At 68.0% G+C, this 54611-nt stretch carries 58 protein-coding genes and 1 tRNA gene (2 of these 59 only partly in view); 19 read left to right on the top strand and 40 right to left on the bottom strand.

Annotation, left to right across the window (positions count from 1 at the left end):
- The 6 genes from H2037_RS04390 to H2037_RS04365 form a co-directional block, all read right to left on the bottom strand.
- Positions 1 to 691, bottom strand: partial view of a CCA tRNA nucleotidyltransferase gene (locus H2037_RS04390; protein ID WP_292118179.1) — the 5' portion only. It extends 518 nt beyond the left edge of the window; 691 of the gene's 1209 nt are visible here — the first part of the coding sequence; its start codon is at positions 689 to 691; its stop codon lies beyond the left edge, outside the window.
- On the bottom strand, positions 688 to 1362 hold the full coding sequence (locus tag H2037_RS04385) for a CoA pyrophosphatase (RefSeq protein ID WP_292118176.1): 675 nt from the start codon (positions 1360 to 1362) through the stop codon (positions 688 to 690). Before H2037_RS04385 ends, H2037_RS04390 begins: the two co-directional genes overlap by 4 nt.
- Positions 1359 to 1904, bottom strand: coding sequence for a DUF1285 domain-containing protein (locus H2037_RS04380; protein WP_292118230.1), 546 nt, complete (start codon positions 1902 to 1904; stop codon positions 1359 to 1361). The genes H2037_RS04385 and H2037_RS04380 overlap by 4 nt, the downstream gene beginning before the upstream one ends.
- Before the next feature lie 51 nt (positions 1905 to 1955).
- On the bottom strand, positions 1956 to 2462 hold the full coding sequence (locus H2037_RS04375) for an N-acetyltransferase (protein ID WP_292118173.1): 507 nt from the start codon (positions 2460 to 2462) through the stop codon (positions 1956 to 1958).
- 67 nt (positions 2463 to 2529) lie between these two features.
- Entirely contained in the window at positions 2530 to 3303 is a 774-nt protein-coding gene (locus tag H2037_RS04370; RefSeq protein WP_292118171.1) for an enoyl-CoA hydratase, read from the bottom strand.
- On the bottom strand, positions 3300 to 4385 hold the full coding sequence (locus tag H2037_RS04365; RefSeq protein WP_292118168.1) for an MBL fold metallo-hydrolase: 1086 nt from the start codon (positions 4383 to 4385) through the stop codon (positions 3300 to 3302). Before H2037_RS04365 ends, H2037_RS04370 begins: the two co-directional genes overlap by 4 nt.
- Before the next feature lie 126 nt (positions 4386 to 4511).
- Between H2037_RS04365 and H2037_RS04360 the strand changes: the two genes are divergently transcribed.
- The 4 genes from H2037_RS04360 (at position 4512) to H2037_RS04345 (ending at position 7864) form a co-directional block, all read left to right on the top strand.
- On the top strand, positions 4512 to 5456 hold the full coding sequence (locus tag H2037_RS04360; protein WP_292118165.1) for a hypothetical protein: 945 nt from the start codon (positions 4512 to 4514) through the stop codon (positions 5454 to 5456).
- Positions 5457 to 5559: 103 nt separating this feature from the next.
- Positions 5560 to 6357 carry an exodeoxyribonuclease III gene (gene xth / locus H2037_RS04355; RefSeq protein WP_292118162.1) on the top strand — a complete coding sequence of 266 codons (798 nt, stop codon included), beginning with the start codon at positions 5560 to 5562 and terminating at the stop codon, positions 6355 to 6357.
- Between the two features lie 5 nt (positions 6358 to 6362).
- Positions 6363 to 6878: a hypothetical protein gene (locus tag H2037_RS04350; protein WP_292118159.1), complete on the top strand. Its 516-nt coding sequence runs from the start codon at positions 6363 to 6365 to the stop codon at positions 6876 to 6878.
- An 80-nt stretch (positions 6879 to 6958) separates the two neighbouring features.
- Positions 6959 to 7864 carry a cobalamin biosynthesis protein CbiG gene (locus tag H2037_RS04345; protein ID WP_292118156.1) on the top strand — a complete coding sequence of 302 codons (906 nt, stop codon included), beginning with the start codon at positions 6959 to 6961 and terminating at the stop codon, positions 7862 to 7864.
- Positions 7865 to 7914: 50 nt separating this feature from the next.
- Here the strand turns inward: H2037_RS04345 and H2037_RS04340 are convergent, their stop codons facing one another.
- Together H2037_RS04340 and H2037_RS04335 are read right to left on the bottom strand one after the other, a co-directional pair.
- The gene (locus tag H2037_RS04340) at positions 7915 to 9093 is read right to left on the bottom strand and encodes a carboxynorspermidine decarboxylase (RefSeq protein WP_292118154.1); all 1179 of its coding nucleotides are present in this window, start codon (positions 9091 to 9093) and stop codon (positions 7915 to 7917) included.
- 11 nt (positions 9094 to 9104) lie between these two features.
- The gene (locus H2037_RS04335; protein ID WP_292118151.1) at positions 9105 to 10310 is read right to left on the bottom strand and encodes a saccharopine dehydrogenase family protein; all 1206 of its coding nucleotides are present in this window, start codon (positions 10308 to 10310) and stop codon (positions 9105 to 9107) included.
- 666 nt (positions 10311 to 10976) lie between these two features.
- On the opposite strand from H2037_RS04335, the gene H2037_RS04330 reads away from it, so the two are divergent.
- Complete coding sequence (locus H2037_RS04330) at positions 10977 to 11168, top strand: hypothetical protein (protein WP_292118148.1); 192 nt, start codon at positions 10977 to 10979, stop codon at positions 11166 to 11168.
- A gap of 57 nt (positions 11169 to 11225) precedes the next feature.
- Here the strand turns inward: H2037_RS04330 and recN are convergent, their stop codons facing one another.
- From recN to H2037_RS04310, 4 genes are read right to left on the bottom strand one after another with little or no spacing between them, the layout of a single operon-like run.
- On the bottom strand, positions 11226 to 12923 hold the full coding sequence (gene recN, locus H2037_RS04325) for a DNA repair protein RecN (RefSeq protein WP_292118145.1): 1698 nt from the start codon (positions 12921 to 12923) through the stop codon (positions 11226 to 11228).
- Between the two features lie 55 nt (positions 12924 to 12978).
- A complete protein-coding gene (locus H2037_RS04320; protein ID WP_292118142.1) occupies positions 12979 to 13260 on the bottom strand; it encodes a BrnA antitoxin family protein in 282 nt (93 codons plus the stop codon).
- Entirely contained in the window at positions 13242 to 13508 is a 267-nt protein-coding gene (locus H2037_RS04315; protein WP_292118141.1) for a BrnT family toxin, read from the bottom strand. Before H2037_RS04315 ends, H2037_RS04320 begins: the two co-directional genes overlap by 19 nt.
- Positions 13509 to 13545: 37 nt before the next feature.
- On the bottom strand, positions 13546 to 14400 hold the full coding sequence (locus H2037_RS04310) for an outer membrane protein assembly factor BamD (RefSeq protein ID WP_292118227.1): 855 nt from the start codon (positions 14398 to 14400) through the stop codon (positions 13546 to 13548).
- 192 nt (positions 14401 to 14592) lie between these two features.
- Here H2037_RS04310 and H2037_RS04305 point away from each other — a divergent pair, with 192 nt between their 5' ends.
- Both H2037_RS04305 and H2037_RS04300 read left to right on the top strand, forming a co-directional pair.
- The gene (locus tag H2037_RS04305) at positions 14593 to 15528 is read left to right on the top strand and encodes a ribose-phosphate pyrophosphokinase (protein WP_292118139.1); all 936 of its coding nucleotides are present in this window, start codon (positions 14593 to 14595) and stop codon (positions 15526 to 15528) included.
- 86 nt (positions 15529 to 15614) lie between these two features.
- Positions 15615 to 16700 carry a hypothetical protein gene (locus H2037_RS04300; RefSeq protein ID WP_292118134.1) on the top strand — a complete coding sequence of 362 codons (1086 nt, stop codon included), beginning with the start codon at positions 15615 to 15617 and terminating at the stop codon, positions 16698 to 16700.
- A gap of 73 nt (positions 16701 to 16773) precedes the next feature.
- On the opposite strand, the gene H2037_RS04295 is transcribed toward H2037_RS04300, so the two are convergent.
- Complete coding sequence (locus tag H2037_RS04295) at positions 16774 to 16983, bottom strand: hypothetical protein (protein ID WP_292118131.1); 210 nt, start codon at positions 16981 to 16983, stop codon at positions 16774 to 16776.
- A gap of 17 nt (positions 16984 to 17000) precedes the next feature.
- A complete protein-coding gene (gene aceA / locus H2037_RS04290) occupies positions 17001 to 18281 on the bottom strand; it encodes an isocitrate lyase (RefSeq protein WP_292118128.1) in 1281 nt (426 codons plus the stop codon).
- 158 nt (positions 18282 to 18439) lie between these two features.
- Here aceA and H2037_RS04285 point away from each other — a divergent pair, with 158 nt between their 5' ends.
- The 4 genes from H2037_RS04285 to H2037_RS04270 are packed head-to-tail and all read left to right on the top strand — an operon-like array spanning position 18440 to position 20549.
- Positions 18440 to 19885, top strand: coding sequence for a helix-turn-helix transcriptional regulator (locus H2037_RS04285; protein WP_292118125.1), 1446 nt, complete (start codon positions 18440 to 18442; stop codon positions 19883 to 19885).
- Positions 19886 to 19921: 36 nt separating this feature from the next.
- Complete coding sequence (locus H2037_RS04280) at positions 19922 to 20272, top strand: hypothetical protein (RefSeq protein WP_292118122.1); 351 nt, start codon at positions 19922 to 19924, stop codon at positions 20270 to 20272.
- On the top strand, positions 20269 to 20391 hold the full coding sequence (locus H2037_RS04275) for a hypothetical protein (protein ID WP_292118119.1): 123 nt from the start codon (positions 20269 to 20271) through the stop codon (positions 20389 to 20391). The genes H2037_RS04280 and H2037_RS04275 overlap by 4 nt, the downstream gene beginning before the upstream one ends.
- A complete protein-coding gene (locus tag H2037_RS04270) occupies positions 20340 to 20549 on the top strand; it encodes a type II toxin-antitoxin system RelE/ParE family toxin (protein WP_365833087.1) in 210 nt (69 codons plus the stop codon). The genes H2037_RS04275 and H2037_RS04270 overlap by 52 nt, the downstream gene beginning before the upstream one ends.
- A gap of 3 nt (positions 20550 to 20552) precedes the next feature.
- On the opposite strand, the gene H2037_RS04265 is transcribed toward H2037_RS04270, so the two are convergent.
- The 3 genes from H2037_RS04265 to H2037_RS04255 all read right to left on the bottom strand — a co-directional run bounded on the left by H2037_RS04265 (position 20553) and on the right by H2037_RS04255 (position 23955).
- Complete coding sequence (locus tag H2037_RS04265; protein ID WP_292118116.1) at positions 20553 to 21383, bottom strand: universal stress protein; 831 nt, start codon at positions 21381 to 21383, stop codon at positions 20553 to 20555.
- Positions 21384 to 21454: 71 nt separating this feature from the next.
- Positions 21455 to 22900: a hypothetical protein gene (locus H2037_RS04260; protein ID WP_292118112.1), complete on the bottom strand. Its 1446-nt coding sequence runs from the start codon at positions 22898 to 22900 to the stop codon at positions 21455 to 21457.
- Positions 22901 to 22965: 65 nt separating this feature from the next.
- The gene (locus H2037_RS04255; RefSeq protein WP_292118110.1) at positions 22966 to 23955 is read right to left on the bottom strand and encodes a WYL domain-containing protein; all 990 of its coding nucleotides are present in this window, start codon (positions 23953 to 23955) and stop codon (positions 22966 to 22968) included.
- 90 nt (positions 23956 to 24045) lie between these two features.
- On the opposite strand from H2037_RS04255, the gene H2037_RS04250 reads away from it, so the two are divergent.
- Complete coding sequence (locus tag H2037_RS04250; RefSeq protein ID WP_292118107.1) at positions 24046 to 24273, top strand: hypothetical protein; 228 nt, start codon at positions 24046 to 24048, stop codon at positions 24271 to 24273.
- 2 nt (positions 24274 to 24275) lie between these two features.
- On the opposite strand, the gene H2037_RS04245 is transcribed toward H2037_RS04250, so the two are convergent.
- The 8 genes from H2037_RS04245 to H2037_RS04210 form a co-directional block, all read right to left on the bottom strand.
- A complete protein-coding gene (locus H2037_RS04245; RefSeq protein WP_292118104.1) occupies positions 24276 to 25385 on the bottom strand; it encodes an acyltransferase in 1110 nt (369 codons plus the stop codon).
- Positions 25386 to 25514: 129 nt separating this feature from the next.
- The gene (locus H2037_RS04240) at positions 25515 to 26936 is read right to left on the bottom strand and encodes an NAD(P)(+) transhydrogenase (Re/Si-specific) subunit beta (RefSeq protein WP_292118101.1); all 1422 of its coding nucleotides are present in this window, start codon (positions 26934 to 26936) and stop codon (positions 25515 to 25517) included.
- 13 nt (positions 26937 to 26949) lie between these two features.
- Positions 26950 to 27216, bottom strand: coding sequence for a hypothetical protein (locus tag H2037_RS04235; RefSeq protein WP_292118099.1), 267 nt, complete (start codon positions 27214 to 27216; stop codon positions 26950 to 26952).
- Positions 27213 to 27548 (bottom strand): NAD(P) transhydrogenase subunit alpha, encoded by a 336-nt coding sequence (locus H2037_RS04230; RefSeq protein WP_292118096.1) that lies wholly within the window; start codon positions 27546 to 27548, stop codon positions 27213 to 27215. Before H2037_RS04230 ends, H2037_RS04235 begins: the two co-directional genes overlap by 4 nt.
- Positions 27548 to 27757: a hypothetical protein gene (locus H2037_RS04225; protein WP_292118093.1), complete on the bottom strand. Its 210-nt coding sequence runs from the start codon at positions 27755 to 27757 to the stop codon at positions 27548 to 27550. Before H2037_RS04225 ends, H2037_RS04230 begins: the two co-directional genes overlap by 1 nt.
- Positions 27758 to 27792: 35 nt before the next feature.
- The gene (locus H2037_RS04220) at positions 27793 to 28926 is read right to left on the bottom strand and encodes a Re/Si-specific NAD(P)(+) transhydrogenase subunit alpha (RefSeq protein ID WP_292118090.1); all 1134 of its coding nucleotides are present in this window, start codon (positions 28924 to 28926) and stop codon (positions 27793 to 27795) included.
- Positions 28927 to 29236: 310 nt separating this feature from the next.
- Positions 29237 to 29509 carry an aa3-type cytochrome c oxidase subunit IV gene (locus H2037_RS04215; RefSeq protein ID WP_292118088.1) on the bottom strand — a complete coding sequence of 91 codons (273 nt, stop codon included), beginning with the start codon at positions 29507 to 29509 and terminating at the stop codon, positions 29237 to 29239.
- 168 nt (positions 29510 to 29677) lie between these two features.
- On the bottom strand, positions 29678 to 31474 hold the full coding sequence (locus tag H2037_RS04210; RefSeq protein ID WP_292118087.1) for a M3 family oligoendopeptidase: 1797 nt from the start codon (positions 31472 to 31474) through the stop codon (positions 29678 to 29680).
- A 166-nt stretch (positions 31475 to 31640) separates the two neighbouring features.
- Between H2037_RS04210 and H2037_RS04205 the strand changes: the two genes are divergently transcribed.
- Positions 31641 to 33092, top strand: coding sequence for a sigma-54 dependent transcriptional regulator (locus H2037_RS04205; protein ID WP_292118084.1), 1452 nt, complete (start codon positions 31641 to 31643; stop codon positions 33090 to 33092).
- 182 nt (positions 33093 to 33274) lie between these two features.
- Here the strand turns inward: H2037_RS04205 and H2037_RS04200 are convergent, their stop codons facing one another.
- The 4 genes from H2037_RS04200 to H2037_RS04185 all read right to left on the bottom strand — a co-directional run bounded on the left by H2037_RS04200 (position 33275) and on the right by H2037_RS04185 (position 34564).
- Positions 33275 to 33571, bottom strand: a complete 297-nt coding sequence (locus H2037_RS04200; RefSeq protein ID WP_292118222.1) for a hypothetical protein — start codon at positions 33569 to 33571, stop codon at positions 33275 to 33277.
- Between the two features lie 135 nt (positions 33572 to 33706).
- Entirely contained in the window at positions 33707 to 33982 is a 276-nt protein-coding gene (locus tag H2037_RS04195; protein ID WP_292118083.1) for a DUF2312 domain-containing protein, read from the bottom strand.
- 177 nt (positions 33983 to 34159) lie between these two features.
- A complete protein-coding gene (gene ykgO, locus H2037_RS04190) occupies positions 34160 to 34285 on the bottom strand; it encodes a type B 50S ribosomal protein L36 (protein ID WP_008263184.1) in 126 nt (41 codons plus the stop codon).
- Positions 34286 to 34487: 202 nt separating this feature from the next.
- A tRNA-Ala gene (locus tag H2037_RS04185) sits at positions 34488 to 34564 on the bottom strand.
- A 183-nt stretch (positions 34565 to 34747) separates the two neighbouring features.
- On the opposite strand from H2037_RS04185, the gene H2037_RS04180 reads away from it, so the two are divergent.
- Complete coding sequence (locus H2037_RS04180) at positions 34748 to 36022, top strand: lytic murein transglycosylase (RefSeq protein ID WP_292118081.1); 1275 nt, start codon at positions 34748 to 34750, stop codon at positions 36020 to 36022.
- Between the two features lie 166 nt (positions 36023 to 36188).
- Here the strand turns inward: H2037_RS04180 and tdh are convergent, their stop codons facing one another.
- The 8 genes from tdh to H2037_RS04140 form a co-directional block, all read right to left on the bottom strand.
- Positions 36189 to 37229, bottom strand: coding sequence for an L-threonine 3-dehydrogenase (tdh, locus tag H2037_RS04175; RefSeq protein WP_365833083.1), 1041 nt, complete (start codon positions 37227 to 37229; stop codon positions 36189 to 36191).
- Positions 37230 to 37415: 186 nt separating this feature from the next.
- A complete protein-coding gene (locus H2037_RS04170; RefSeq protein ID WP_292118077.1) occupies positions 37416 to 38606 on the bottom strand; it encodes a glycine C-acetyltransferase in 1191 nt (396 codons plus the stop codon).
- Positions 38607 to 38647: 41 nt separating this feature from the next.
- On the bottom strand, positions 38648 to 39571 hold the full coding sequence (locus H2037_RS04165) for a DUF4232 domain-containing protein (RefSeq protein ID WP_292118074.1): 924 nt from the start codon (positions 39569 to 39571) through the stop codon (positions 38648 to 38650).
- Between the two features lie 110 nt (positions 39572 to 39681).
- Complete coding sequence (locus H2037_RS04160; RefSeq protein WP_292118072.1) at positions 39682 to 40512, bottom strand: alpha/beta hydrolase; 831 nt, start codon at positions 40510 to 40512, stop codon at positions 39682 to 39684.
- Positions 40513 to 40621: 109 nt separating this feature from the next.
- A complete protein-coding gene (gene mce, locus H2037_RS04155; RefSeq protein ID WP_292118071.1) occupies positions 40622 to 41044 on the bottom strand; it encodes a methylmalonyl-CoA epimerase in 423 nt (140 codons plus the stop codon).
- Entirely contained in the window at positions 41041 to 43197 is a 2157-nt protein-coding gene (scpA, locus tag H2037_RS04150) for a methylmalonyl-CoA mutase (protein ID WP_292118068.1), read from the bottom strand. The genes mce and scpA overlap by 4 nt, the downstream gene beginning before the upstream one ends.
- A complete protein-coding gene (locus tag H2037_RS04145) occupies positions 43194 to 44573 on the bottom strand; it encodes a methylmalonyl-CoA mutase family protein (protein WP_292118065.1) in 1380 nt (459 codons plus the stop codon). The genes scpA and H2037_RS04145 overlap by 4 nt, the downstream gene beginning before the upstream one ends.
- A 160-nt stretch (positions 44574 to 44733) precedes the next feature.
- Positions 44734 to 46713, bottom strand: a complete 1980-nt coding sequence (locus H2037_RS04140) for an acetyl/propionyl/methylcrotonyl-CoA carboxylase subunit alpha (protein WP_292118062.1) — start codon at positions 46711 to 46713, stop codon at positions 44734 to 44736.
- 140 nt (positions 46714 to 46853) lie between these two features.
- Between H2037_RS04140 and H2037_RS04135 the strand changes: the two genes are divergently transcribed.
- Positions 46854 to 47216: a GIY-YIG nuclease family protein gene (locus H2037_RS04135; RefSeq protein WP_292118060.1), complete on the top strand. Its 363-nt coding sequence runs from the start codon at positions 46854 to 46856 to the stop codon at positions 47214 to 47216.
- 149 nt (positions 47217 to 47365) lie between these two features.
- On the opposite strand, the gene H2037_RS04130 is transcribed toward H2037_RS04135, so the two are convergent.
- Positions 47366 to 48901, bottom strand: coding sequence for an acyl-CoA carboxylase subunit beta (locus H2037_RS04130; protein ID WP_292118057.1), 1536 nt, complete (start codon positions 48899 to 48901; stop codon positions 47366 to 47368).
- A 131-nt stretch (positions 48902 to 49032) separates the two neighbouring features.
- On the opposite strand from H2037_RS04130, the gene H2037_RS04125 reads away from it, so the two are divergent.
- The 4 genes from H2037_RS04125 to H2037_RS04110 all read left to right on the top strand — a co-directional run bounded on the left by H2037_RS04125 (position 49033) and on the right by H2037_RS04110 (position 53794).
- Positions 49033 to 50463 (top strand): short-chain fatty acyl-CoA regulator family protein, encoded by a 1431-nt coding sequence (locus H2037_RS04125; protein ID WP_292118056.1) that lies wholly within the window; start codon positions 49033 to 49035, stop codon positions 50461 to 50463.
- Positions 50464 to 50511: 48 nt separating this feature from the next.
- On the top strand, positions 50512 to 51549 hold the full coding sequence (locus tag H2037_RS04120) for an oxidoreductase (RefSeq protein WP_292118053.1): 1038 nt from the start codon (positions 50512 to 50514) through the stop codon (positions 51547 to 51549).
- Positions 51550 to 51830: 281 nt separating this feature from the next.
- Positions 51831 to 52205: a BlaI/MecI/CopY family transcriptional regulator gene (locus H2037_RS04115; protein ID WP_292118050.1), complete on the top strand. Its 375-nt coding sequence runs from the start codon at positions 51831 to 51833 to the stop codon at positions 52203 to 52205.
- Positions 52202 to 53794 carry a M56 family metallopeptidase gene (locus H2037_RS04110; protein WP_292118048.1) on the top strand — a complete coding sequence of 531 codons (1593 nt, stop codon included), beginning with the start codon at positions 52202 to 52204 and terminating at the stop codon, positions 53792 to 53794. The genes H2037_RS04115 and H2037_RS04110 overlap by 4 nt, the downstream gene beginning before the upstream one ends.
- A 23-nt stretch (positions 53795 to 53817) precedes the next feature.
- On the opposite strand, the gene H2037_RS04105 is transcribed toward H2037_RS04110, so the two are convergent.
- Together H2037_RS04105 and H2037_RS04100 are read right to left on the bottom strand one after the other, a co-directional pair.
- Positions 53818 to 54126: a hypothetical protein gene (locus tag H2037_RS04105; RefSeq protein ID WP_292118046.1), complete on the bottom strand. Its 309-nt coding sequence runs from the start codon at positions 54124 to 54126 to the stop codon at positions 53818 to 53820.
- A 1-nt stretch (position 54127) separates the two neighbouring features.
- On the bottom strand, positions 54128 to 54611 hold the final stretch of the coding sequence (locus H2037_RS04100) for a cbb3-type cytochrome c oxidase subunit I (RefSeq protein ID WP_292118043.1). Its footprint extends 2054 nt past the window's final position; only the last 484 of its 2538 coding nucleotides appear in the window; its start codon lies off the right edge, out of view — the gene reads right to left on this strand; its stop codon occupies positions 54128 to 54130.

Below are 54611 nucleotides of genomic sequence, written 5' to 3'. Positions count from 1 at the left end.
CGGCCATGGCCCGCACCGCCGGTCGCGGGTCCGGCGCCGCCAGCAGTTTCAGCAGTTCCTTGGACACCCGCTCGGCCGACAGCCGCGCCATGCCGCCCTTCAAGGCCGCGCAGGCCGCCAGCCCGGCCGCGTCGGGCTCGCCCCGCCCATACCAGGCCTGGAAGCGGAAGAAGCGCAGGATGCGCAGATAGTCCTCGCGGATCCGGGTCTCGGCCTCGCCGACGAAGACGATCCGCCCTTCGGCCGCGTCCGCCAGACCGCCGCCGGTCGGATCGAACACCGTCCCCGCCGCATCGGCGTAGAGAGCGTTCAGCCGGAAGTCCCGCCGCGCCGCGTCCTCGGCCCAGTCCTCGGTGAAGGCGACCACCGCCCGGCGCCCGTCGGTTTCGACGTCTCGGCGCAGGGTCGTGATCTCATAGGGTTTGCGCTCCGACACGCCGGTGACCGTGCCGTGTTCCAGCCCCGTCGGCACGGCCTTCAGCCCCGCCGTCTTCAAGGCCGCCATGGTCTGTTCCGGCCTCAGCCGCGTGGCGATGTCGATGTCGTCCACCGGCCGGCCCAGCAGGCTGTTGCGGACGCAGCCGCCGACGAAACGAGCGCAGTCGGGACCGCCGGCCGCCTGCAGCGCCGCCATGACAGCCCGCGTCGCCGGCGCCTCCAGCCACGGCTGGCCAAGCATCGACACGCTCATGCCGCCCCCTGTTCGGCGTCCACCTCGGCCGCGATCTCGGGCGCGGGTTCGTCGCCGTACAGCCGCGCATGCAGCCCCTTCAGGATGCCGGCCGTCACGCCCCAGATATAGCGTTCGCCCCAGGGCATGGCCCAGAACCAGCGCCTCAGCCCCTCGTCCATGTCGTAGAAGTCGCGACGATGGTTGGCTGCGTCCATCAGAAAGTCCCACGGCGTCTCGAACACCTCGGCCACCTCGTCGGGCGACGGCGTCGTCTGCGGCGGCTCATGCAGCCAGCCGATAACGGGCGTCACCAGGAAGCCGGTGCCGGTCTCATAGGCGTCGGACAGGCCCAGCACCTCGACGGCCGCAGGGTTCAACGCCACCTCCTCGTCCGCCTCGCGCAGGGCGGCCTGGACGGCGGTCTCGCCGGGGTCCAGCCGTCCGCCGGGAAAGGCGATCTGGCCCGTGTGCCGCACCAGGGTGTCTGCTCGTCGGGTCAGCAGCACCGTCGCCCCCTCGGGCCGGGCCACCACCGGGATCAACACCGCCGCCGGCCTGAGGTCCCGCATCGGCCGCGCCGCCTGCGGGTTCAGGTCGAAGTCCGACCGGGCCGCCACCCATTCCGGCCGCCAGGTCTCGGCGGGCGTCAGACGGTCGACCAGCCGGTGTCGCAGGGTCTCCAGACTCACGCCACGGCTCCCAGCGAAAAGACCTGACCGCCGGACCGCACGACCAGCCGGTCGTCGACCGTCTCGGCGGCTTCGACCAGTTCGTAAAAGACAGAACGGCTGATCCGCGCCCACAGATCGCGCCGCACATGGACGCGCGGCGCCGGTTCGCCGGTCGCCGGGTCGGTCTCCACCACGATGGGATCGGCCTCCCCCGCCCGGACCTCGTCGCCGACGTCGGTGGTGAAGATCAGATCGTCGCCGTCCCGCCGCACCGCCACGGCCCGGAAAGGAAGATCCTCGACCTCGATCCGCAGCTTCTCGACCGGCGTCACCAGATGATAGCCGTCGGGATCCTTGCGCAGGACGGTGGAGAACAGCCGCACCAGAGCCTCGCGCCCGATCGGCGATCCCTCGTGCATCCAGACGCCGTCGCCCCGGATCAGGATGTCGATCTCGCCGCAATGCCCGGGGTTCCACAGGTGGACGGGCGGCAGGCCCCGGCCGGGAGCCTGTTTCGCCGCCTCGGCCACCGCGTTCAAACCGGTTTTGGCTTCATCCATCTTGGTCATGATGCGACATGACTTAGGCGCGACGCGCCGCCTGGGAAAGCCTCAGCCGATCCTGACGGGGCCCGAGACCGTATCGGCGCCGATCGCCAGCCACAGCACGCGGCGGCGATCCACGGGTCCGGGCAGGCGCGCCTCGGGGGCGGCGACGAAGCCGAAACGTTCGAAATAGGCCCGGTCGCCGACCAGCAGCACCCCGCCCGCCTGGGCCGTTCGCGCCGCGTCGATACAGGCCTGGACCAGTTCGGCGCCCAGACCGTCGCTGCGGACGGCGGCGTCCACAGCGATCGGCCCCAGGAACAGGCCCGGCGTCTCGCCGACAACGACTGGCCAAAGCCGCACCGAACCGACGATCCGGCCGTCGCGCCGGGCGATGAAGCCCGCCGTGGCGCGCGATCCCTCGCGCAGCCGCTCGGCCGTCTTGGCGTACCGGCCCGGTCCGAAGGCGGCCATGATCAGAGCTTCGACGCCTGTGGCGTCAGCCGGGGTCTCGGCTTCGATGCGGCTGGCGACAGCGGCGGAGAGCGTGTTCTGGACGAGGGCGTGCGACATTTGCGCTCCGGCGTGGGCGCGCGCACCTAGAACCAAAGCCGCGCCAAATCAAGGCGCGGCGGTGGTTTCAGCCCAGTTTGGAAAAGTCCGGCGCCCGCTTCTGTGTGAAGGCCGTGAAGGCCTCCATGGCCTCCGGACTGCGCATCTGCGATCCAAAGGCCTCGCCCTCGCGCTGCATCAGGGCCCACAGCCCCTCGGCGTCGCGCATCAGCCGCTTGGTCTTGCGGATCGAATTGGGCGCCCGCGCCGCCACTCGGGCCGCCAGATCGGCCGCCGTGGCCTCGACCTGGTCGGCTGGGACGGCCCGGTTGGCGAGGCCCCAGGCCGCCGCCGTCTTGCCGTCCAGCGGCTCGCCCAGGGCGAACAGTTCGAAGGCGCGCTGATGACCGATCACGGCCGGCAGCAACAGGCTGGACGCCGCTTCCGGCGCCAGGGCCAGATTGACGAACGGGACCGAGAGCAGCGCGTCCTCCGCCACCACCACCAGGTCGCAATGCAGCAGCATGGTCAGACCGATGCCGACCGCGCGGCCCTTGACCGCCGCCACCATCGGCTTGTCCAGGTCCGCCAGGGCCTTCAGAAACCGAAACACCGACATGTCGAACGGCTTGTCGGTCTGGGAGCCGATGGCGATGAAATCGCCGATATCGTTGCCGGCCGAGAAACTGTCGCCCTCGGCGCGCAGCAGCAGCACCCGGACCGCGTCATCGGTCCGCGCCCGCTCGGTCGTCTCGGCCAGGACCGAATACATGGCCTGGGTGATGGCGTTCTTCTTGTCGGCCCGGTCCAGCGTCAGGGTCAGGACGCCGTCGGTCAAATCGGTGCGGATATGTTCGCTCACGTCGTTTCCTCGTCCTGTTCCACGGCCGTCCACCAGTCGACGCCGTCCTTGTCCCGCGTTCGCGTGGCGCGTCCGCGACGTTCCAGATAGTTCAGATGCGCCTGGGCCTCGCCCGTGGCCATGCCCAGCACCCCGTCCCCGACCGCCCGACCGAAGACGGCGGGGAAGCCGTCGACCACCCTAGACGGTTGACGCAGCGTCCGCTCAAGCCGTTTCAGCGCCACTTCATGTCCGCGCTTCAGGGCGTCCAGCCGGGCGTGAACGCCGAAGAAGGGCTCCCCGTGCGACGGCAGCACCAAAGTTGCCTCGGGCAGGAGGCCGCGCAGCCTGGCCAGCGAGTCCATCCAGTCGCCCAGGGGATCGGCCATGGGCTCGGTCGGCCAGACCGAGACGTTCGACGATATCCGCGGCAGTATCTGGTCCCCGGCGATGAACAGGTCGTCGGACCGACGCCACAGACAGACATGTTCAGGACTGTGGCCCGACCCCACGACCACCGTCCATTGGTCGCCGCCGATCTCGATCGCGTCCCCATCCGACAGCCGCAGATAGCGGCGCGGCATCGGCGACACCCCCTTGCCGAAGCCGCCGTAGTCCGCGCGCCAGCGCTCGATCTGGGCCTCGGTCCAGCCGGCCGCACGGTAATAGAGTGCGCCGTCCTCGGGCACGTCCCCGGCCTCCTCGGCCATCAGCATGCGGCCTGTGACATATTCCAGGCGCGACATCAGCAGGGGGGCGCCGGTCCTTTCGCACAACCAACCCGCCAGACCGATATGGTCAGGGTGCATGTGGGTGCAGATCAGGCGATGAACGGGTCGCCCCTCCAGCCCTTCCGCCAGGATCGTCTCCCAGGCCGCGACGGTGTCCGGGGTCCGTAGACCCGTGTCGATGAGCGTCCAGCCCTCGCCATCCCGGATCGCGAAGGCGTTGACGTGGTTCAGCTGGAACGGCAGCGAAAACCGCAGCCACAGCACCCCGCGCGCGACCTCTACCGCCTCGCCGGGCGCGGGCGCATCGGGCATGGGGTAGGTCAGCCCCTTGCCGTCGCCATTCGCTGTTGTCGTCGCCTGTCCGTCGGCCAAGTGCGTCTCCAATAGAAACGCTCGAACTCTATGCCGGATCAGGCGTTCACGTCCAGCCGACGCCTTGACCCCGACTCAATACGCCGCCACACGACAAGCAGCACACACAGCCCCCGAGGTGTTCCCATGAAGTTCCGCATCGCCGCCGCGCTGATCGCCCTGGCCGTCAGCGCCACGGCCGTCGCCCCCGTCGCGGCCCAGACCAGTGGTCCTGACGACCCTCGCGAGAACGCCACGCGCCCGGCCGAGGGCGGGCGAGTGGGACGCACGCGTGATCGCAATCGCGATCGCGCGCCTCAACCGACAGCCGAGCAGATCCAGGCCGCGGCTCAGGAACAGGCCACCCTGGGCAATACCGGCTGTCAGGTGACGGAAGCGAAGCTTCTGGGAACCACGGCGGAAAAGACCTCGGTCTATGAAGTCGCCTGCGCCGCCGGCCCTGGCTATATGATCGAGTCCAAGACCCCGCCGCTGGTCACCGACTGCGTCGTCCTCGCCAATTCGGCGGCCACCATGCGCGCCTCCAATCCGGAAGCCGACGTCGGCCCCCAGTGCTCGATCCCGTCCAACATGGACACGCAACGCTTTCTGCGGGAATACGCCGAACAGGCCGCCGTCCCCTGCAACGTCGACGAGGTCCGGGTCGCGGGCAAGTCGAACGACGACGCCATCGTCTATGAGGTCGGCTGCGCCGCCGAACAGGGCTATTGGATCAAGAAAGTCGCGGGCGCCTGGAACAAGACCGAATGCATTCAGGTGATCGCCGAACGCGCCGAATGCACGTTCACGACGCCGGCCGAAATCGCCGCCTCGGTCAAGACCTGGCTGGCCGGTTCCGAAGCCGCCGGGTGCGATGTGACCGAAGCGCGCCTGATGGGCCAGAACAGCAACGGTCGCTTCTATGAGGCCAAGTGCGCGGCCGGAGACGGTTTCATCGCCCGCCTGAACGCCGAAAAGGCGGTTCAGCAGATCTATCCCTGCGCCACCGCCCAGCAGATCGGCGGCGGCTGCACCCTGACCCCGGCGCCGGCTCCGGCTCCGGCTCCGGCTCCGGCCGGCGGCCGTCCGTAAGCCACGCCGACTATCGCACAAGGGGCCGTCGGAGCGATCCGGCGGCCCTTTTGTTTTGCCGCCCCTCTTTTCCGAAACCGAGACGCAGCCTAGCGTCGCGCCCATGCGCATCGCCACCTGGAACGTGAACTCGGTCAACGCCCGCCTGCCCACCGTGCTGGCCTGGCTGGAGCAGGCCGCCCCCGACGTCGCCTGTTTCCAGGAGATCAAATGCGTGGACGAGAAATTCCCGCGCGAGGCGTTCGAGAGCCTGGGCTATAATGTCGAGACCCACGGCCAGAAGAGCTACAACGGCGTGGCCCTGCTGTCGAAGCATCCGATGTCCGACGTTCGGCGCGGCCTGCCGGGCGACGACGCCGACGAACAGGCCCGCTATCTGGAAGCGGTGATCGCGGCGCCCCGGCCGATCCGGGTGGCGTCCATCTATCTGCCGAACGGCAATCCGATCGGGACCGAGAAGTTCGACTACAAGCTGGCCTGGTTCGAGCGGCTGAACCGGCACGCGCGCGAGTTGCTGATGTTCGAGGAGCCGCTGGCCCTGTGCGGCGACTATAACGTCATTCCCGAGGCCGAGGACGCCAGGAACCCGGCCGCCTGGACCGACGACGCCCTGTTCCAGCCCCAGAGCCGCCAGGCCTTCCGCGCCCTGAAGAACCTGGGCCTGGCCGATGCGCACGAGGTCGGCGGCGAGCCGGCCGGAACCTACAGCTTCTGGGACTACCAGGCCGGCGCCTGGCAGAGGAACCACGGCATCCGCATCGACTTCGCCCTGCTGTCGCCCCAGGCCGCCGACCGTTTCCGGGCCATCGAGACCCATCGCGACGCCCGCGACATGGACAAGCCCAGCGACCATGTGCCGGTCGTGGTCGATATCGATCTCGCCGCCGACGCGGAGGCCTGAGGGCCATGGCCGACGTCCTGCGGGTGGTCCTGTTGGTCGCCCTGGCGGCGGCCCTGCTGACGACCCTGTCGCTGGCGCTTTCCTGGTGGATGGAGCCTGCGCGCAGGCTGAGGCGCGCCCTGCTGAAGGCCCTTGGCGCCGCGCCCGAAGTCGAGGCCCTGTCGCCGGGCGAAGGCCGCGCCTGTGCTCTGAACTTCGACGTCGAACAGGTAGTCGTGCTGTGGGCCAACGGGGTGCATGGCCTGGCCTATGGGTTCGACGAGGTCGAGGGCGGCGAGATCATCGTCGACGGCCATGTGGTCGCCCGCATCCGCCGCGGCGAGGCGCGCAAGGCGTTGGACGTCCTGGCGCCCGACGCCGAACAGGTGGTGCTGCGGCTGATGTTCGCGGACGCTCGCCATCCCGAGTTCGAACTGGCCCTGTGGGGCGCGGCCTTCCCCGGTGAAACCGGCTCGCCCGGCGAGGCCCTGCGTCTGGGCCGCCGCTGGCTGTCGCACCTCGAGGCCCTGCTGAAGGGCTGACGCCCCCTTTCGGATGTCGCGCGGGAGCGTTAGAAGCGCCCACTCATTCCTAGTGACACGCCTTTATACGGGAGGCCGCCTTGGCCCGCCTATTCGACGCCTATGTCGTCGCCGACTGGACCGCCGCCGAGACCAAGAAACTCGGCGACACCTCGCTGTGGATCGGGGTGGCGAAGCGCGACGTCCGCTTCCGCCTCTATACCGAGACGCACAATGTCGCGACGCGGGCGGAGGGCGAGGCCCTGCTGGCGTCCATCCTGGCGGATCACAGGAAGCGCGGCGACCGGGTGTTGGTCGGGCTGGACTTCAACTTCGGCTATCCGGCGGGCACGGCCGCGCGGCTGAAGCTGGACGGGACGCCGTGGCAGGCGATGTGGAAGTTCATCGCGTCCAACGTCGTGGACAAGGCCGATAACACCAACAACCGCTATCAGGTGGCGGCCAAGATGAACCGGCTGATGACCGACGAGGCCTGGCCGCTGTGGGGGGCGCCGGCGAAACAGGCGCAGCGCTGGCTGACGACGACCAAGCCGCCAGTGGGATCCGGCGCCGATATTCCCGAGTTCCGGGCGACCGAGAACGCCGCGCGCAAGGGCCGGCTGCAGCCCAAGAGCGTGTGGCAGATGCACGGGGCGGGCGCCGTCGGCGGCCAGACCCTGGTCGGGATCCCGGCCGTGCGTCGGCTGCTGGAAAGCCTGGGTCCGTCCGGGGCGGTCTGGCCCTTTGGCACCGGCTGGCGCGCGCTGACGCCGGACGACGTCGAGCCCCTGTCGGCCCTGGTGGTCGAGGTCTGGCCCTCGATGTTCGACGGCAAGCCCAATGAGGGCGAGTTCAAGGATCAGGCCCAGGTCCGCTCCACCGCCGAGGCCCTGGCCCGGATGGACGACGCCGGCGACTTGGCTAAGGCCTTCGGCCCGCCCAAGGACGCGACGCCCGAACTGATCGCCCAGGTCGAGCAGGAAGAGGGCTGGATTCTGGGGGTCTGAATCTGGAGAAAACCTCGACAAATCATCGAAAATTTGTCGAGGTTTCGCCGTCAGGACAGGCGGTCCCGGAACTCGGAATAGTCGAATTCGCGCACCAGTCTCAACGCGTCGGTGTCGCTGTTCCACAGGGCGATGGCCGGCAGCGGCACCCCGTTGAAGGTGTTGGTCTTCACCATCGAATAATGGGCCTGGTCCAGGAAGGCGATGCGCGTCCCGGCCGTCGGCGGCGTGGCGAAGCCATAGTCGCCGATGATGTCGCCGGCCAGGCATGACGGTCCGCCCAGGCGGTAGGTCACGCCGCCCTCGGCCTCGTTCAGCATGGCGGGGCGATAGGGGGCCTCGATCACATCGGGCATGTGGCAGGTGGCCGATATGTCGGTGATGGCGATCGGCATGGCGTTGTGGAAGGTGTCCAGCACCTCGCCCACCAGTATGCCGGCGTCCAGGGCTGCGGCCTCGCCCGGTTCGATATAGACGTCCAGGCTGTGGCGGTCGCCGATCCGGGCCAGGAAGGCGGCCAGGGCGTCGCGGTCATAGTCGGCGCGGGTGACGTGGTGGCCGCCGCCCAGATTGATCCATTTCAGCGACTTCAGCAGGGGCTCCAGCTGCGGCTCGATCGCCGCCCAGATCCGCTCCAGCGGCTCGAACCCCTGTTCGCACAGGGCGTGGATGTGCAGGCCGTCGACGCCGTCCAGATGGTCCGGCGTCAGCTGCGAGACCGGGAAGCCCAGGCGCGAGCCGAACTGGCAGGGGTCGTATTTGGCGACCTCGGCCTCCGAATGCTCGGGGTTCAGCCTCAGGCCGATGTCGAACACCTGGCCCTGCGCGCGCGCGTCGGCGATCAGGTCGGCGAAACGGGCGATCTGGTCCGGGGCGTTGAAGATCACCGTGTCCGACAGACGCAGGATCTCGGGCAGGTCCGCCGGCTTGTAGGCCGGCGAATAGGTGGTCAGGTGGCCGCGATAGAACTCCCGCGCCAGCCGCGCCTCCCACAGGCCCGAGGCGCAGACGCCGTCGAGGTATTCCCCGACGACATCGGCCAGCGACCACATGGAAAAGGCCTTCAGGGCCAGCAGGACCCGGGCGTTGCCGCGTTTCCCCACGTCCTGGAGGACGGCGAGGTTGCGACGCACCGCCGCCTCGTCCACCACGAAGGCGGGCGAAGGGACGCGGTTGAGGTCGAAGCGGGCGAAGGCGCCCGGTCCGCCGGCCTGGGTCTGCATAGCCATGATGTGCGCCTTCAGAAGTCCAGCGGAGCGTCCAGATCCTGAACCTTCCACGGCAGGCCGTGCTGGTTCAGCATGTCCATGAAGGGGTCGGGGTCCAGCTGTTCCATGTTGAACACCCCCTCGCCCTTCCATTGGCCGGTCAGCATCAGGGCCGCGCCGATCATGGCGGGGACGCCGGTGGTGTAGCTGACGGCCTGGTTGCCGGTCTCGGCATAGGCTTCCTGGTGGTCGCAGATGTTGTTGACGTAGACCGTCTTCCTGGCCCCGTCCTTCAGGCCGGTGGCGATGGTGCCGATATTGGTCTTGCCCTTGGTGATCGGCCCCAGCGACGAGGGTTCGGGCAGCAGGGCCTTCAGGAACTCGATCGGGATGATCTCGCGGCCCTGGAACATCATCGGCTCGATCGAGGTCATGCCGATGTTCTCCAGCACTTCCAGATGCTTGAGATAGCTATCGCCGAAGGTCATCCAGAAGCGGATGCGCTTGATTTCCGGATAGAATTTGGCCAGCGACTCCAGTTCCTCATGATACATGAGGTACATGTTCTTCTGGCCCACGCCCTCGAAGTCGAAGGTCTGTTTGTGGCTCAGGGCCGGACCCTCGACCCACTGGCCGTCGGCCCAGTGGCGTGACGGGGCGGTGACTTCGCGCAGATTGATCTCGGGATTGAAGTTGGTCGCGAACGGCAGGCCGGTGTCGCCGCCGTTGCAGTCCAGGATGTCGAGCGTCTCGATGGAATCCAGCAGGTGCTTCTTGGTGTAGGTGGTGAAGACTGAGGTCACGCCGGGGTCGAAGCCCGAACCCAGCAGCGCCATCAGGCCGGCGGCCTTGAAGCGGTCCTGATAGGCCCACTGCCACTTGTATTCGAACTTGGCTTCGTCGCGCGGCTCGTAGTTGGCGGTGTCTAGGTAGTTGACCCCGGCGGCCAGGCAGGCGTCCATGATGGCCAGGTCCTGGTACGGCAGGGCCAGGTTGACGACCAGGGCCGGCTGAACCGCCTTGATCAGGGCGGTGGTGGCGGCCACGTCGTCGGCGTCCAGGGCGGCCGTGTCGATGGTCACGCCGAAGCGCGCCTTGACGGATTCGGCGATGGCGTCGCACTTGGACTTGGTGCGGCTCGCCAGGGTGATGTGCGAGAAAATGTCCGCATTCATCGCCATCTTGTGGACCGCGACCGAACTGACGCCGCCGGCGCCAATGACCAGCACCTTGCTCATGTGCTTCTCCTGAAGACTGAATGCTCTGGCGACATCGCCGCCCTTATAAAGGGCGGGGCTCTTAGCACGATGATGACAGGACCGCTAATGCAGGCGGGGTCGGCGTCGAATTCGGGGGGTTTCTGGTTGGCGCCGCGCTTTTGCGAGCGTGAGAGAAAAAAACGAGTGCAGTTTCGTGCGCTTTCGACGGCGGCGGCCGCAGTCGAAATTGAACTTGCACAGGGCGAAACCAGTGCAATGTGCAAAAGAGTGCAATTGCCGGAAGGGGTTCACGTTTCAAAGACCGGCGGTGATTATAGGGCAGGTTTGAAGCGTGTCGGGTTGATTGGGGTTGCGGGGTCTCAGGCCGTTGAAAATTAAGCGCTTATCTTACGGAATTAGGAGGGCTACACCCTCCGTCAATCATCCCAAACCTGATCACCCGAAGGTTGGAGGTAGGACGCAGCGCCGCTCGTCTCCTCCCCGTTCGCCGCTTGGCGAATGGGGAGGGGGACCGCGAAGCGGTGGAGGGGCTCTTGAAGCGGGCGCCGTGTCTGGGGTGAAGAACCCCTCCGTCTCCTCGCGAAAAGCTCGGATCCACCTCCCCAACGCTGCGCGACGGGGAGGAGACGTTCACGAGTTCGGCTTGGGGTGGAAAACGGACATCGAGTGCGACAGGATGCGGCCATGGAACAAGTGCCGAACTCGAAGTCGCCACCGGAGGGCTGGGCCTTTAGCGTCAAGGAAGTGAGTGCCGGAGTTTATCGTGTGACCGGCCTCGGTCCCGGTGGCATTTCAGCGGAGCGGACCGGCACCGACGAAGAGGCCCTGCTCTTTGAGGTTATTGCCGACGCGGAAGAACTGAGCCGCCGCATTTAACGTCCGCCATGGGTCGAAAGCAGAAACCGGCCCCCATCCAAAAACCCGTCGCGCTCCCTACCCGATCAACGCCCGCGCCGCCGCCCGCGCCTCATCGGTGATCTGCGCCCCCGACAGCATCCGGGCGATCTCTTCCTGACGGCGCGCGTCGTCCAGGGCCACCACGGTGGTGGCGGTGGCGCCGTCTTGGTCGGCTTTCATCACCTTCCAGTGGGCGTGGCCGCGGGCGGCGACCTGGGGGCTGTGGGTGACGACCAGGACCTGGGCGCCGGTGGACAGGCGTTTCAGGCGCGAGCCGACGGCCTCGGCCACGGCGCCGCCGACGCCCTGGTCGACCTCGTCGAAGATCATGACCGGCTGGCGCATGTCCTCGCGGCTGGCCAGGGCGGCCTTCATGGCCAGGGCGAAACGGGCCAGTTCGCCGCCCGAGGCGATGGCGTCCAGCGGGCCGAAGTCGGTTCCGGCGTTGGTGGCGATCTGGAAGCGGACGGTCTCGACCCCGTCGGGGCCGCGCCGGCCCTCGATCGGCTCCAGCGCCACGCGGAAGCGCGCGCGTTCCAGCTTCAGCGGGCCCAGTTCGCCCATGACGGCGGCGGTCAGGCGGTCGGCCGCCGCCTCGCGCGCCGAGGTCAGGAATTCGGCGGCCAGGTCATAGGCCTCGGTCGCCTGGGCCACGTCGCGGCCGGCATTGGCCAGGGCTTCTTCGCCGTCTTCGATCAACCGCAGCTGTTCGCGCAGGCGGATGCGCAGGCTGGGCAGGGCGTCGACGGTGGTGTGCAGCTTGCGGGCGGCGGCGCGCAGGGCGAACAGCCGTTCCTCGGCCTTGTCCAGACGGCCGGGTTCGTAGTCGAAGGCGTCGGCGGCGGCGTCCACGGCGGCGACGGCCTCAGCCGCCTCGACCATGGTGCGGTCGATGGCCTCGACGGCGGCAGACAGTTTGACGATGACCGGGTGGTCGCCCTCGGCCCCCGCCTGGCCGGCGCGTTGGCGGGCGTGTTCGACGGCGCGCAGGGCGGCGCCCAGTTTCTGGCTCAGCTTGTCGCCGCCCAGCTGGGTGCGGGCGTCGGCGAGATCGGCGATGGCCTTTTCGGCGGCGCCCAGCAGGGCGCGTTCGCCGGCCAGTTCGGTTTCTTCGTCGGCGCGGGGGTCCAGAGCGTCCAGTTCGGACAGGTTCAGGCTGATCTCCTCCAGCCGGGCGGCGGCGTCGGCGGCCTGGGCCTTCAGCTCGGCCAGTTTCGCCTCGGCGGCCTTGAGCTTGACCGAGGCGGCGGCGACGCCCTGGAGCTGGGGCTGCAAGCCGCCATAGGCGTCCAGGGCGCCGCGATGGGTGCGCCAGTCCAGCAGGCCGACGGTTTCGTGCTGGCCGTGGACCTCGACCAGGGCGGCGCCGATCTCGCGCAGGGCCGTGACCCCGGCGGGCTGGTCGTTGACATAGGCGCGGCTGCGGCCGTCCGCGCCCAGAACGCGGCGCAGGATCAGATCCTCGCCCGGCTGGACCTCGAACCCCCGGTCGGCGATCAGGGCCAGCAGGTCCGGGTCGTCCGGCGCGCTGAAGATTGCAGTCGCGACCGCCTGTTTGGCGCCCTTGCGAACCAGACCCGCGTCGCCGCGCCCGCCCAAGGCCAGACCCAAGGCGTCGAGAATGATCGACTTGCCCGCCCCCGTCTCGCCGGTCAGCACGGTCAGGCCGCTGTCGACGTCGAGATCGAGCGCATCGACCAGGACGACGTCACGGATGGAGAGGGCGGTCAGCATGGGCGCACGCGATTCGGCATGGAGCGCAGTCTAATGCGGCGCGCCGGAAATGGGATCAAAGACCGGAGGCCCGGCGCAGGGCGGCGTTGATGCCCGACTGCCACCCTGGCCCCTGGGCGCGCCAGTGCTCCAGCAGATCGGCGTCCAGACGCAGGGTGACCTGCTGCTTGGGCGCGTCGGATTTCGGCCGGCCGGGGGACCGCTTGAACTGGTTCAGAACCGACTCAGGCAGAACCTCGCGGGCGGGGCGAAGTTCAGCGGCGCGCTCTGCGGTCAGCTCAGGCGCGTCGTCCTCGTCAAGAGGAACAGTTTCCCAATCTAGCTCTCGCTTCGCCATCTGATCAGCTCCTTTGTCCGCGCCCGACGAAGACTGATGGCCCGGACGTCGTCGCCTCGGACCGTGAATGTCAAAGCATAAAGCCGACCGTCCACATATCCGTAGGCGTTGAAGCGGGTCTCTTGATAGTCCCTTCGGTTGTCCTGCCTGACGAAGGCGGAAGCCAAATCCATCTCTTCCGCCAAGCGCAAGGACACGCCGTGCTTCGCGATGTTGGCCTCATCCTTCGCCGGGTCGAAGACGATCATTTATGTAGTTACATAAACCTGACCGTCAAGGGCGTGATCAGCCCGGGATGATCCGCTGCAGCCAGGATTCGCGCTTGGCCTCGGGCGCCGCCTCAGGCGTCTGGCCGTTTTCGGTCAGCAGGGCGTAGGCCTCGGCGTACCAGGGGCTGCCGGGGAAGTTGTAGCCCAGGACGGCGCCGTTGCGCATCGCCTCTTCCTTCAGGCCCAACTGCAGATTGACCTCGACCAGGCGGTAAAGGGCCTCGGGCGTGTGCGAGGTGCGCTGGAACTCGGGGTTGGCGATGACGGCCTTGTAGCGGTTCAGGGCGGCCAGAGGCTGGTTGGCGCGCTGGTAGAAGCGGCCGATGTTCATTTCCTTGCCGGCCAGCTGGTCGTTGACCATGTCGATCTTGACCGCGGCGTCGCTGGCGTAGGCCGTGCCCGGATAGCGGCGCGCGACATCCTTCAGACCGGCCAGGGCGGCGGTGGCGTAGCCTTGGTCGCGACCCACGTCGGTGATCTGTTCGAAGTTGCAGACCGCCCTCATGTAAAAGGCGTAGGAGGCCGACGGATTTCCGGGGAACAGGGCGATGAACCGGTCCGCGGCGGCGATGGCCTCGGCGTAGTTGTTGTTCTGGTAGTAGGCGTAGATCTGCATCAGGATCGAGCGGCGCGCCCAGTCCGAATAGGGATGCTGGCGTTCCACCTCCTGGAAATAGTCGACGGCGTCGGCCCAGCGGCGCTGCTCCAGGCGCTGATAGCCGGTGTTGTACAGGGCTTCGACCGGCCGTTCTTCATAGGCCAGCTTGGGACGCGAATTGCCGGCGCAGCCAGAAATTGTCAGCGCGGCGACCGCCGCGGCCATCAGCACCAGGCCGGAACGGAACTTGGAAACGGACAAGGACGACCCCATGACGAGCGGAGACAGGCCTGCGGCCAAGCCTCCGGAAACGAACGCGGCGATCTCTAGCACCCACGACCGGGCCGCGCCATGCCGACGAAAACTCTCCGCACACGACTTGCCCTGCCCGGCTCCGCTGGTAAAGAGCGCGCCAACCGACACCCGTTCATGGGGGTCGGATGACGGCGAAAGGATGACCAGCCGATGAAGCTGCTCTCAGGCAACTCCAACCGGGCCCTTTCACAGGCCATCGCGGACCACCTGGACGGTCCCCTGACCAAGGCCCAGGTCAAGCGGTTCGCCGACAACGAGGTCTTCGCGGTCATCGAGGAAAATGTCCGCGGCGAGGACGTCTTCATCCTCCAGTCGACCAGCTACCCGGCCAACGACAATCTGATGGAGCTGCTGATCATCACGGATGCGCTGGTGCGCGCCTCCGCCCGACGGATCACGGCCGTCATGCCCTATTTCGGCTATGCCCGGCAGGATCGGAAGACCGGCGGCCGCACGCCGATCTCGGCCAAGCTGGTCGCCAACCTGATCACCCGCGCCGGCGCCGACCGGGTGCTGACCATGGATCTGCACGCGGGCCAGATTCAGGGCTTCTTCGACATTCCGACCGACAATCTGGTGGCCACCCCCGTGTTGGCCCAAGACATCCGCGAACATTATGTGCGCGGCGACGATCTGATGATCGTCTCGCCTGACGTCGGCGGCGTGGTGCGCGCCCGGGCGCTGGCCAGCCGCCTGAACGCCGACCTCGCCATCGTCGACAAACGCCGTCCCAAGGCGGGCGAAAGCGAGGTCATGAACATCATCGGCGACGTGGAGGGGCGGCGCTGCATCCTGTTCGACGACATCGTCGATTCCGGCGGCACCCTGGTCAACGCCGCCAAGGCCCTGATCGATCACGGCGCGACCGAGGTCTCGGCCTATATCAGTCACGGCGTCCTTTCGGGTCCCGCCGTTCAGCGGATCACCGACGGCCCGCTGAAAGAACTGGTGATCACCGACTCCATCGAACAGCCCCACGAAGTTTTGAACTGTTCCAAAATCCGCACGGTTTCCGTCGCTCCGCTCATCGGCGAAGCTATCCGCCGGATCGCGAACGAAGAATCCGTGTCGAAGTTGTTCGATTAATCTTCGGCAAACCGCTTTCGGCACGTTATAAGCGCCTTCAAGTACGCGCCCCTGCGGGGGCTTTCAGTATTCTGTGGACGTGCACTATGCCCAAGGCCTTCATGACCCGCGGCCTGTCGATCGCCGCCCTCGCGGCAGCCGCCCTTCTGGCGAGCTGCAGCACCAAGGAACCCGAGGCGCCCCCGCCGCCTCCGCCGCCCCCGCCGCCCGTCACGCTGAACGAAGGCGTCGCCCAGGCGGCCTCCATCTATGTGGCCTTCCTGCGGGAGGCCGAGACCATCCAGCCCGGCGGCTTCCCGGACGCGGAATCCATTCAGGCCGCCATCCGCAAGGGCGCGTCCTATGAACCGGCCCAGCTGTCGCGCGGTCTGATCGCCTATGGGTCCATCATCGCCCTGCAGTCGCCCGAGTTCGTCGCCGGCGTGCGCCAGTTCGCCGTCGATCCGGCCCAGCGTCAGGAAATGGTCGCCCGCATCGTCGCCGACCCGGCCTATGCGGCCACCCTGCCCGGCGCCGATGCGGCCGCCGGCCTGATCGCGGCGACCATCGGCAAGGACGCCACCGCGATCCGCGCCATCGCCGAGGCGGTGGAGGCCGACGCCTATACGGTGCAGGAGCGGAATGACCCGCGCCGCCGCTGGGCCACCACCCATATTACGAACCGAGAAGTGAGGCTCGAGGGCGCCAAGACCCTGTCGGCGGCGACCATGCTGCCGTCCGCCGAGGAATCCAGCCGTCTGTTCACCGCCGCCAATACCGGCCAGGGGCTGGACGTCGAGACGTCACGCAAGGCGCCGCCTTATACGCCGGCCGTGACGCGGTCGCTGGCGATCGCCGCCCTGGCGTCGCTCGGTGCGGCCGGCGACGATGCGCGCGCCAATACCGACGCCCTCGTCGTCGAGGCGAACAACGAATTCTGCCTGAACATGTCCAAACTGATGCTGTTCCAGTGCCTGGCCGCCTCGCGTCCCAGCTATGAGGACATGTTCTGCCTGGGCCGCCATATCGCGCGCGACCTGGCCACCTGCACCACCCAGGCCGTCGTCTCGCCCCAGGTCTCGGTCGGCGATCTGCTGGACGCCGGCGCCGAACCGCCGGAACGTCTGACCCAGACCCCGGTGCAGGTGACCTTGAGCTCTCCCACGACGCCGACCCCTGCTCCGTCGCGATAAGACGACCGGACAAAACAAGGCCCGCCCCGATTGCTCGAGGCGGGCCTTTTCAGTTCTGGAACCGGAGGGGCCCCTATTCGTAGCCGTGGGCGGCTTCGTTGATCACCTGGGACGGCATGGACGAGAAGTCCACGGCGATCGGTTTGGCGGTCTTGGCCTGATAGGTCCGCAGCACATGGGTCATGCGACGGCGCACTTCGCGTTCGGCCTCGCTCCCGGCGTCCAGCGACAGCGGGGCCAGGCAGAAGTCGATGATGGCTTCGGTTCGGGTCAGCGGTTCCATGGAGGTTCCTTTCCTGCTTACGCCGCGTTGGTGAACTGGGCGGTTTCGGTCGAGTCCTTCAGCGCCGTCGTCGAAGACGTGCCGTTGGAGATGACCGTGGCCACCTGGTCGAAATAGCCGGTGCCGACTTCGCGCTGGTGGCGGGTGGCGGTGTAGCCGATGGCCTCGTTGGCGAACTCGCGCTGCTGCAGTTCCGAATAGGCGGCCATGCCGTTGTCGCGATAGCCGTTCGCCAGCTCGAACATCGAGTTGTTCAGGGCGTGGAAGCCGGCCAGCGTCACGAACTGGAACTTGTAGCCCATGGCGCCCAGCTCGCGCTGGAACTTGGCGATGGTGGCGTCGTCCAGCTTGGCCTTCCAGTTGAAGGAGGGCGAGCAGTTGTAGGCCATCAGCTTGCCGGGATATTTCTTCTGCACCGCTTCGGCGAACTTCTTGGCGTCGTCGAGATCGGGGTGCGAGGTCTCCCACCACAGCAGGTCGGCGATATTGGCGTAGGACAGGCCGCGCGCGATGCAGTGGTCCAGGCCCGTGCCCTCCTTCAGACGGAAGAAGCCTTCCGGCGTGCGGTTGTCGCGGTCGATGAAGGGCTGGTCGCGCTCATCGATGTCCGAGGTGATCAGCTGGGCGCTTTCGGCGTCGGTGCGGGCGACCGTAATGGTCGGCGTGCCCATGACGTCGGCGGCGAGACGCGCGGCGACCAGGTTGCGCTCATGCGCCTGGGTCGGGATCAGCACCTTGCCGCCCAGGTGGCCGCATTTCTTCTCGGACGCCAGCTGGTCCTCGAAGTGGACGCCGGCGGCGCCCGCCTCGATGAAGGCCTTCATGATCTCGAAGCTGTTCAGCGGCCCGCCGAAACCGGCCTCGGCGTCGGCGACGATCGGGGCGAACCAGTCACGCTTGGCGCCGCCCTCGGCGTGCTCGACCTGGTCGGCCCGCTGCAGGGTGCGGTTGATGCGGCGGCACAGTTCAGGGGCGGCGTTGGCGGGGTACAGCGACTGGTCCGGATACATGGCGCCGGCCGTATTGGCGTCGGCCGCGACCTGCCAGCCCGACAGATAGATGGCCTTCAAACCCGCGCGGACCATCTGCATGGCCTGGTTGCCGGTGACGGCGCCCAGGGCGTTGATGAAGGGTTCGTCGTGCAGCAGCTGCCACAGGCGATTGGCGCCGCGCTCGGCCAGGGTATGGGTGATCGGCACCGAACCGCGGAGACGCAGGACGTCCTCGGGGGTGTAGGGGCGTTCGATGCCGTCGAAACGGCCGGCGGGCGAAGGAACCAGATCGGCGAAGGTGGTCATGGTCGAACTCGGTCTCTGAATGGCGCGGCCGGGGGGCCGCTGTCTCGGAGACAAGAACATGCCGAAGTCACGAATGACACAGTGTTGGCGGTGATATTGAAGTCACTTTGTCATGTTATGACTTTGCATTGACAGTCATTATGTGACATTCTCTCGCCATGGAAGCTCTCGTCGATCGCAAGCTTTTTCTCGGCGCCCGGTTGAAGCGCGTGCGGCGCGACCTGGGCCTGACCCAGACGGCCATGGCGGCAGACCTGGGGGTTTCCCCCAGCTATCTCAATCACATAGAACGGAACCAGCGGCCGGTGTCGGCCCAGCTCCTGCTGCGGCTGGCAGACACCTATGACATCGATCTCCGCGCCCTGAACCAGGGGGGCGCGGCCGACGAGGCGCGTCTGGGCGAGATCCTGGCCGACCCCCTGTTCAAGGGTCTGTCGGCGCCGCGCCACGAACTGGTGCAACTGTTGGAGGAGGCGCCGGGGGTCGCGGACGCCCTGCTGCGCCTCTACCAGGCCTTCGACGACGGGCGGACCCGCGCGCGGGCCGCAGCCGAGAACGGCGAGGGCCTGGTCGAGACCAGTCCCGCCGAATGGGTGCGGGAATATGTCCAGTCCCATGACAACCACTTCCCTGAACTGGATCAGATGGGCGAGGCCCTGGCGGAGGCCCTGGCGGCCGAGGCCCCGGCCCATGCAGACGGATTCGAACCCGCGGCCCGGCTGCGGCTGGCGGCGAAACACGATCTGGGGGTCCGCACCCTGCCCGCCGAGGTCATGGTGGAATGGACCCGGCGCTTCGACCCGCACCGCCGCCGGCTGTTGCTGTCCGAGACGCTGGGGCCCTCGTCGCGCGCCTTCGCCATCGCCTACCAGCTGGCGCTAGTCGAACACGGCCAGGCCCTGCATGACATGGCCCAGGCCTCCGCCGCGCCCGACCCCGCGACCCGGTCGCTGCTGAAGGTTGCTCTGACCAACACCCTCGCCGCCGCCGTCCTGATGCCCTACACCGCCTTTCAGCGCACGGCCGAGGAGACCGGCTATGACGTGGCGCGGCTCCAGGCCCGGTTCGGTGTCAGCTATGAACAGGCGGCGCACCGCCTGACCACCCTGTCGCGGCCCACGGCGCGGGGCGTGCCCTTCTTCCTGATGCGGGTCGATCAGGCCGGGAACATCTCCAAACGCTATGCGGCCGGGGCCTTTCCCTTCTCGCGCTTCGGCGGCGCCTGCCCCCGCTGGCGGCTGCACTCGGCCTTCCGCACGCCTGGTCGGATCGTCACCCAGATCATCGAGACCCCGGCCCAGGACGGAAAACCCGGCGGCCGCTGGTTCACCTTCGCCCGCACGGTCGAGCGCCAGGGACATGACGGTTTTGGCGAGGGCCACGACCTGGCCGTCGGCCTGGGCTGCGAACTGCGCCACGCCCACCGTCTGGCCTACGCCCACGGTCTCGATCTCGAGAAGCCCGACGTCACCCCCATCGGCCCCGCCTGCCGCCTGTGCCACCGCCACCCCTGCGCCGAACGCGCCGCCGCCCCCATCGACCGGCCGCTGGCCGTGGACGACTGGTCCAAGTCGGTCAGCCCGTATCCGTTCGCGGCGATGTGAGTTCACGACTACTCATAGTTGTGACACGATGCGGTCATGGCCGATCAAGTCCTGACCCTGCCCCTGACCGACGAAGCGCTTGAGCGGCTCAAGGCCGCTGCGCATGCGGCGGGCATGACGCCGGAGGCCTATGCAATCGCGATCCTGGACAGGGCGCTTGCGACCGGAGCTGACGACGTCTCCGGCGGCTCCAAAGTTCGAGACAATGAAGCCGTCTTCGTCATGGACGACGCCCTGACGCCCTGGCCTCCGAACAAGCCTTACGACACCGCCGAGGCCGAACGTCGCCTGGCAGAGTACGACCGCACGGGAAACTATGTGACGCTGGAAGACGCTATGGAGCGTTTCGAACGCGCGCTTGAGGCCAAGCTGGCCGCCAGACGATGACCTATGGGGTCTGGCTGGAAGGCGAGGCGGAAGCCGACCTGATCCGCCTTGCCGACTTCATTAGCGAATATGGCGACACGTCGCGAGACGCTGCCTGGCTACGATTCGGCAAGGCCTGAAGTCGCTGAGCGAAATGCCAGCGCGCCGTCCGATCATCCGGGCGGGGGTTCGAGAACTTCACATCCCCTTCGGCGACAGCGGCTATGTCGTCCAATACCGGGTCGATGCGGACGTGGTCGTGGTCGCCCGCATCTTTCATGCCCGAGAGGAACGTTGAGCCTCAGTGGCTCAGCAGCAGCCAGGACGGACTGCGGTTCAGCAGGGCCTGGGTGACGCCGCCCAGGACCCATTCGCGCATCCGCGAATGGCCCCAGGCGCCGGCGACGATCAGATTGGCGCCCGTCTGTTCGACCAGGGCAAGGATTCGGTCGCCGGCGGGACGTTCGTCGCGCACCCTCGCCTCGCTCTCGGCGGCGATGCCGTGACGCTGCAGCCAGGCGGCGACGTCGGCGACGCGGGCGGCCGCAGCCGCCGCGTCCGTCGAGGCGCAGATCTCGATCACCTTGACCTCGCGCGCCTGTTTCAGCAGCGGCAGGGCGGCCTGGACGGCGCGCTGGGCCTCGCGACCCTCCTTCCATGCCACGAGGGCGACGCCGTCGATCGGCGCGGCCGAGGCGCGGGGCGGCGCGACCAGGACCGGCCGACCGACATTCATGATCAGGTCGCCGGCGTCCGGCGCACGATAGGGCGAACGACCGGCGTCGCGGCCTACCAGGATCAGGTCGGCCGCCCGCGCTTGATGCGTGACGCACGAGGCGGGATAGCCCGTCTCGGCCCGCCATTCGTGAGCTATGCCGGTGTCCTTCAGCGCCTCAAGGAAACGGGTCTTGGCGGCCGCCAATTCTCCGTCGGCCTGGTCCCGACGCAGGGTCAGAATCTCGCCGGCCATGCCGCCGGCGACATAGGCGTCGACCAGCGGCGGCTCCGGCTCGCTGACGGATACGCCGATCAGGGTCGCGTCGAAAATGGCGGCGAGATCCCGCCCGAAACCGATCCGCGCGACATTGTCGGCTTCGTCGTCCACATAGACCATCAGGCTTGCATAGGTCATGGCGATGCTCCTTGTTGCCGGAGCCTGGATGCGCCTTCTGGCCCTTTCCCGCCTTGATCCGCGTCAAACCGTCAGATCAGGACGATACGGCCGTTCTCCTGGCGGAAGGCCACGCCGGTTCGCTGGAACAGCCGGGCGATGACGGCGGAGGGGTCTGTCACACCGACGTCGAGCAGGGTCGCGATGTCGTTGGCCAGGGTCGGATCGCGTGACAGGCGGGTCAGTTCGCCCAGCCATTCCTCCCGGCTGAGAACGCCGTCGTCATTGTTGCGACGCTGGAATTCGGCGACCACGTCGAAGAAGTCGCCGCCGCGCGCCCGGCGCTCGGCGGCCTCGATCACCAGACCCCAGACCGCGCCGCAGGCGTAATAGGCGCGGTGCTCGCCCCGTTCGCCGGCCGAGGACACTGGCTTTCCCGTCGCCAGCCTGACGCAGTCGTCGACCTCGCGCTGCAGTTCGGCGCGGTCGTCATAGGTCGGGTCGATGGCCTTCAGCGCGCGCACGGCCATCAGGTCGGCGCCGCCCTCGGTGATCCAGGCCTCGCGGGCGTACTGGTATTTCAGGCCCTGTGACCCCAGCCAGAAATGCGCCGCCTCGTGGCCGATGAACCAGCGGGCGCGGCTCAGGGCCTGCACATCGGGATCCAGCACCCCCTCCCCCTCGAAATTCATCGAGATCAGGCCGGGCAGGACGCTGCCGCCCATGCTCGACAGGGATTTGGTCGGCCCGGTCCAGCTGACCATCAGGGTCGGCGGCTCGCCCGGCGCACGGCCCAGACGGTCGGCGTAATAGGTCATGACGCGGGGCGTGAAACCCGCCAGTTCGTCCCCCAGCCAACGCGGCAGGCCCGGATCGATGACGGTGGTGACGCCGTTCCCCTGGCGCGTCGTGGCGTCGCCGAAAAGGACATAGGTCTGGGCGTCCAGGGCCGTGACCTCCGGCCTGCGCTCGCCCTTGAACAGGACGGGGCCGGACCGGTCTCGCCAGGTGACGAGGGCCGGCCCGCCCGGAACATCGACGCCGTTCAGGTCGCGCGGGAAGGCGCGGGCTGCTGCGGCGGATTCCAGGGGAAAGACGTCGAACTGGCCCGAGAACAGGGCCACGGTCCCGTCCGAGAACATGAGCGCCGGGTCGTATTCGGCCTCCAGATCGCCGGCGCGGGGCGTCATGACGATGCGGATGCGGCGCGGGACGGGGCCGCCGTCGGTCGAGCGCAGCACGTCGTAGTCGCCGATCCGCTCCAGCACCACGCCGGGGATCTCGACCCGCCACCAACTGGGCCGCCAGGGCTGACGGCTCTCGCGCAGCAGTGCCGACCGGAAGAAGGCCCAGGCCGGAGCGTCGCGATCCAGCCGATAGTCGGCGGTCCAGCGATCGCCGTCGCGTTCGACCGTCACGTCGACCCGGTCCTGCTCGGCCTGGACCTGCGGCGGCGCGACGACGGCGGGCGAAGCGCAGGCGGTCAGGGCGGACAGGCCGACAAGGGCGGCGGACATGAGGGCCGTGGTCAGGCGCATGGCGATCTCCGATTGACGATGACCGCGATAGCGACGCCCGGCGACAGCGTCACCTTAAGCCTTGTTCATGCGCGGGCCGCGTCCAGAGCGCGCCCGGCCGCCGCCAGTTCCCCGGCCATGACGGCTTTCAGCCGTTCGGGCGCCAGGATCACCGCCTGTTCGCCCCAGGTGAACAGATGCCAGGCCAGTTCGCGCATGCCGGACGCCCGGAACCGCACGATCAAGCTCCCGTCCGGCTGGTCCTCGAACGACTGGGTCGGGTGCCAGCGCCAGCCCCGGGCCTCGGCCGCGCCCTGGGGGACGATGCGCAGGACCACGTCCTCGATCTCGTCCTGATAGATGCCGAAGGACTGGCTGGCGAAGACGTTCAGGTCGAAATCGGCGGGCGGAACCGCCACCCCGTCCTGGGGCGCGACATGGCTCATCCGGTCCAGGCGGAAGGTCTGGATCCGGCCCGTCTCGCGGTCGGCCGCGACCAGATAGTTGGCGCGGCCGAACATGACCCCGCACGGCGCGACGCTGCGGCGGCGCGGCTCGGCGCCCGGTCGGGAATAGGTGAAGCCCAGCGGCTGTTGCGCCAGGACAGCGCCGCGAATGGCCGTCAGCATCGCCTCGTCGGCGGAGGGACGCGGCCCGGCCTGGACGGCGATGGTCTCGGCCCGAACCAGGGCCTCCAGGTCCGGCGCCATCCGGTTCAGGGTGGTGGAACGCATCGCCGCCTTCAGCTTGCGCTCCAGCCCCTCCAGCGCCGCCGCCCGCGCCGGCTCCCCGGCGGCGCGCAGGCCCGAGGCGGCCTTGGTCAGTTCCAGCATCTCGGTCGCCGTCGGCGCCTGTTCGAAGGCCGAGAGCCCGCCGCGGATGCGCCAGCGTTTTGACGGCGGGTCCGACACCTCGTCCACCTGGGGGAAGAGCATCATCACCGCGTCGCGCATCCGTTCGGCGGTGCGGCGGCCGACGCGCATGTCCCGCGCCATCTCGTCCAGGGTCAGGCCTTCGGCGCTGGCAGCCATCCGCCGCGCCAGCTCGATCACCATGGCCGCCTTGTCGTGTCTCACCGTCGCTCCGACCTTACGTCCGTTTCTGACGCAACAGTGCGCCATAACCGGATCATCGACAAGAGGCCGACCGCTTCAGGAGATCATTCCATGGCTCGTTTCCAACCCACCGCCGCCGTCAACGCCAATCGCTACATCATCGTGCCGTGCGAGGCTGACGGCTCGTCCGACCTCGCCGTCATCTGGGACCGTCTGGAAGAACAGGTGGTCAACGTCGTCTCCGCCGCCGCCAGCGCCCGCTATTCGGACGAGGACGCCCTGTGGGACGAGGGTCGCATGGACGCTTCGGATGCCGCCGAATGGCGGATGGCGGCCTGAGTTCAGGCCGGCTTGGGCTTGGTCCAGCCGTCGATCAGGCGCTGGGCCGGCTGTTCGACCAGTTTGTGGGCCAGGACTGCGACGACGACGATGAAGCCGAACAGGCCAAGGGCGAACAGGTCGTTCAGCCAGACCGAGCCGAAATCGACGCGCCGCCCGCCCGGCATCCAGTCCAGCTTGCGCGCGATGATCAGCATCCCGGTCAGGATGAACATATGGACCATGTAGATGGAGAAGGACCAGCGGCCGAGCGTCACCAGGGCCGGATGGTCCAGCATGCGCGACACCCGCCCCTCCTCGCCCGCGAACACCCAGACCAGAAGGACGAACACAAGGCTCACGGCGATCGTGACGGGGCCTTGGGCCCAGGCGACGAAGACGCATGTCGCGACGACGGCGGCGACCTCTAGCCCCGTGGCCGCGAGCCCTTTCATGCGGGGGATATGGGTCCATAGGCCCTGCAACAGGCAGCCCAGGAAGAAGCCGTAGACAGCGCGCGGCACCGCGAAGTCGTAGGTGGTGTTCATCCAGCGCCGGGCGTAGCTGACGACCAGCACCCCGCCGACGATGGCCAGCACCAAGCCGATCCAGCGGAACCGTTTCGGCGCGATCAGGACCAGACCGGCGAAGATCAGATAGCAGGCCCATTCGGCGCTGAGGGTCCAGGACGGTCCGTTCCAGGTCAGATGGGGGTGGATATGCCAGGCCTGGATCAGCGCCAGATTGGTGAAGATCGCCGCCACCGTCCGGTCGCCGGTGAAGGGGACCGCCCCGTCGAAATGGAAGACCAGCCGCGCCAGCTCCAGCCCCACATAGGCCGCCAGCATCAGCACGTGCATCGGCCAGATCCGTCCGAAGCGTCGCACCATGAACCGCCCGCCGTCCCGCGCCGTCTTCAGCCGGTTCGCATAGGCGTGGGCGATGACGAAGCCGGACAGGACAAAGAAATAATCGACGAACAGATAGGCGTGCTGGATGAAGTCCCAGGTGCGCCAATGGCTGGCGACCGGCATGTGGAACATGACGACCAGAATGGCGCATACCCCGCGCAGGGAGTCCAAGGCCTCGAAACGGCGATGGGCGACGGGGGCGGGCTTGGACAGGGCGTTCACGGACGCGTGATAGCGCCGGTCAGGCGCGGGCGATAGGGGTTTCGGCGGTTGGCGAGACGTGGGCGCGGCCTTCGAGTTGACGCCCAACTCACCCCTCTCCCTCCCGTGACACACAGCGCAGGTGGGGCGTCAAAGCCCCTTCACGATCCCCTCGACCATCTTCTTGGCGTCGGCGAACAGCATCATGGTGTTGTCGCGGAAGAAGAGTTCGTTCTCGACGCCGGCGTAGCCCGAGCCCATGCCGCGCTTGATGAACAGGACGGTGCCGGCCTTTTCGACGTCCAGGACGGGCATGCCGAAGATGGGGGACTGGGGGTCGGTCTTGGCGGAGGGGTTGGTGACGTCGTTGGCGCCGATGACGAAGGCGACGTCGGCGCTGGAGAATTCGGAGTTGATGTCCTCCAGCTCGAACACCTCGTCATAGGGGACGTTGGCCTCGGCCAGCAGGACGTTCATGTGGCCGGGCATGCGGCCGGCGACGGGGTGGATGGCGTATTTCACCTCGACCCCCTCCTCCTTCAGCTTGTCGGCCATTTCGCGCAGCGCGTGCTGGGCCTGGGCCACGGCCATGCCGTAGCCGGGGACGATGATGACCTTGGAGGCGTTCTTCATGATGAAGGCGGCGTCCTCGGCCGAGCCCTGTTTGACCGGGCGGGTCTCCTTGGCGCCGGCGGGACCGGCTGCGGCGTCGCCGCCGCCGAAGCCGCCCAGGATGACCGAGACGAAGCTGCGGTTCATGCCCTTGCACATGATGTAGCTGAGGATGGCGCCGGACGATCCGACCAGGGCGCCGGTGATGATCAGGGCGATGTTCTCCAGCGTGAAGCCCAGGGCCGCCGCCGCCCAGCCGGAATAGGAGTTCAGCATCGACACCACCACCGGCATGTCGGCGCCGCCGATGGGGACGATCAGGGTCGCGCCCAGGATCAGGCTGAGAATGAAGACGCCCCAGAAGGCCCAGGTCGCGGCGCCGCTGGTGCCGATCAGGATGCCGATCAGGAAGACCAGGGCCAGGGCCAGGCCGATATTGATCAGGTGCCGGGCCGGAAGCAGGATCGGCGCCCCGCTCATATTGCCGTTCAGCTTGGCGAAGGCGATGACCGAGCCGGTGAAGGTGATCGCCCCGATGGCGACCCCCAGCGACAGTTCGACGATCGACAGGGTCTTTATGCCGGTTCCGTCCTCGGACAGGATTCCGAAGGCCTCGGGCGCATAGACGGCGCCGATGGCGACCAGACAGGCGGCCATGCCGACCAGGCTGTGGAAGGCGGCGACCAGTTGCGGCATGTCGGTCATGGCGACGCGCCGGGCGATCAGGGCGCCGGTTCCGCCGCCGACGATCACCCCGCCCGCGATCAGGCCCAGGGTCAGGCCGTCCAGCGCCCCGGTCCCGCCCAGGGTCAGCAGGGTCACGCCTATGGCCAAGCCCATGCCGATCATGCCGAAGGTGTTGCCCTGACGGCTGGTCTCGGGGCTGGACAGGCCGCGCAGCGACAGGATGAACAGGACGCCGGAAACCAGATAGGCCAGTGCGGCCAAGGATGCGTTCATCGCGCCCCTCCCCTCAAGACGTGCGGGCCAGCCGCCACAGGGCGGCGGCGATGAACAGGGGGCCGATGAAGAACAGGGCCCATTCGAAGACGCCCAGCGGCCGGTCCTGGGTCACGACCCGGACCAGAATGGCCGAGAAGACCAGGGCGATGCCGCAGTCGTGCAGACGTTGGCGCTTGATCGGGACCTTGGTCCCGAACCAGCCGTACAGCCACAGGCCGAAGCCCAGGCCCGTGGCGACCCAGGAACCGGCGATCGCGATCTGGGCGGCGTCGGTCATGAGGCGGCCTTGGGAGCCGGCCGTTCCTTCTTCTTGTACATGGCCAGCATCCGCCGGGTGACCATGAAGCCGCCGAAGATGTTGACGCTGGCCAGGGTGACGGCGGCGACGCCCGCGCCCTTGGCGACCCAGGCGCTGGGTCCGGTAGCGTCGCCAGACACGGCCGCCGCCGCGATCAGGCCGCCGACGATGATGACGCTGGAAATGGCGTTGGTCACGGCCATCAGCGGCGTGTGCAGGGCCGGGGTGACGCTCCAGACGACGTAGTAGCCGACGAAGATGGCCAGGACGAAGATGGCCAGACGGAAGACGGTGGGATCGACGTGTTCCATTAATTCTCGTCCTTCGTCGGATTCAAATGGCGTTCAATCCGCACCAAAAGGCAGAGGGAGACTCCTAGCGCGATTGTCATGACCAGGCCCGGAACAATCGTTTGCAGCCACAAGAGCGTCTGGACGACAGGATGACCTGCATCGCGAACCAGGTAAGGCACTATGCCTGCAAGGAAATACAGCGCTGGGACGGCGAAGATCAGGATCATTCCCACTCGCCACCCGAAACGGCCCAGGTCCTGAATCATCCCCTCACCCCTTCATGCACCACGGCCCCGCCGTCGGTGACGACGGCCGCCTTCAGGATCTCGTCCTCCAGATCGACCGCAAGGCCGCCGTCCTTGATCATCAGACCGACGAAGGCCGACAGGTTGCGGGCGTAGAGGGCGCTGGCGTCGGCGGGGATGCGGCCGGGCAGGTTGGACCAGCCGACGATGGTGACGCCGTTCGCGGTGGTCACGACCTCGTTCAGCTTCGAGCCCTCGACATTGCCGCCCGCCTCGACCGCCAGATCGACGATGACCGAGCCCGGCTTCATCGAGGCGACGTGGGCGGCGGTCAGCAGGATCGGGGCGGCGCGGCCGGGGATCAGGGCGGTGGTGATGACCACGTCCTGTTTGACCACATGGGTCGCGGTCAGTTCGGCCTGTTTGGCCTGATATTCGGCCGACATGGGCTTGGCGTAGCCGCCGGCGGTCTGGGCGTTCTTGAACTCTTCGTCCTCGACGGCCAGGAATTTGGCGCCCAGGCTTTCGACCTGTTCCTTGGTGGCGGGGCGGACGTCGGTGGCGGTGACGACGGCGCCCAGACGCCGCGCCGTGGCGATGGCCTGCAGCCCCGCGACGCCCACGCCCATGATGAAACATTTGGCGGCGGCGACGGTGCCGGCCGCCGTCATCATCATCGGGAAGCCCTTGCCATAGGCGGAAGCGGCCTCGATCACCGCCCGGTAGCCGGCCAGATTGGCCTGGGACGACAGGACGTCCATGACCTGGGCGCGGGTGATCCGAGGCACGAACTCCATGGCGAAGGCGGTGGCGCCGGCCCCGCGCAGGGCCTCGACCGTCGCCTTGTCGCGCCAGGCGTCCAGCATGGCGACGACGACGGCGCCGGGTTTCAGGGCGCTGGTCTCCTGGGCCGTGGGGCCGCGCACCTTCAGCACGATGTCGGCGCCGTCCAGCACGGCGCGGGTGTCGGGCTTAACCGTGGCGCCGGCGGCGGCGTAGTCGGCGTCGGGGATGGAGGAGCCCAGGCCGGTCCCGGCCTCGACCGAGACGGTCGCGCCCAGGGCGATCAGCTTCTTGACCGTCTCGGGCGTGACGGCGCAGCGCGTCTCGCCTTCGCGACGTTCACGGGTGACGGCGATAGCGACAGCCAAGCGAATCCCCTTAATTCTTATTGAAACGAGCCTAGGCCGGTTCCGGCCGTGGCGTCAAAACCGGGTTCTCCGAACCTTCGCCGTAACGGCATTTCCCCAGGCCGGTGATTTCAGACGGTCTCCCGAAAAAAACACAGTCTGAATAGTCTGAAATCTCCTCGTCGGCGCACGGGGCGGATTCCCCGGCGCGAAGATCGCACGGTTCGGGACAGCGAGGGGAAACGGCCGGGATTCAGACTCAAGCCATTGGATATGATGGATTTCGTCTGAAAAAATACGAGGGCTGAGCCCTTTGGAAGCCTCGGGGCCGTCAGTGCGCCTGGGTCGGCCGGGGTTTCAGAGCCACGAAGCCCACGACCGCCAGAACCGCGGCCGAGACGAAGGCCGCGACCAGATTGCCGCCGGGCCGGAACCACACGGTCAGGAAGACCAGCGACACGGCCACCGCCAGCGAACCCCATTTGGCCAGGCTCATGAACAGTTTGAAGGTCGACGCCTGTTCGTTGATCTGCATCTCGCCCCGGACATAGGCGTTCGCATCGGCGTCGGCCTGGGCGGTGGCGGGGTTTTTCGGCTTGGCCATGAGATCTCCCTGGGTCTTATCGTTAGGGGGACTATAGCGCGGGTTGAACGCCGCTCAAGCACACTCACGCGTCATGTCCGCTCTCTCTAATCGTCATCCTAGGCACAAGGCTTAGGATGACGGGATTGAGAGAAAAGGCCCACTCCACGCACGCCTCACCCCCTAACCTCACCCCAGGGCTTCGAACTGATCCACCAGCCGTTCCAGCCGCTTGCAGCCCACGCTCCAGAAAGCCGGGTCGCGCGGATTGAGGCCGAAGGGCTTCAGCGCCTCGACATAGGTCTTGGCCCCGCCCCCGGCCAGCAGGTCGCGGTACAGGGGGGTGAAGCCGGTCGGGTCGGCACGGCGGGCCTCCATCAGGGCCGCCACCAGTAGGTCGCCGAAGGCGTAGGCGTAGACGTAGAAGGGCGAGTGCACGAAGTGGCTGACATAGGCCCACCAGTGCTCATAGCCGGAATTCAGGGTCACGGCGGGCCCCAGCGAGGCGCCCATTTCGGTCAGCCACAGCTCATTGATCCGCTGCTGCGACACCTCGCCCTTCTGGCGTTCGTCGTGGAAGCGGGTCTCGAACCGGTGGAAGGCGATCTGGCGCACGACCGTGTTCAGCCCGTCCTCGATCCGACCCGCCAGCAGGCCGCGCTGCTCGGCCTTGGGCGCCGTCGCCAGCAGACGATCAAACGTCAGACCCTCGGCGAAGATGGAGGCGGTCTCGGCCAGGGTCAGGGGAGTGTCGGCCAACAGGGTGCCCTGGTCCGCCGCCAGGGTCTGGTGCACGCCGTGCCCCAGTTCATGGGCCAGGGTCAGGACGTCGCGCCGCTCGCCCATCCAGTTCAGGAAGACATAGGGGTGGCGGTCGGCGGTGACCGGGTGGGCGTAGGCGCCCGACTGCTTGCCCGGACGGGCGCGGCCGTCGATCCAGGGTCGGTCGAAGAAGCCGGCGGCGCGGTCGGCGAACTCTCCGCCCAGGTCGGAGAAACTGTCCAGCACGATCTCGCGCCCCTGGGTCCAGGTGAAGGCGCGGGGGGCGGTGGTCTCGATCGGGGCGTTGCGGTCCCAGTGGTCAAGGCGCGCCTTGCCCATGGCCCTGGCCTTCAGCGCATAATAGCGGTGCGACAGCTGGGGATAGGCGGCGGCGACGGCCTCGGCCATGGCGTCCACCGCCTCGCCGTCGACCTCATTGCCGAGGTGGCGGCTGTCGGCCGGGCGTTTGAAGCCGCGCCAGCGATCCTCCATCGCCTTGTCCGCGGCGACCGTGTTCAGCACCAGGGCCAGGGTCGGGGCGCGGGCGGCCAAAGCCTCCGACAGCCCCTCGGCGGCGGCCTTGCGGCGGGCGGGCTTGGCGTCCGACAGCCGGTTCAGCGCCTCGGCCAGGGTCAGGCTCTCATTGCCGGCCTTGGCCCGTAGAGCAGCCAGCTGTTCGTCGAACAGGCGCGGCCACTGGGCCGTGATCGGGCCGCGCTCGGCGATGAAGGTCTCGAGCTCGGTCGACAGTTCGTGCGGCTTCATCGCCCGCACCCGCCGCAGCCACGGCCGCCAGCGCGCCGCGCCGGGGTGGGCGTTCAGGGCGGCTTCCAGATCGGCGTCGTCGATCTGGTTGATCTCCAGCGTCAGCCAGACGGTGGGGGTGGCGATGGCGGTGATCTTCTCGCGCACATCGGCCTCGAACCCCTGGGCGCCGGCGTCGTCGCGCGCCGTCGAGGCCGAGAGGAAGGCATAGGCCCCAAGGGCGCCCAGCACGTCCGAGGCCTGTTCGTACAGGCCGATGGCCTGGTCCAGGGCCTCGCCCAGAGCGGCCGGGTCGGCGTGCAGATCCGCCAACCGCCCCTGAAGGGCGTTCATCCTGTCCACCAGGCCGTGAGCCCGATCCAGGTCGGCGCCGACCTTGGCGTCGTCGCGTGACGCATAGAGATCGTTCAGGTCCCATAGAGGGGCTTCGGCGTCAGGCGTCTTGAAGGGGGCGTTCATGGCTTCTGTTGTGGGGCGGCTGGCCGAACGGCGCAACCTCACGCCGTCGTTAACCGGCTGGTGACCACGCCCCCAAACCCGATATTCACCTCATCGGCCTAGGAATCGTCCCGAAACGGGCCAGTCCGGACCACGGGCGGCCAATCGGTGATGACAAGGGGCTCCCATGGCCAAGACCGTTCTGGTCGTCGATGACGATCCGACCCAGCGCAGGCTGATCCAGGCGGTGCTGGAGCGGGACGGTCACGCCGTGGTCCATGCTGCGACCGGCGGCGAGGCCATCGACCGGATGATCCACGGCGGCGGCGCCGACATGGTGCTGCTGGACATGGTGATGCCGGAGATGTCCGGGATGGAATGCCTGGCCGAACTGCGCAGCGCGGGCGTGACCACCCCGGTCATCGTGCTGACGGCGAACGGCGGCATCGACACCGTGGTCAAGGCCATGCAGGCCGGGGCCCAGGACTTCTTTGTCAAGCCGGTGGGGCCGGAACGCCTGCTGGTCGGGGTGCGCAACGCCCTGAAACTGACCCAGCTGACGGCCGAGGTCGGGCGGCTGACCAAACGGGCGCAGGGCCGCGCCAGCTTTGACGACATCGTCGGCGACAGCCCCCCCATGCGAATGGTCAAGGCCCTGGGCGCGCGGGCGGCCAAGTCGTCCATCCCCGTCATGATCACCGGCGAGAGCGGCGTCGGCAAGGAGGTCATCGCCCGCGCCCTGCACGGCGCCAGCGACCGGGCCGGCAAGCCGTTCGTCGCCGTCAACTGCGGCGCCCTGCCCGCCAATCTGGCGGAGTCGATCCTGTTCGGCCACGAGAAGGGCGCCTTCACCGGGGCGGTCGAGAAGACGCTGGGCAAGTTCCGCGAGGCCGACGGCGGCACCCTGTTCCTGGACGAGATCGGCGAACTGCCGCTGGACCTTCAGGTCAAGCTGCTGCGCGCCCTGCAGGAGAGCGAGATCGATCCGGTCGGCGGCAAGCGCCCGGTCAGGATCGATGTACGGATCGTCTCGGCGACCAATCGCGACCCGGCCCGCCAGGTCAAGGACGGCGCCTTCCGCGAGGACCTGTTCTATCGGCTGAACGTCTTTCCGATCGAGGCCCCGTCCCTGCGCGAGCGGCGCGAGGACATCCCCGCCCTGATCGATCATTTCATCACGCGGTTCAACGCCGAGGAAGGCAAGCGGATCGCCGGCTGCGCGCCCGAGACCCTGGCCCTGCTCCAGGCCTTCGACTGGCCCGGCAATGTGCGCCAGCTCGAGAACGCGGTGTTCCGCGCCATCGTCCTGGCCGACTCGCCCTTCCTTCAGCCGTATGATTTTCCTGCGATTTCAGGCGTGGTCGCGCCGATGCCCGAGGCGGCCGCGCCGGTCGCCGCCAACGCCGCCCCCGCCTATGCCGACCTGCCGCCCCTGCCGGAACAGCCGATCCGCATCCTGGACGAGCGGGGCCATCTGCGGACGCTGGAGGACATCGAGCGGGATCTGATCCAGCACGCCATCGAGGTCTATGCCGGCCATATGAGCGAGATCGCGCGGCGCCTGGGCATCGGCCGCTCCACCCTGTACCGCAAGGTCCGCGAACAGGGGCTGGAGGGTCAGCTGAAGGAAGCGGGGTAGTCGGCGGTCTCCTCCCCACATAGTGGGGAGGTGGCGCGGCGCGGCTTCGCGCCGTGACGGAGGGGTTCTTTACCGCATCACCGGCGTCGGGGGACGTCCAGAGCCCCTCCACCCCCGCGCAAAGAGGCGCGGCGGTCCCCCTCCCCGCAAGGCGGGGAGGAGACGATGAGCCCGACCACACGTCAGTCGTCCTTCTTCCGCCCCCACCGCCGCTTCGGCTCCTCGCCCTTGGCCTTGGCGGTGATTTCCTTGAGCTTGCGGCCCTGCATGGCCGACAGGGCCTGGCCCGGCGCGCCCTTTTCGGGATCGGCGAAGGCGCGGCCGTGGGTCTTCACGCGGTCGCTGACGGACTCCAGGAACTCGCCCTCCCATTCGGACAGCGAAACGCCCGCCTTCTCTGCCGAGCGGCGGGCGCGTTTCAGGGCGTTCAAGGCGGCGCGCTGGGCCGCCTTGCGTTGCTGATCCCAAGGGCTCAGCAGCTGTTTCTTGGGGGCGCTATCGCCCTTCGGGCTGCTTGAGCGCGTCTTTGAAGCGCTATCGCCCTTCGGGCTGCTTGAGCGCGACAGCCCGCCTTTCGAAGAACCGATCGGCGTGCGCTTCAGCCCCTACTCTCCTCAGATCTCGCCGAGGGCGGACATGTAGAGGTCGAGGATGGCGTCCTCTTCCTGGCGCTTGGCCTTGTCCTGTTTGCGGATGCGGATGACCTTGCGCAGGATCTTGACGTCGTAGCCCTCGCCCTTGGCCTCGGCGAAGACCTCCTTCATGTCGGTCATGACGGCCTGCTTGTCTTCCTCAAGACGCTCGAGGCGTTCGATGATGGTGCGCAGGCGGCCCTGGGCCGTCGAGTTGAGAACGTCGGGACCACCGTCGAACGAAGCGTCATCGGCCATGGGGAATACTCCAGAAATCAGGCGCGGACGCTAACCACGCCACGCGGCGCGGCTCAACCGCGAACACGAAAAAGGCCGCGGACAAAGCCCGCAGCCTGTGGATCGTAGGATTTTCCTAAGCGCGCTACCGGCCGGAGGCCTGCTTGAGCGCCGCCCCTTGCGGGGCGCAGGAAGTCCTTAGCCCTGCTTGGCTTTGAAGCGCGGGTCGGTCTTGTTGATGACGAAGACGACGCCCTTGCGACGCACGACCTTGCAGTCGCGGTGGCGGGTCTTCAGGGACTTGAGCGAGCTGCGGACCTTCATGGTCGGACGTCCTGAGAGAAACCAATAAGAAAGCCGCTGACCCGTTCGGATCGCGGCGGAGGCGGTCGTATAGAGAGAGGGCTCACGAACGTCAACCCGCCCAGGGCCCAAACCACATAAAAGCCAATCCCAGCCTGCCCAAAGGGCGCTCCCTACCCCGTGCTCAATTAGCCCGAAGGGCGATAGCACCACAAAGAAAGTTTGGAGGCCTGACCTCCGAGTCGAACGGAGGGTTTCCGGGGTTGCACGCCCGTTGCGTCGCCACTCCGCCATCAGGCCGTCAGAGCACGCTGCGCCAATACGCCGCAGCAGGTCAGGGCGTCGATAAAAATGAGGGTTAATGACGCCAATGAGGGAGTCCTACCGCAACGCTTTCGCGCGACAGGCGCTTTATGTCGGGATGAGGCGCATTCGCGGGGATGTCATTTCGTGTCTGACGTCGGGGGATATAGTCTGAATCTCATGCGCTTTTCCTATCGCCTCCTCCTCATCGCCTCAGTCGCGGCCTGCGCGCCCATGCTGCCCGAACCGCCGGTCAATCTGCCCACGGCGCAGCCTGAGCCCCCGCCCCCCGTGGTCGCGACGCCCACGCCCCAGGCGCCGCCCCTGGCCGCCTATGACCAGCAGGGGTTCGAGGGCTGGAAACAGGGATTCCTGGCCAGGAAGGGCGGCGCCCGTCGCGCCGAGTACGAGCGTGAACTGGCCGGGCTGTCGCCCGACGCCTCGGTCGTGCGGCTGGACCGCAACCAGCCGGAATTCTCCAAGCCCGCCGGCGCCTATATCCAGAACGCGGTGACGCCGGTGCGAATCGCCCAGGCCAAGCAGCGGATCGATCGCGTGCCCTGGCCGGTGGTCCAGCGTTACGGCGTGCCGTCCGAAATCCTGGTCGGGGTCTGGGCCCAGGAAAGCGCCTTCGGCCAGGTCCAGGGCGACTATGACGTCATCCGCTCGCTGGCGACCCTGGCCTATGACGGGCGCCGCCGCGACTGGGCCGAGGCCCAGTTGAAGGACGCGCTGGACATCGTCGTCGACGGGCGCCGCCCCCGCGAAGGCCTGAAGGGCAGCTGGGCCGGGGCCATGGGCCAGACCCAGTTCATGCCCGACAATTATCTGCGCCTGGGAGTCGACCAGGACGGCGACGGCAAGGTCGATATCTGGGGCGACGACGCCGACGCCCTGGCCTCTGCCGCCAATCTGCTGGCCCAGGCCGGCTGGAAGCGCGGTCAAAGCTGGGGCTACGAGGTCATCCTGCCGGCGGGCTTCGACTACGCTGAGGCTGAGGGGCCGAAACACGACTGGGCCTATTGGGCGGCGCGCGGCGTACGTCTGGCCCAGGGTGGGACGCCGACCGGAGCGGAGGCGGTGGAGGACGCGACCATACTGCTGCCCCAAGGCGCGAACGGTCCGGCCTTCCTGGCCCTGCCGAACCATTATGTGATCCGCCGCTACAACAACTCGGTCTCCTACGCCCTGGCCATCGGGCTGACGGCGGACGGGATCATGGGCAAGCCCGGCCTGACCAAGGCCTGGCCCAACGACGCCTCGATGTCGCGGGATCAGCGGATTGGCGCCCAGAGCGCCCTGACGCGGCTGGGTTACGACACCAAGGGCATAGACGGGGTGATCGGCTCCAACACCCGCTCGGCCCTGCGGCGCTGGCAACAGGCCAACGGCCGGATCGCCGACGGCTATCTGACCGCCGACCTGGCCGACGAACTGATCCGCAAGACGAGCTGAGGACGGCCGTCTCCTCCCCGCTTCGCGGGGAGGTGGCTCGGAGCGTAGCGGAGAGACGGAGGGGTTCTGCGACGCGACTTCGGTGGGACTTCAAGAGCCCCTCCACCCCCGCGCAAGGGGCGCGGCGGTCCCCCTCCCCGCTTCGCGGGGAGGAGACGGTGGGCGATCAGGCGGCCTTGTCCCAGTCCAGAACCACCTTGCCCGACTGGCCCGACTTCATGGCTTCGAAGCCTTCGCGGTAGTCGGCGTAGTTCAGGCGGTGGGTGATAAGGGGCTGCAGGTCCAGGCCGGCCTTCAGCAGGCCCAGCATCTTGCGCCAGGTGGTGAACATCTCGCGGCCATAGACGCCCTTGATCGTCAGGGCCTTCAGGATGATTGCGCCCCAGTCGGTCTCCATCGGCTTGGCGGGGATGCCCAGCATGGCCATGCCGCCGCCCATGATCAGGGTGTCGACGCACTGTTTGAAGGCGACGGGCGAGCCGGACATTTCCAGCGCCACGTCGAACCCGACCTTCAGGCCCAGTTCCTTCATGACGTCGTGGAGGTCTTCCTTGGTCGTGTTCACGGTGCGGACGCCCGGCGCCACCTTCTGAGCCAGCTCCAGCCGGAAGTCGTTGATGTCGGTCAGGACCACGGTGCGGGCCCCGGCGTGACGCGCCACGGCGGCGGCCATCATGCCGATGGGGCCGGCGCCGGTGACCAGGACGTCCTCGCCCAGCAGGTCGAACTGTTGGGCGGTGTGCACGGCGTTGCCGAACGGGTCCAGGATCGAGCCGATCTCATAGGGCACGTCGTCGGGCAGTTCGATGACGTTGAAGGCCGGGGCCACCACGAACTCGGCGAAGGCGCCCTGGCGGTTCACGCCGATGCCGCGTGTCTTGGGATCCAGGTGGAAGTGACCGGCGCGAGCGGCTTCGGAGTTCAGGTCGATGACATGGCCCTCGGCCGAGACGCGCTGACCGATCTTCAGCGGGCGATCCACGTCCTTGCCGACGGCGACGATCTCGCCGGCGAACTCGTGGCCGGTGATCATCGGGGTCGGGACGTTTTTCTGGGACCACTCGTCCCAGTTCCAGATGTGGATGTCGGTGCCGCAGACGGCGGTGCGGTGCACGCGGATCAGCACATCCTCCGGCCCCGCCTCGGGGACGGGAGCGTCGATCAGTTCCAGTCCCTGCACCGGCCCGGTCTTGGCCAGGGCCTTCATTGTTTCGGCCATGAGTGGCGTCTCCCAAAATCTCTAAGATCGTCATCCTAGGCCTTGTGCCTAGGATCCATACTCCCGGTTTTCGCCGGTGCGCCCCCGTCCTCGAAGGAGTCTATGGATCCTAGGCACAAGGCCTAGGATGACGGAATTAATGTGGCGCCGACGGCGGCCCTTTATGGCCCCCAGTCAGATGACCCCCAGCTCCCGCCCCGCCGCCGTAAACGCCGCAACCGTCCGGTCGATCTGTTCGAACGAATGGGCCGCCGACATCTGGGTGCGGATACGGGCCTGACCACGCGGCACGACCGGGAACGAAAACCCGATCACATAAACGCCCAGCTCCAACGCCCGGGCCGCGAAATCCTGCGCCAGCTTAGCGTCGCCCAGCATCACCGGGATGATCGGATGTTCGCCGTCCAGCAGGGTGAAGCCGGCGTCCGCCATGGCGCCGCGATAGCGGTGGGCGTTGGCCGACAGGCGCGTGCGCAGACGGTCGCCCTCCTCGCCCTGGGCGATGCGGATGGCTTCCAGCGACGAACCGCACACCGCCGGCGCCAGGGCGTTGGAGAACAGATAGGGCCGCGCCCGCTGTTTCAGCAGTTCGACCACCGACTTCCGCGCGCAGATGAAGCCGCCCATGGCCCCGCCCAGGGCCTTGCCGAAGGTGCCGGTGACGAAGTCCACCTCGACCCCGTGATGGGCGAAGGAGCCCTTGCCCTGCGGACCCAAAAAGCCCGTTGCGTGGCAGTCGTCGACCATGATCAGGGCGTCGTACTTGTCGGCCAGGACCCGGATCTCGTCCAGCTTGGCGATATAGCCGTCCATCGAGAAGGCGCCGTCGGTGGCGATGATGATGTCGCGGGCGCCGGCGTCGCGCGCCTCCTTCAGCCGACTTTCCAGCTCGTCCATGTCCGAGTTGGCGAACCGATAGCGTTTGGCCTTGCACAGCCGCACCCCGTCGATGATCGAGGCGTGGTTCAGGCTGTCGGAGACGATGGCGTCGTTCTCGCCCAGCAGGGGTTCGAACAGGCCGCCGTTGGCGTCGAAGGCGGCGGCGAACAGGATGGCGTCCTCGAAGCCCAGGTAGCCGGCGATAGCCGCTTCCAGCTCCTTGTGGATTTCCAGCGTGCCGCAGATGAAGCGGACCGAGGCCGTGCCGGCGCCCCATTTCTGCTGGGCGGCGATCCCGGCCTGAACGACCCGCTCGTCGCCCGCCAGGCCCAGATAGTTGTTGGCGCAGAAGTTCAGCACGTCGCGGCCGGCGACCTGGATCACCGGCCCCTGGCGCGAGGCGATGACGCGTTCGGGCTTGGTCAGGCCCTGGGCGTCGATCTCGGTCAGTTCGCCGGCGACGCGGTCGTAGAAGCTCTGGGTCATGGCCGCGACCTACGCCGATTTCGACCGGGTTTCCAGCCGTCTTAGGTCGCCATCCGGGGGTCGGCCTCGGACCGGATCGGACTGACGCGGACCTTGCCGCCGCAAGGCTGGAAGGCGAACGGCAGGCTGACCGCGGCCGTGTCGTTCGGGGCCGTGGCGCGCAGGGTGGCCGCGCTGGGGCAGGACTTCTGCATCGTCTCGTCGGGCACGACGGTCCAGGCCAGTTCGAAATAGGCCTTGGCCTGGGGCTGGACCGTCACCGGGGTCGGGGTCTGACCCTGGCGGAAATAGCTGCCGGGGCTCTGGTCGGCGCGGATCGAGGTCAGGGCGCGGCCCTGGCCGTCCAGCAGGGTCACGCCGGGATAGCCGGTCAGGCTGCAGGCCTGGGCGCCGATGTTCTGGAAGCTGAAGTTGCGGACCCGGTTTCCGGCCCCCGCGTCGCCGCTCTCGGCCGCCAGTTTCAGTTGCGGACCCTTGCACGGCGCGGCGGCGGGCAGAACCCCGCCCGGAGCGGGCGCCTGTCCCGGTATGGTCAGGGGGCCGGGGGTCATGCCCGCGACCTGGCCTGGACCTGTTGCCGAGGCCGGCCGCGAGCAACGTTCCAGAACAGCCACCCCGACCTCCTCATTCGGCCCCAGGCGGCTGAGGGTCGCGCTCTCCTGGCCATCGCGGGTGGCGGTCCACCATTCGACGCCGGAGCCGACATAGCGGGCGCCGCTGGCGGCCTGAACCGTGCGCAGGGTGTAGGTCTGGCCCTTGTAGGACAGCTGGGCCGTCGAACTGTCAGGATAGGCGGCCTGGACCGTCGCCCCGCTCTCGCAGGCGTAGCCGACGGCGGGTGCGGTGGGCGCCGGGGCGGCCTGGGGCTCCACCGGGGCGACCGGCTGTTCCGGTTCGGCGGGCTGGCAGGCTGCGACGCCGGTCAGGGCGGCGACAGCGACGAAGGCGGTGAGGCGACGCATCATGGTTAAGTCTCCCGTTCGTGCGGCTTAACGGCGCAGGTCGAGAAAGGCTCCGCTTGATGCGCGAAGCCGCGCCTCCGGGGACGGAGGCGCGGTCGCGACGGCGCGTTCGATCAGCCGCGCAGGAAGGCCAGCAGGTCCGCGTTCAGCTGGTCCTTGTGGGTGTCGGTCAGGCCGTGCGGGGCGCCCGGATAGACCTTCAGCTCGGCGTGGGGGACCAGTTCCTTCGACGCGCGGCCGGCGCGGTCGATCGGCACCACCTGGTCGTCGTCGCCGTGGACGATCAGGGTCGGACGGTCGAACTTCTTCAGGTCTTCGTTGAAGTCGGTCTCGGAGAAGGCCTTGATCGAGTCATAGGTGTTCTTGAACCCGGCCATCATGCCCTGGGCCCAGAAGCTCTGGATCATGCCTTGCGAGGCCTTTGCGCCGGGGCGGTTGAAGCCGAAGAAGGGGCCCGAGGCGAGGTCGAGATACAGTTGCGACCGGTCGGCGACGCTGCCGGCGCGGATGCCGTCGAACACCTCGATCGGCAGGCCGTCGGGATTGGCCTCGGTCTTCAGCATCAGCGGCGGCACCGCCGAGATCAGGCCCAGTTTGGCCACCCGGCCCGTGCCGTGGCGGCCGACATAGCGGGCGACTTCGCCGCCGCCGGTCGAGAAGCCGAACAGCGACACGTCCTTGAGGTCCAGATGTTCGATCAGCTGGGCCAGGTCGTCGGCGTAGTGGTCCATGTCGTTGCCGTCCCAGACCTGGGTCGAACGGCCGTGGCCGCGACGATCATGGGTGACGACCCGATAGCCGTTCGAGGCGAGGAAGAAGGCCTGGTTCTCCCAGCTGTCCGAATTCAGCGGCCAGCCGTGGCTGAGGATGACGACCGGGCCGTCCTTCGGACCCCAGTCCTTGAAGAAGATGTCGACGCCGTCGGTGGTGGTGAAGGTGGTCATGATCCCGCTCGCTCTGATCTCTGGAACGGGCCAGCCCCGTTCGACACAGGCAGAGTGGCAGGACTTTGGGCGAGCAGATATCGAAACGATGGAAACTTATCGTTGCCGATCAGTGACCGTTTTTCGGCGTCTCCATCAATTCGATCAGCACCCCGCCCATGTCGCGCGGATGCAGGAAGACGACCGGCGTGCCGTGGGCGCCGATGCGGGGTTCGCCCGTGCCCAGGATGGTGACGCCCTTGGCCCGCATTTCGGCGACGGCGGCCTGGATGTCGGCGACCTCGAAACAGACATGGTGCTGGCCGCCCTTGGGGTTCTTGGCCAGGAAGCCGACGATGGGGCTGGTGTCGTCATAGGGTTCGATCAGCTCGATCTGGGCCGTCGGAGTGTCGATGAAGCAGACCTTCACCCCCTGGGCCGGCAGGTCGAAGGGTTCGCCGATCTTCGTGGCGCCCAGAATGTCGCGATACAGTTTGATCGAGTCCGCGATGGAGGGCGTGGCGACGCCGACATGGTTCAGAGCGCCGATCATGCGATCTCCTTCGGGGCGGGCTGGGCGTAACCCAGCCGCTGGTTCAGTTTCTCGATCAGGTCCACGGCCGTGTCGGCGATGGCCGAACCGGGCGGATAGACGGCCGCCGCGCCCATATCGAGCAGGGGCTGGACGTCCGACGGCGGGATGACGCCCCCGACCACGATCATGATGTCGGGCCGGCCCAGCTTCTCCAGCTCGGCCTTCAGCTCAGGAACCAGGGTCAGATGGCCCGCCGCCAGGGAACTGGCGCCCACCGCGTGAACCCCCTTTTCGACCGCATCCTTCGCCGCCTCGGCCGGGGTCTGGAACAGACTGCCGGCAGTGACGTCGAAGCCCAGATCGCCGTATCCGGTGGCGACTACCTTCTGACCCCGGTCATGGCCGTCCTGGCCCAGTTTGGCGATCAGGATGCGCGGCGGGCCGCCGTCGTTCTCGACGAAGGTCGCCACCATGTCGCGGGCGCGGGCGAAGCGGGCGTCGTTCCCCGCCTCCTTCGCATAGACGCCGGACACGGTCTGGACCGTCGCCACATGGCGGCCAAAGGCGGCCTCCAGGGCGTCGGAGATTTCGCCCACCGTGGCCTTGGCGCGAGCGGCCTGGACCGCCAGCTCCAGCAGATTGGCGGTCCCGCGCGCCCCATTGGTCAACGCCTCCAGCGCCGCATCGGTCACGGTCTGATCCCGCTCGGCCCGCAACCGTTTCAGCTTGTCGATCTGGGCCGCCAGCACCGCCGCATTATCGACCTTCAGCATCGGAATATCGTCGACGACGGGGTTCAGATATTTGTTCACGCCGACCACCGTCTGCTGACCGGTGTCGATCCGCGCCTGGGTCCTGGCGGCGGATTCCTCGATCCGCAGCTTGGGAATCCCCGCCTCTATGGCCTTGGCCATACCGCCCAGGGCCTCGACCTCGGCCATGTGGGCGCGTGCCTTTTCGGCCAGTTCGTGGGTCAGGCGTTCGACGTAGAAGCTGCCGCCCCAGGGGTCGATGACCTTGGTCAGGCCGGTCTCCTGCTGCAGCAGGATCTGGGTGTTGCGCGCGATCCGCGCCGAGAAGTCGGTCGGCAGGGCCAGGGCTTCGTCCAGGGCATTGGTGTGCAGCGACTGCGTCTGGCCGCCCGCCGCCGCCATGGCCTCGACCATGGTGCGCGGCACATTGTTGAACACGTCTTGTGCGGCGAGGCTCCAACCGGATGTCTGGCAGTGGGCGCGCAGGGACAGGGACTTGGGATCGACCCCGCCCTCTTTCCGCACCGCCTCGGCCCACAGCAGGCGGCCGGCCCGCATCTTGGCCACCTCCATGAAATAGTTCATGCCGATGGCCCAGAAGAAGCTCAGCCGCGGCGCGAACCGGTCGATCGGCATGCCCGCCGCCACGCCCGCCCGCAGATATTCGATCCCGTCCGCCAGCGTATAGGCCAGCTCGATATCGGCCGAGGCCCCCGCCTCCTGCATATGATAGCCGGAGATGGAAATACTGTTGAACTTCGGCGTTTCCTGCGCCGTCCAGGCGAAGATGTCGGCGATGATCCGCATCGAGGGTTCGGGCGGATAGATGTAGGTGTTCCGAACCATGAACTCCTTCAGAATGTCGTTCTGGATGGTCCCGGTCAGTTTGGCGTGGGGGACGCCCTGTTCCTCGGCGGCGACGACATAGAGGGCCAGGATCGGCAGGACCGCCCCGTTCATCGTCATCGACACCGACATCTGGTCCAGCGGTATCCCGTCGAACAGGGTCCGCATGTCGTAGATGCTGTCGATGGCCACGCCGGCCATGCCGACGTCGCCCTTCACCCGGGGGTGGTCGCTGTCATAGCCCCGGTGCGTCGCCAGATCGAAGGCGATGGACAGGCCCTTCTGACCGGCCGCCAGGTTGCGGCGATAGAAGGCGTTGGATTCCTCGGCGGTCGAGAAGCCGGCGTACTGGCGGATGGTCCAGGGATTGCCGGCGTACATGGTCGGATAGGGACCGCGCACGAAGGGGGCGAAGCCCGGCAGGCCGTGATGGTGGTCCAGCGGCGCAAGGGTCTCGGGGCCATAGGCGGTCTCGACGGTAAGACCTTCGGGCGTCAGCCACGGGTCGCGCGTCGGCCCCTGTCCGGTCGCGTCGAGGTTCAGGGCGATCTTGCTGAAATCGGGGAAGCTCATTGGCCTGCCTCCTCGAAGGCCGCGGCGAAGCGTATGGACGTCAGTGGCTCGCAGACCCGTTCGACCGCCGAAGGCGCGGCTTCGGTCGCCTCAACTGGAGCGGAACGCACGTCCGCATCGACATATTTCGTCACGCCGATGATCTGGGCCGCACCGTTCGCCAACGCGGCTTCACGCACCGCGCGGGCGCGGGCGATGCGGGGCTGGATGACCGAGCCCTTCAGGGCCTCGACCAGACCGCCCTCGGCCTCGATCATCTGGAACTCGGCCCAGCCCGCCTCGGCCAGATCGCGGGTGCGGGCGTCCAGATACCAGCTTCCGGCGGCGGGATCGTCGACCCGGCCCAGGTTGGCCTCCTCCATCAGGACCAGCTGGGTGTTCCTGGCCTGACGCCGGGCGAAGGCGTCGGACCGGCCCGAGGCGCGGGTGAAGCCGTCCAGCAACACTGCGTCCGCCCCGCCCACGGCGCCGGCGAAGCCCGCCGCCGTCAGCCGCAGCAGATTGGGCCAGGGATCGCGCGCCGACAGCATCCGCCGCGACGACCGCGCCTCGATCACGGCCGGCGTCTCGACGCCGAACGCCTTCGTCAGGCTGGACCAGATCAGGCGCATGGCCCTGAGTTTGGCCAGGCTGTCGAAATATTCCGCATCGACCGACAGGCCGACGACTGTGCCCGTCAGCGCCGCCTCGACCGGCATCCCGGCCGCAACCGCCGCCTTCGCATGGGCGACGGCGCTGGCGGCGGCGAAGGCCAGTTCCTGGGCCGCCGATCCGCCGGCCTCGTGCGCCGCCCGGCCGCTGGCCATGAAGAAGCTCGCCTCGGGATAGACCCCCGCATGGCGCGCCGCCGTTTCGGCGGCCTGGGCCAGATGATCCTCGACCGGACGCGGCGATCCGCCCGCCTGGGCGAAGGCCGAGACCGGGTCCATGTGAAAGCGAAGCTGCGCGCGGGGCGAACCCTTGGCTGCGACGGCCAGGGCGTCGGCGGCGTCCGACCCGTCGATCCCGGCGTCCAGGGCGACCGGCGCCAGTTCCAGCGCGACACCCTCCAGCGCCCGACCCAGGGCGGTGGAATCCGCCAGCACCCGCCCCTTCAGCACCACCGAGGCGGCGCCTTCCTGAAGGTCGGTCAGGACGGCGGCGTTGACCGCCTCGGGATCATCGCCCTCGACCAGGGTGCGCAGGTCCCAGGCCCGACCTTCGGAGTCGGACGGGCGTGGGGCGAAGATCGGCTGGACGCCGGTGGCGGCGGCGTAGAGGGGGCGGGTGACAAGCTGGTCCGCGTCGAGATGCATCAGCGACTCGATCGGTCGGTCCTTCAGCGCCTTCTGGGCCGCCTCGCGCCATTCGAGGGGGGTAGGGGCGTGGAAGCTCATGCGCGATCCGCCCCGTCCGTGCGGCGTAAAGAACCCCTCCACCGCTTCGCGGTCCCCCTCCCCGCAAAGCGGGGAGGAGACGCATCACCCCCCTGTCTCCTCCCCATGAAATGGGGAGGTGGATCGACGCGCAGCGGCGAGACGGAGGGGCTCTGCCGCATCACCCGAACTCCACCAGCACGTCGTCAGCCGCCACCGGATCGCCGTCCTTGGCCCCCACGGCCTTCACCACCCCGTCGCGCTCGGCCTTCAGGATGTTCTGCATCTTCATGGCCTCGATGATCGCGACGGTTTCGCCGGTCTTGACCTCCTGGCCCACCACCACCGGGATCGACACCACCAGACCCGGCATAGGCGACAACACCAGTTTGGACGTATCGGCCGCGATCTTCTCCGGCAGGCGGGCGTAAAGTTCGGCGACATGGGGCCGCAGCACCCGCACGCGAGCCTTGGCCGCGCGGTGGCGGATGTCGAAGCCGTCGGGGGCGCGCTTGACCTCGGCGGTGAAGGGCTCGCCGTCCAGTTCGGCGCGGAACTGGGCCAGGCCGGGCCGCCAGTCGATGTCGGACAGGCGGATGTCGCCCCCGCCCGTCAGGGTCAGGATCATGGCCTCGTCCGCGTCATAGGACAGGCCGACGCCGTGCGGGGTCTTGTCGATCATCACGATCCAGTCGGTGCGGTCCGACGGGTCGCCGTCCTGTTCGGCGACGATCTCGTTCATGGCCATGGCCGAGGCGATCAGGATGCGTTCCTGTTCGACCGACGGCCTCAGCCCGTGGAAGCCGTCCGGGAATTCGTCCTTGATATAGGCGGTCGACAGGTTCCCCGACTTGAACCGGTCCTGGTCCATCACCGCCGCCAAGAAGGGCACATTATGGCCCAGGCCCGACAGGTGGGTGTCCTCCAGAGCGCGGGCCATGCCGGTCACGGCCGCCTCGCGCGTATCGCCCCAGGCGCACAGTTTGGCGATCATGGGGTCGTAGAACATGCTGATCTCGTCGCCCTCGCGGACCCCGGAATCGTTCCTGACCACATAGCCGTCCTGCTCGCCCTCTTCGGGCTGTTCGTAGCGGACCAGGCGGCCGATCGAGGGCAGGAAGCCGCGATAGGGGTCTTCGGCGTAGATGCGGCTCTCGATGGCCCAGCCGTCGATCTTCAGGTCCTTCTGTTCGAAGGCCAGGGTCTCGCCCCAGGCCGAGCGGATCATCTGTTCGACCAGATCGACGCCGGTGATCAGCTCCGTCACCGGATGCTCGACCTGCAGCCGGGTGTTCATCTCCAGGAAGTAGAAGCTCTTGTCCTGACCGGCGACGAACTCGACCGTGCCGGCGCTGTCATAGTTCACGGCCTTCGCCAGGGCGACGGCCTGGGCCCCCATGGCGGCGCGGGTGGCCTCGTCCAGCAGGGGCGAGGGCGCCTCCTCGATGACCTTCTGATTGCGGCGCTGGATCGAACATTCGCGCTCGAACAGGTGGACGACGTGGCCGTGCTTGTCGCCGAGCACCTGGATCTCGATGTGACGCGGGTCGACAATGAACTTCTCCAGGAAGACCCGGTCGTCGCCGAAGGCGTTCAGCGCCTCGGCCTTCACCGCCGCAAACCCCTCGGCCATGTCGGCGTCCGAATGGGCCACGCGAATGCCCTTGCCGCCGCCGCCGGCGCTTGCCTTGATCATGATCGGATAGCCGATTTCGTTGGCGATCCTGACCGCCTCTTCCGGCGTCTCGATCAGCCCCATATGCCCCGGCACGGTCGAGACCCCCGCCTCGGCCGCCAGCTTCTTGGAGCTGATCTTGTCGCCCATGGCCTCGATGGCCTCGGGGTTCGGGCCGATGAAGGCGATCCCCTCGTCCCTCAGCCGCCGCGCGAACCCGGCGTTCTCCGACAGGAAGCCGAAGCCCGGATGCACGGCCTGCGCCCCCGTCTGGCGCACCGCCTCGACGATCTTGTCCGCCAGCAGATAGGACTGCGCCGCCGGCGCCGGCCCGATCAGCACCGCCTCGTCGGCCATCTCGACCGCCAACGACCCGGCGTCGGCCTCGGAATAGACCTGCACGGTTTTGATGCCCATGCGGCGGCAGGTCTTGATGATCCGAACCGCGATCTCGCCCCGGTTGGCGATGAGGATTTTGGAGAACATGGTTAGATTTCCTCTGCCGTCATCCTAGGCCTTGTGCCTAGGATCCATAGACTCCGCCGAAGACGGAGCGTCCCGGCCGATACCGGGCGTATGGATCCTCGGGACAAGCCCGAGGATGACGCGGGTTGGGGGAGAAACAAATGGTCGGCCGCGACAGCTTGATCGGCTGCTACATGATGACCAACCGCAAACACGGCGTGATCTACACCGGCGTCAGCAGCCGACTTGTCACGCGCGTCGGCGAGCACAGGGCGGGCCTCATCGACGGCTTCACCAAGACCTTCAGCCTGAAACGCCTGGTCTGGTACGAATTCCACGACACCATCGTCGGCGCGATCCAGCGCGAGAAGTCGCTGAAACGCTGGCCCCGTGACTGGAAGGCGAACCTGATCGAACGCACCAACCCGCATTGGGACGACCTGTTCACCGGCCTGGTGCGGTCGACAGGCGCCGAGCCCGACACAGAGGTCTACCGCAACTGGACGCCGCCCGAGGAGACGTGACGCACGCTCCTCCTTCCCCGTCATCCTAGGCCTTGTGCCTAGGATCCATAGACTCAGTCGAGGACGGTGCGCACCTTCCCGCACCGAGCGTATGGATCCTCGGGACAAGCCCGAGGATGACGAACTATGGGGAAGCATCAAAACCGACATCACAACGGAATATTATCGTGCTTCTTCCAGGGGTTCTCCTGGACCTTGTTCTTCAGCGTCCGCAGCGCCTTCACCAGCCGCCGCCGCGTCCCGTGCGGCATGATGACGTCGTCGATGTAGCCCAGCCCCGCCGCCACGAACGGATTGGCGAACCGGTCCTTGTATTCGGCTTCGCGCGCCGCCAGGGCCGCCGGATCGCCGGCCTCCTTGCGGAAGATGATCTCGACCGCGCCCTTGGCGCCCATGACCGCGATCTCGGCGGTGGGCCAGGCGTAGTTGACGTCGCCGCGCAGGTGTTTGGAGCTCATCACGTCATAGGCGCCGCCATAGGCCTTGCGCGTGATGACGGTCAGTTTCGGCACCGTCGCCTCGGCATAGGCGAACAGCAGCTTGGCGCCGTGTTTGATCAGGCCGCCGTACTCCTGTTTCGTGCCCGGCATGAAGCCCGGCACGTCGACGAATGTGACCAGGGGAATGTCGAAGGCGTCGCAGAAGCGGACAAAACGCGCGGCCTTGCGGCTTGAATCGATGTCCAGCACGCCCGCCAGCACCTGGGGTTGGTTGGCGACGATGCCGACGGTCTGGCCTTCCAGCCGGCCGAAGCCGCAGACGATGTTGCGGGCGAAATCGGCGCCGATCTCGAAGAAGTCGGACTCGTCGACCACCTTCAGGATCAGCTCCTTCATGTCATAGGGCTGGTTCGGATTGGCCGGGACTAATGTGTCCAGCGACGGCTCGTCCCGCTCCGGCTCGTCATAGGAGTCGCGCAGCGGCGGCTTCTCGCGGTTCGACAGGGGCAGGAAGCCGATCAGGCGGCGGACCTCGCTGAGGGCCTCCAGATCGTTCTCGAAGGCGCCGTCGGCGACGCCGGACTTGCCCGCATGGACGCGGGCGCCGCCCAGGTCCTCGTGGCTTACGACCTCGTTGGTGACGGTCTTCACCACGTCGGGGCCGGTCACGTACATGTAGGAGGTGTCCTTCACCATGAAGATGAAGTCAGTGATGGCGGGCGAATAGACGTCGCCGCCCGCGCACGGCCCCATGATCACGCTGATCTGGGGGATGACGCCGCTGGCCAGGGTGTTCTGCAGGAAGATGTCGGCGTAACCGGCCAGGCTTTCGACCCCTTCCTGGATGCGCGCGCCGCCGGCGTCGAACAGGCCGATGATCGGCGCGCCGGTGGTCAGGGCCATCTTCTGCAGCTTGACGATCTTGGCCGCGTGGGCGCCCGACAGCGAACCGCCGAAGACGGTGAAATCCTTGGAGAAGACATAGACCAGACGTCCGCCGATGGTCCCGCGCCCGGTGACGACGCCGTCGCCGGGGATGCGCTGATCCTGCATGCCGAAGTCGTGGCTGCGGTGTTCGACGAACATGTCGGTCTCCTCGAAGGAGCCCTCGTCCAGCAGGACGTCGATACGTTCGCGCGCGGTCAGCTTGCCCTTGGCGTGCTGGGCGGCGATACGCTTTTCCCCACCGCCCAGTTTGGCGGCGGCGCGACGACGCTCCAGTTCTTCAAGGATGGCTTGAGTCATGATGGGTTTACGCCTCTTGTTCGTAGGGGAAGGCGTGGCGCCTTCATCGCAAATACGCAAACGCAACTTCGCAAAAAGTGTGGAGCTGCGTGGGCTTGCAAACCTTATCCGCTTGAACAGCAAAGTTGCGAATGGCTGAGAAGCTCTTTCTGGGGACCAAGCTGCGGACGCTGCGCGAAGCGCGCGGCTGGACGCTGGAGGCCTGCGCCGAGCGGCTGGGCCTGTCGCCTTCGTATCTGTCGCAGTTGGAGACGAACCAGAGGCCGGCGACGGCGCGGGTTCTGATCGCCCTGACCCGCGCCTTCCATATCGACGCCAGCCTGTTCGACCTGGAAGGCGACGCCCGGCTGATCGCCGACCTGCGCGAGGCGACGACAGACATCGCCGGACAGGCAGAACCGCCGACGGCCGCCGAGTTGAAACAGGCGGTGGCCAACACCCCGCGGCTGGCCCGCCAGTTCCTGGCCCTGCACCAGACCTTCCGCCGGCTGGACGAGCGGGTGAAGGCGCTGGACGACACCCTGGGCCGGGACGAGCGGGGCGCCAGCCTGGCCCTGCTGCCCTATGAGGAGGTGCGCGACTTCTTCCATTACCGCGACAACTATATCGACGCCCTGGACACGGCGGCCGAGGCCCTGGCCGCCGCCCTGCCCCGCCGCGACGACGGCCAGATCGAACGGACGCTGGAAGCCGCCCTGGCCGAGATCCATGGGGTGCGGGTGTCCAATGTGGCGGACCAGACGGCGCTGCGTCGCTATGACCCCGCCGCGCGGGTTCTGTATATCGACGCCTGGCAGCCGGGGGCGACCCGGTCGTTCCAGCTGGCGCACCAGCTGGCCCTGCTGTCGTTCCGCGACCTGATCGAGGCGGAACTGGACCAGGCCGCCTTCCGCACCGAGGCGGCGCGCGACGTCGCCCGCGTCGGCCTGGCCAACTACGCCGCAGGGGCGCTGCTGCTGCCCTATCGCGCCTTCCTGGAGGCGGCGCGGGCGGAGAAGCACGACATCGACCGGCTGCGCACCCGGTTCCAGGCCAGTTTCGAACAGGTCTGCCACCGCCTGTCGACGCTGCAACGGCCGGGCTGGAGGGGCGTGCCCTTTTATTTCGCCCGCGTGGACATGGCCGGGAACATCACCAAACGCCACAGCGCCACCCGGTTCCAGTTCGCCCGGTTCGGCGGCGCCTGCCCCCTGTGGAACGTCCACGAAGCCTTCGCCGCCCCGGACCGGATCGACGTGCAGCTGGCCGAGATGCCGGACGGGTCGCGCTACATCTCCGTGGCCAAGAGCGTATCCAAGCCCAGCGGCTCCTACCTGGCCAACGACCGCCGCTACGCCCTGTCGCTGGGGTGCGAGATCGAACACGCCGGGTCGCTGGTCTATGCCGCCGGACTGGACCTGAACGGGCCCGCCGCGCGGATCGGCGTCAGCTGCCGCATCTGCGAGCGCACCGACTGCACCCAGCGCGCCTTCCCGCCCATCGACCGCGCCCTGCATGTGCCCGAGAACGAGCGCGGGATCGTGCCCTATGTGCTGGAGGGCCAGCGCACGGATCGTTACTGACCTATCTTGCGCCTCGACAAGCCGGCGCCGAGGCGGGAGGATCGGTGCATGACCTCAGATGATCCGATCGGCGTCGCCGTCGTGGGCTATGGCCTGGCGGGACAGACCTTCCACGCCCCCCTGATCGCCGCGACGCCGGGCCTGGCCCTGACCGCCGTGGTCTCGTCCCGGCCCGAGGCGGTCCACGCCGACCTGCCGGACGTCGAGGTCCTGCCCGATCTGGGCGCCGCCCTGGGGCGCGCGGACATCGGCCTGATCGTCGTCGCCACGCCCGACGCCCTGCACGCCGAACAGTCGATCGCGGCGTTGAAGGCCGGAAAGTCGGTGGTGGTGGACAAGCCCTTCGCCGCGACCCTGGCCGAGGCCGAGGCGGTGGCGGAAGTCGCAGCGAGCGCGACCGGCGTGTTCAGCGTCTTCCAGAACCGCCGCTGGGACGCCGACTTCCTGACCCTGCGCCGCCTGATCGCCGAGGGCGAACTGGGCGAGGTCGCCGTGTTCGAAAGCCATTACGACCGGTTCCGCCCGGCCGTGACCGACCGCTGGAAGGACAGGCGCGACGGCGGCGTCTGGGCCGACCTGGGGCCGCACCTGATCGATCAGGCGGTGCAGTTGTTCGGCCCGCCGCTGGGGGTATACGCCGACCTGCAGGCCCAGCGGCGGGGCGCGACGGCCATCGACTACGCCCACGTCCTGCTGCGCTACGACCGTCTGAGGGTGATCCTGAACGCCGGCCATCTGGCGGCCGAATCCAGCCTTCGCTACGGGGTTCACGGCACGGGCGGCAGTTTCGTCAAACACGGGCTGGACGCCCAGGAGGGCCAGTCCAAGGCCGGCCTGCGTCCCGGCGACGCCGACTGGGGCCTGGACCCGTCGCCCGGCGTCCTGACGAAACAGATCGACGGCGAAATCGTCCTCACCACGCCGACGCCGGAACGCGGCGACTATCCCGCCTTCTACGCCGCCGTCCGGGACGCCATTTCAGGCAAGGGGCCTCCGCCCGTGACCGCCGATCAGGCCCTGACCGTGATGCGCGTCCTCGACGCGGGCCTGCGCAGCGCCGCCGAGGGGCGGGAGATCACTCTCTAAGCCCCCTTCCACTTTCGTCATTCCGGGCGAAGCGCAGCGGAGACCCGGAACCCAGCGGCGCCGAAGGCGAAATCTATCCGCCGCACACTGTTTGAACACCGAGTCCGCGACAGGTTCGCGCTCTCGCGCGCCGCTGGGTTCCGGGTCTTCGGGCCAAGCGGCCCTACACCCGGAATGACGAAAACACCCTACGGCGAGTTCATCTTCGCGCCTCATTCCCGACGCAATCCGCTACGCATGTAGCGTTACAAACGTAGCGTCAACAGCACCGGGAGAGCGCCATGATCGAATCCCTGCCCCGCCGCGAACGCGAGGTTTTCGAGACCCTGTGTCGGCTTGAGACCGGCACGGCCGCCGCCGTCCGCAACGCCCTGTCCGACCCGCTCAGCGACTCGGCCGTCCGCACCCTGTTGTCCCGGCTGGAGACCAAGGGGCTGATCGAACGGGCCGCCGGTCCCGACGGCTTCGTCTATGGCCCGGTCCAGCGCACGGAAGCCGTCGCCGCCGGCGCCCTGCAGCGGATGATCGACACCTTCTTCGCCGGTTCGGCCGCCAGCGCGGCCACCGCCCTGTTGGGCCTGGGCCAGAAGCTGACCCCGCAAGAGGCCGCCGCCCTGGAACGGATGATCGACGACGCCGTGGAGCGCAAGCCGTGACCTGGGCCCTTCTGCTTTCGCTGCTGGTCAAGTCCAGCCTGATCGCCGGCGCCGGCCTGATCTGCGCGCGCCTTCTGGCCCAGCGGCCGGTCGACCGGGTCGATATCCTGCGCGGCGTGACCTGTCTGCTGCTGGCCCTGCCGGTGATCATGGCGGTCGTGCCGGCATTGAAGCTGGCGCTCCTGCCCGCCGCCGAACCCCTCATCACGCCCCAGAGCCTGCCCATGTGGGAAGGCGAGGTCGGCCCCGTCGCCGGGGTCGAAATCTCCGGCGCCCTGCCCTGGCCCACGCCCGCCCTGATCGTCGGCGTTCTTTGGCTGATCGGCGTCGTCGCCATCGCCGCACGGCTGCTGCTGGGCCTGCACACCCTGGATCGCTGGACCCGCGATGGCCGGCCGGTCAAATGCCCCGCCTGGCGGACCGCGCTGGAAACCCAGACCACCGGCGAACCTCCGCGCCTGATCGCCAGCGACCGGCTGTCGGGTCCGCTCAGCTGGGGCGCGGCGCCCGGCGTCATCCTGGTCGATCCCGGCAGCCTCGCCGAGCGCCAGGCCGCCCCGGCCATCCTCGCTCACGAGCTGGCCCACCTGCGGCGCGGAGACTGGGTTTTCCTGGTCCTGTCGCGCCTCAGCCTGGCTCTCTTCTGGTTCAATCCCCTGGTCTGGGCTCTGCACATGGAACTGGTCGCCCGTTCCGAACAGGCCGCCGACGCCGACGCCCTGACCAGGGTGGAGCGTCAGGTCTACGCCCGCGCCCTGGTCCGCCTGGCCGCTCATCCCGTTCCCCGTTTCATTCCCTGCGCCGCCAGCCCCATGGCCGCCGACGCCCGCACCCTGAAGACAAGGATCGCCTGCATCATGTCGAACACGCCGTCCCGCCGTCGCCCGTTGACTGTCGCCCTGACCGTCGTCGCCCTCGCCGCCGTCGCCACGCCCCTGGCCGCGCTGGAACTCAGCCGTCAGGCCTGGGTCAGCCCGCCTGAAGCGCCCGAGCCGCCGGCGCCGCCTGCCCCGCCGGAGCCGCCCGCGCCGCCGTCCGCCGTCGTCGCGCCGACGCCGCCCGCGCCTCCGGCCCCGCCCGTCTTCAGCTCGAGCCACATCCATATCCGCGCTTCCTCCCCGGAGGAGAAGCGCAGAGCGTGGGACGCCCGCGCCGAAGCCGAGAAGGCCCGCGCTCACGCCGCCGAAGCCCGCCGCCAGGCCGATGACAGCCACGCGCAGGCCCAGACCGCCCGAATCGCCAGCGCCGAGGCGCACGCTCACGCCGCCCAGGCCCGCGTCGAAGGCGAACAGGCGCGTCGTTTAGGCGAACAGGCCCGTCTCCAGGCGGCGCGCGCTCGCGAGGACGCCGCTCACCATATGGCCCAGGGCGCCGAGCAGATGCGCAAGGGGGCTCAGGAGATGCGGGCGGAAGCCTTCCGGCTTCGCGATCCCGCCTATCGCGCCCGTCAGATCGCCGAGAATCGCGCCCGAGGAAACCACGTCACCGACGCCGAACTCCTGGCCCTCTCCACCAGCCTGCCCACCAAGGCGGACGAGATGGAGCGAGACGCGGACCGCCTGGCGCGAGACGCTCGTTCTCAGGACTAAGCCTGCCCCCGCCGTCCTCTGTATCAATAGCCGAGGACGGTCGGCAGGGTCTGCCAGACCATGGCGAGGCCGGCGAGACCGGCGCTCGCGGCGGCGAGTTGATCGCGGAATACGCCGCCCGCCTCGCGTCGCGTGGACAGGCGTTTCAAGGCGAGGAGCAGCAGCACGGCCGCCAGAGCGACGCAGACCACGCTGAAGGCGAGACCGCCCATCCGCCAGGCGGGATCGTCGGCCGTCGAGACCACGTCGGCCGCGCTGGCCAGGGCGTAGAGGCCCATGAAGTGCGCGGCCCACAGGATCAGCCCTCCGGTCATCCAGGCCCAGGTTCTCATCTCAGCCTCCCGGGAACAGTTGGGTGAGCAGGCTCATGAACGCCCCCTGCCCCGCGGCATAGGCGACGAACAGGCCGATCAGCTGGAAGGTGGACGGACGGCGCGCCTCCACATGACCGAAGGCCCACCGCAGCACGGCGTAGACGGCCATCAGCACCAGAATGGCGGCGAAGAAACCCTGCCATGACAGAAGGAAGAAGACGGTCGCCCCCTGGCCGGTCGCCGAGGCCTGCAAAGGCCCCGCCCGCCACGCCTGAAGATCGACCGCCCAGGCGGCTGTCGTCGAGGCGACGGCCAGGACCATCAGCAGCGTGGAGATGACCGGGCTGCGCGGACGGTCGAGCGCCAGCACCCGGCACGAGGCCCAGGCCAGGCCGGCCCCTAGCCCGTAGCCGGCCACGACCAGGATCAGAGACGCCATCCCCGGCGGGGCGACCCAGTCCTGGGGATTGCGGCTCCACAGGAAGACATAGCTGAAGGCCGCC

It is taken from the genome of Brevundimonas sp., from assembly GCF_013912065.1.
Taxonomy (GTDB): Bacteria; Pseudomonadota; Alphaproteobacteria; order Caulobacterales; family Caulobacteraceae; genus Brevundimonas.
This window is presented reverse-complemented; position numbering and strand designations above follow the sequence as displayed.

What these genes read in the sequence shown, in the direction of transcription:
- H2037_RS04380 (WP_292118230.1), bottom strand. Translation starts at nt 1,904, where the DNA reads ATGGATGAAGCCAAAACCGGTTTGAACGCGGTGGCCGAGGCGGCGAAA.
- H2037_RS04375 (WP_292118173.1), bottom strand. Translation starts at nt 2,462, where the DNA reads ATGTCGCACGCCCTCGTCCAGAACACGCTCTCCGCCGCTGTCGCCAGC.
- H2037_RS04360 (WP_292118165.1), top strand. Translation starts at nt 4,512, where the DNA reads ATGAAGTTCCGCATCGCCGCCGCGCTGATCGCCCTGGCCGTCAGCGCC.
- xth (WP_292118162.1), top strand. Translation starts at nt 5,560, where the DNA reads ATGCGCATCGCCACCTGGAACGTGAACTCGGTCAACGCCCGCCTGCCC.
- H2037_RS04350 (WP_292118159.1), top strand. Translation starts at nt 6,363, where the DNA reads ATGGCCGACGTCCTGCGGGTGGTCCTGTTGGTCGCCCTGGCGGCGGCC.
- H2037_RS04340 (WP_292118154.1), bottom strand. Translation starts at nt 9,093, where the DNA reads ATGGCTATGCAGACCCAGGCCGGCGGACCGGGCGCCTTCGCCCGCTTC.
- H2037_RS04335 (WP_292118151.1), bottom strand. Translation starts at nt 10,310, where the DNA reads ATGAGCAAGGTGCTGGTCATTGGCGCCGGCGGCGTCAGTTCGGTCGCG.
- H2037_RS04330 (WP_292118148.1), top strand. Translation starts at nt 10,977, where the DNA reads ATGGAACAAGTGCCGAACTCGAAGTCGCCACCGGAGGGCTGGGCCTTT.
- recN (WP_292118145.1), bottom strand. Translation starts at nt 12,923, where the DNA reads ATGCTGACCGCCCTCTCCATCCGTGACGTCGTCCTGGTCGATGCGCTC.
- H2037_RS04320 (WP_292118142.1), bottom strand. Translation starts at nt 13,260, where the DNA reads ATGGCGAAGCGAGAGCTAGATTGGGAAACTGTTCCTCTTGACGAGGAC.
- H2037_RS04315 (WP_292118141.1), bottom strand. Translation starts at nt 13,508, where the DNA reads ATGATCGTCTTCGACCCGGCGAAGGATGAGGCCAACATCGCGAAGCAC.
- H2037_RS04310 (WP_292118227.1), bottom strand. Translation starts at nt 14,400, where the DNA reads ATGGGGTCGTCCTTGTCCGTTTCCAAGTTCCGTTCCGGCCTGGTGCTG.
- H2037_RS04305 (WP_292118139.1), top strand. Translation starts at nt 14,593, where the DNA reads ATGAAGCTGCTCTCAGGCAACTCCAACCGGGCCCTTTCACAGGCCATC.
- H2037_RS04300 (WP_292118134.1), top strand. Translation starts at nt 15,615, where the DNA reads ATGCCCAAGGCCTTCATGACCCGCGGCCTGTCGATCGCCGCCCTCGCG.
- H2037_RS04295 (WP_292118131.1), bottom strand. Translation starts at nt 16,983, where the DNA reads ATGGAACCGCTGACCCGAACCGAAGCCATCATCGACTTCTGCCTGGCC.
- aceA (WP_292118128.1), bottom strand. Translation starts at nt 18,281, where the DNA reads ATGACCACCTTCGCCGATCTGGTTCCTTCGCCCGCCGGCCGTTTCGAC.
- H2037_RS04285 (WP_292118125.1), top strand. Translation starts at nt 18,440, where the DNA reads ATGGAAGCTCTCGTCGATCGCAAGCTTTTTCTCGGCGCCCGGTTGAAG.
- H2037_RS04280 (WP_292118122.1), top strand. Translation starts at nt 19,922, where the DNA reads ATGGCCGATCAAGTCCTGACCCTGCCCCTGACCGACGAAGCGCTTGAG.
- H2037_RS04275 (WP_292118119.1), top strand. Translation starts at nt 20,269, where the DNA reads ATGACCTATGGGGTCTGGCTGGAAGGCGAGGCGGAAGCCGACCTGATC.
- H2037_RS04265 (WP_292118116.1), bottom strand. Translation starts at nt 21,383, where the DNA reads ATGACCTATGCAAGCCTGATGGTCTATGTGGACGACGAAGCCGACAAT.
- H2037_RS04260 (WP_292118112.1), bottom strand. Translation starts at nt 22,900, where the DNA reads ATGCGCCTGACCACGGCCCTCATGTCCGCCGCCCTTGTCGGCCTGTCC.
- H2037_RS04250 (WP_292118107.1), top strand. Translation starts at nt 24,046, where the DNA reads ATGGCTCGTTTCCAACCCACCGCCGCCGTCAACGCCAATCGCTACATC.
- H2037_RS04240 (WP_292118101.1), bottom strand. Translation starts at nt 26,936, where the DNA reads ATGAACGCATCCTTGGCCGCACTGGCCTATCTGGTTTCCGGCGTCCTG.
- H2037_RS04235 (WP_292118099.1), bottom strand. Translation starts at nt 27,216, where the DNA reads ATGACCGACGCCGCCCAGATCGCGATCGCCGGTTCCTGGGTCGCCACG.
- H2037_RS04230 (WP_292118096.1), bottom strand. Translation starts at nt 27,548, where the DNA reads ATGGAACACGTCGATCCCACCGTCTTCCGTCTGGCCATCTTCGTCCTG.
- H2037_RS04225 (WP_292118093.1), bottom strand. Translation starts at nt 27,757, where the DNA reads ATGATCCTGATCTTCGCCGTCCCAGCGCTGTATTTCCTTGCAGGCATA.
- H2037_RS04215 (WP_292118088.1), bottom strand. Translation starts at nt 29,509, where the DNA reads ATGGCCAAGCCGAAAAACCCCGCCACCGCCCAGGCCGACGCCGATGCG.
- H2037_RS04210 (WP_292118087.1), bottom strand. Translation starts at nt 31,474, where the DNA reads ATGAACGCCCCCTTCAAGACGCCTGACGCCGAAGCCCCTCTATGGGAC.
- H2037_RS04205 (WP_292118084.1), top strand. Translation starts at nt 31,641, where the DNA reads ATGGCCAAGACCGTTCTGGTCGTCGATGACGATCCGACCCAGCGCAGG.
- H2037_RS04195 (WP_292118083.1), bottom strand. Translation starts at nt 33,982, where the DNA reads ATGGCCGATGACGCTTCGTTCGACGGTGGTCCCGACGTTCTCAACTCG.
- ykgO (WP_008263184.1), bottom strand. Translation starts at nt 34,285, where the DNA reads ATGAAGGTCCGCAGCTCGCTCAAGTCCCTGAAGACCCGCCACCGCGAC.
- H2037_RS04180 (WP_292118081.1), top strand. Translation starts at nt 34,748, where the DNA reads ATGCGCTTTTCCTATCGCCTCCTCCTCATCGCCTCAGTCGCGGCCTGC.
- tdh (WP_365833083.1), bottom strand. Translation starts at nt 37,229, where the DNA reads ATGAAGGCCCTGGCCAAGACCGGGCCGGTGCAGGGACTGGAACTGATC.
- H2037_RS04170 (WP_292118077.1), bottom strand. Translation starts at nt 38,606, where the DNA reads ATGACCCAGAGCTTCTACGACCGCGTCGCCGGCGAACTGACCGAGATC.
- H2037_RS04165 (WP_292118074.1), bottom strand. Translation starts at nt 39,571, where the DNA reads ATGATGCGTCGCCTCACCGCCTTCGTCGCTGTCGCCGCCCTGACCGGC.
- H2037_RS04160 (WP_292118072.1), bottom strand. Translation starts at nt 40,512, where the DNA reads ATGACCACCTTCACCACCACCGACGGCGTCGACATCTTCTTCAAGGAC.
- mce (WP_292118071.1), bottom strand. Translation starts at nt 41,044, where the DNA reads ATGATCGGCGCTCTGAACCATGTCGGCGTCGCCACGCCCTCCATCGCG.
- scpA (WP_292118068.1), bottom strand. Translation starts at nt 43,197, where the DNA reads ATGAGCTTCCCCGATTTCAGCAAGATCGCCCTGAACCTCGACGCGACC.
- H2037_RS04145 (WP_292118065.1), bottom strand. Translation starts at nt 44,573, where the DNA reads ATGAGCTTCCACGCCCCTACCCCCCTCGAATGGCGCGAGGCGGCCCAG.
- H2037_RS04140 (WP_292118062.1), bottom strand. Translation starts at nt 46,713, where the DNA reads ATGTTCTCCAAAATCCTCATCGCCAACCGGGGCGAGATCGCGGTTCGG.
- H2037_RS04135 (WP_292118060.1), top strand. Translation starts at nt 46,854, where the DNA reads ATGGTCGGCCGCGACAGCTTGATCGGCTGCTACATGATGACCAACCGC.
- H2037_RS04130 (WP_292118057.1), bottom strand. Translation starts at nt 48,901, where the DNA reads ATGACTCAAGCCATCCTTGAAGAACTGGAGCGTCGTCGCGCCGCCGCC.
- H2037_RS04125 (WP_292118056.1), top strand. Translation starts at nt 49,033, where the DNA reads ATGGCTGAGAAGCTCTTTCTGGGGACCAAGCTGCGGACGCTGCGCGAA.
- H2037_RS04120 (WP_292118053.1), top strand. Translation starts at nt 50,512, where the DNA reads ATGACCTCAGATGATCCGATCGGCGTCGCCGTCGTGGGCTATGGCCTG.
- H2037_RS04115 (WP_292118050.1), top strand. Translation starts at nt 51,831, where the DNA reads ATGATCGAATCCCTGCCCCGCCGCGAACGCGAGGTTTTCGAGACCCTG.
- H2037_RS04105 (WP_292118046.1), bottom strand. Translation starts at nt 54,126, where the DNA reads ATGAGAACCTGGGCCTGGATGACCGGAGGGCTGATCCTGTGGGCCGCG.